This is a genomic window from Alphaproteobacteria bacterium (assembly GCA_033762625.1).
In the GTDB taxonomy this organism is placed as follows: Bacteria; Pseudomonadota; Alphaproteobacteria; order UBA9219; family RGZA01; genus RGZA01.
On record JANRLI010000009.1, the window covers coordinates 1 to 57671 of the forward strand.

The following is a 57671-nucleotide window of genomic DNA, read 5'->3' on the forward strand; positions in this document are numbered from 1 at the left end:
TCGTGCGGGCTTGCCACTGCAAGATATGGAGTTCATCCAGTTCCATCCAACCGGTGTTTATGGCGCGGGTTGTTTGATTACCGAAGGTGCACGCGGTGAAGGCGGTTATGTCACCAATGGTAATGGCGAACGCTTCATGGAACGCTACGCACCATCTGCCAAGGATTTGGCTAGCCGCGACGTGGTCAGCCGTTCGATGACCATCGAAATCCGCGAAGGCCGTGGCTGTGGACCGAAAAAAGATCACATCCATTTGCATCTTGAACATCTTGATCCAAAAATTCTGCATGAACGTCTGCCGGGCATTTCCGAAACCGCTAAGGTGTTTGCGGGCGTTGATGTGACCAAGGAGCCCATCCCCATTCTGCCAACCGTGCATTACAATATGGGCGGTATTCCAACAAATTATCACGGTGAAGTTATTCGCCCGACTAAAGATAACCCCGATGCCATCGTGCCGGGTTTAATGGCGATTGGCGAAGCGGCATGTGTTTCTGTACACGGCGCAAACCGTTTGGGTTCAAATTCGCTCCTTGATTTGGTGGTGTTTGGACGCGCCGCCGCTATCCGCGCAGCTGATGTAATTAAACCCAACGCGCCGCATAAGGTGCTGCCGGCATCCAGTGTGGATGGTATCATGTCGCGATTTGATAAACTGCGTAATGCCAATGGCGGCAGTAAAACTGCGGATATCCGTGACAAAATGCAACATGTGATGCAAACCAATTGTGCCGTGTTCCGCACCGAAGAGACATTGAAAGCGGGTGTGGATGGCATTAGTGCGCTATTGAAGCAACGCGCTGATATAAAGGTTTCAGACCGGTCCTTGATCTGGAATTCCGATTTGGTTGAAACGCTGGAGCTGGATAACTTGCTGGTACAGGCAGCCGCGTCGGTTGTTTCTGCGCATACCCGCAAAGAGTCGCGCGGTGCACATGCTCGCGAAGATTATAAAGATCGCGATGATGTGAACTGGATGAAGCACAGCATTGCCTATGTGGATGATGCAACAGGTAAGGTGACGATGGATTATCGCCCTGTGCATCTGTACACCATGAGCAAAGACGTAGAAGTCGTTCCGCCAAAGCCCCGTGTATACTAATGGGCGTGTACTAAGTACACTCAGCTCGGATCATTTTCGTTCGATTGACGTTGTCTAACCAGAAAATCTGGCGCAACTGCCCGGTGTTCCTGCTCCATGCGATAGGTTGCAAGGGCAGATGGATTAGGTGGTTTTTTCATCCGCAGTTTGATTTTTTCAACGGCTTTTCGGCTGATGGAGTCAATCACCTCAATCGGGCCATGTTCCAGATCGTGGAAAAATTCACTTACCACAGGCAGTAACATCACCTGATCATAATTCACGATACGGTCAGATATATCGCTCACTGGAACGCGTCCTGTGATCGCATATACCAACAATTTGAAACTACCTGCTCTGATTTTGCCGCCGGTTTTTATAAGCCGTTCAATTTCTTTACTTGAATGCACCATCGTGAATACGGGCACGCCCAATTCGCGGTCATAGTGCTTACCAACAATAAGCGCGACGTGTTCATGTTCCGATGGTTCGCGTGGATCGAGGCGCATATGTGGAAAGTTACAACGCACAAAATTGCCCACGCGCAGATGACTGTAATTTTTACGGCTCATATGTTTATTTAAAAAAAATCTTAAAATAGTTCAGCAGAATGTATCAAATATCTGTCCTCTATGGACGTATGGAATTACTTTCGAGCCATATGAAAAAACCCGCAAAACTGCTGGTTTCGCAGGGTCTTAAGCCATGGACTGAGTGTTGGTTAATATTAAGCGGCTTTTTGTGCGTTAAAAATGCCAAGGACCGTGCTGATCATTTGCGTATCCAATTCACCACTGGGTGAAAGCTTGTCCACCAGTTTTGGCAAAATTTGTGCAAGCTGTGTGGTTGTTTCTTGCGGCGTCATGTTGGCGGCGCTGGAGATTTGTTGAACATGTGCTTCGCCCAAACCTTGTTCAACTTGTTCTGGCGTGATTGGCATATTCTGTCCGGTAGAAATCCATGATTGCACGATTCGACCAAGACCATTCTTTTCAAAATTCTCTATCATCGTGGCGATGCCTTGCTCGCCGCCATGTTGCTGAACATAGTCGATGAACGCATGTACGAGCGGGCCTTGTTGCCCGTTGCCAAGTGATTTAATAGCTTGTTCCAAAATCATGTTCATCAGGTTCATGGCAGATATCCTTTTAAAAAAGTAAGCGGGCAATATAGCGGGGTGGGGTTCGGCTGTCGAATCATGCGCATCTGCCATGTAAAACCGTGGTTTTTCATTGTTAATTGCATAAGAAAACCGTTGAAGTCAGAACCTACAGTTCATATTATGAATGCACCTTAAATTCCTGCCTCTTACCTATATTGAAATCCTATGGTTGAACTTACCCTTCCGGCGCATTCCAAAGTCCAAACCGGTGTTACACACCCAGCGCCTGCCGGCGTTAAAAATCCGCGCAAGTTTAAAATCTACCGTTTCAATCCTGATAAAAACGAAAATCCATCACTCGATACCTATACCGTTGATATGGATGATTGTGGCCCGATGGTGCTTGATGCACTGCTCTATATTAAAAACAAAATTGATCCGACGCTGACGTTTCGCCGTTCCTGCCGTGAAGGTATTTGTGGTTCATGCGCGATGAACATTGATGGACAAAATACATTAGCCTGCTTAAAGGCAACCGAAGATTGCCATGGGGATGTCGCTGTTTACCCGTTGCCGCACCGCCCGGTGGTGAAAGATTTAATTCCCGATGTAACGCAGCTTTACGCACAATACGCATCCATCCAGCCTTGGCTGCAGACACAAACCTTGCCGCCACCGGATAAAGAGCGTTTACAATCGCAAGATGAGCGCAAAAAACTTGATGGCTTGTATGAATGCATTTTGTGCTTCTGCTGCTCAACTTCATGCCCGAGCTATTGGTGGAATGAGGAACGCTATCTTGGCCCTGCGATATTACTGCAAGCCTATCGCTGGATTGCAGATAGCCGCGATGAAATGACGGGTGAACGTCTGGATAATCTTGAAGATCCATTCCGTTTATATCGCTGCCATACCATTATGAACTGCACCAATGCTTGTCCAAAGGGGTTGAACCCCGCGCAAGCGATTGCAGAAATTAAGCAGTTAATGGTTGAACGCCGCGCTTAAAAAAGAAGCGTTTAATACGCCGCCAAAACATTCTTGACCACTTATGTGCGGTGTGAAAAGCTATTCGCATATTCACACCCTTTATTCACATTCGTGGAGATTACTGCATGGTCATGGATACTGTTACGGATGCTGGCACAGCAACGACGCACGCAGGGAAGAAACCAGATATTCTGGCTTGGTTTGATTGGGCGGAACGCTTGACCACCGGTCTTGGCACGAAAAGTGAATTGAATGTGATAGAAGAAAACAACTTCGATGCGGTGTTGCTTTCTGCGGTTGCGGCGCTGCATGCAAACAAACCCGGCGTTCATTTGCCAGAACAACTTCAGGCGGATTTGGATAGAACAGGGGTGGCGGCACCACAACGTCTGGTCGTTAATTCGGGTTCTGCAATTGCCGTTGAAACCATCACATTGTTTATGCTGGAACGCCTTGCTACACGCGATGATGAACGCGCATTTGAACTTGCCGAAGATTTACGAATTATTTCAAGGGGCGGTGTTTTTGCAAACCAGCTTGCACTGTTTCAAATGAGCCTTGCCGATATTAATCCAGATTTGAATACGCGTAATTTTGAACCATGGGGCGATAAGGCGGATCATCTTAAAGTAGCCAGTGCTCAGCGTTTGGTGAAACCTGATAGTTTTGAAGGGCAAGCAGTTCAAAGCGCCAACCGCGTAATGCAGAGCTATTTTAAAGCACCTGTACCACGCCTGGATGCGGCTTAGCTTTTCAAATTAATTGGGGTCGCGGTCACCGCGAACCGTGCGCCATGCGCCGCCAGGAATAACTTCCGTGCCGAATGGCGTGCGGATAGGAATTTCACGAATAACAACCTTTTGACCTTCGCGGCGCTCAAAACTTTCGCCCTGATGTGCCTCGGCTGACGCATCGTAATCGGCAATTGGCGGCAGGCTGCGTGGGTCACGTTCTACAGCGCGCTCAACAACTTGCTCTGCTGCTGCGCGTGGACGAGGTTGGCCAGCTATTTCCAATTCATCAATCTGGATTTTTCCAGCATTGTCCCAAAGGCTGAAGCGAATGCGTGCTCCGCCCCTTAATGTTGTGCCATCAGGATATCCGGAACGGCGAAATGCAGAAACATGCAAAAATGCATCACGGCCAGCAAGTTCCGGTATGTTTTGGTCCGGTTGAACAAAAGTGAAGCCACGATCAAAATCCTGCTTCAGGCGACCGGAGTATGGCAAGCCATCGGATTCCGGAATTCCTGCAATATCCTGTGCATCAAAATCACGGTCTGAAGAATAGCTTTGTTGTTGCAAAGGGCGCTCGCCAATTTCACGTGCCGCGCCACCTAGAATGGTTGTGCGCTCAGGCGGGCGCGCAGAAGGCGTCGCAGTAGGTGTAGCTGTTGGCGCTGCTGCTGGAGCTTTCGGCGTTACTTCCCATTTGCCGATATGCTTTTCGATTTCAATGCATAATGCGCCAATCGTCATAGTACGATCGCGGCGGCGCTGTGCTTGTATTTGCTGGCCACCTTCAGTATCCCACAAATATTTATCATTTACCCATTGGGTAAGGTTTTCGCGTAAATCTTTCGGCAATTTTTTACCTGGCAGGCTGATAATAAAAAGATCCGAACCTTTATAGGTCCCAGCTATGCGAAGGCCTGTGGTGCCTTCTGCTGCAATCTGTTCATCGCCTTCTTGGATGAGTTCAAAATAAACTGATATAAATGCCTTGGTGTCTTTATTCCATACCACAGCAACGGCTTGTTTATCATCTGGGGCTCTAAGGATGGGTTGGCGTGGCTTCGCCGTCATGCCGCTAAATGCTGTTTGGCCATTCCAAAGCGTATATTCGCTATCTGCCTTTAAATTGAATTCTGTTGGTATGCCCATAAAAAAATTCCTTAAATGTTATAATCCGCAATTTATCATGCCGTTTTGAAAGTAATTTGAAGTTTTGCTAACATCGGTATTAACAACCGCGCTCGACAGATTAATAAAACCCTATAATCTATGGGGATTAGTAAACATTAATAGGGTTTGGTTTTTATGGTCGCACGCATACGCACCGTTGCCTTTGAAGGCGTGGATGTCCTTGATGTGGATGTGCAAGCGCAGATTTCATCTGGTCTCGTTGCCTTTACTCTTGTCGGTTTGCCGGACAAGGCCGTGACGGAATCCCGTGAACGGGTGCGCGCGGCGCTTCATGCGCTTGGGCTTTCCATGCCCGCCAAGCGCATCACCGTAAATTTGGCGCCAGCGGATGTACAAAAAGAAGGAAGCCATTTCGATCTACCCATCGCGCTTGCCTTGCTCGTTGCGATGGGCGTCGTGCCGCAAGACGCCGTTGCTGATTATATTGCGCTGGGCGAATTGGCACTTGATGGAAGTCTAACACGCGTAACAGGCGTTTTGCCTGCGGCGATTAATGCTAAGGCACATGAGTTTGGTTTGATTTGCCCCGCCGCAAATGGCAGCGAAGCATTGTGGGCAGGGGATGATATGAATGTGCTTGCGCCGCAATCATTGCTGCAACTCATCAATCATTTTAAGGGCACCCAAGTCCTTACGCGGCCTGAGCGCCGCATGGAAAATCTGGATGGCGCATCACCAGATTTGCGCGATGTGAAAGGGCAGGAAGCTGCCAAGCGTGTGTTGGAAGTTGTCGCGGCAGGCGGGCATAATTTATTGATGCTGGGCCCGCCGGGTTCCGGTAAAAGCATGCTTGCTGCGCGTCTGCCGGGTTTATTGCCGCCACTTTCACCACGCGAAGCGTTGGAGGTATCGATGATTCATTCGGTGGCTGGCATGTTGCCTGATGGACAATTGCTGCGCCGTCGTCCGTTTCGTGATCCGCATCATTCAGCTTCACTACCGGCACTTATTGGCGGCGGGATGAAAGCTAAGCCCGGTGAAGTCTCGCTCGCGCATTTTGGTGTGCTATTTTTGGATGAGCTTCCCGAATTCCAGCGTCCAACATTGGAAGCGCTGCGTCAGCCATTGGAAACAGGACGCGCGGTTGTTGCACGCGCTAATCACCATTTAACCTATCCTGCACGGTTCCAATTGATCGCCGCGATGAATCCGTGCCGTTGCGGTTATCTGGGCGATGCGTCGCAAGCATGCAATAAAGCCCCTGGCTGCGGTGCGGATTATCAAAACAAGCTTTCTGGGCCGCTGCTTGACCGTATTGATTGCCATGTAGAAGTTCCCGCTGTCAGCGCAAATGATTTAAGTTTGCCACAAGCCAAGGAAGATAGTGCAACGGTGGCCGCGCGCGTTGCGCAGGCCAGAGCATGTCAGATCGAGCGCTATTCGAAAATGGATGCACCAATAAAACCAAATAACAATTCCGAAGCAGATGGAGAGTTGCTACAGAAAGTTGCAACCCCCGACAGTGGCGGCCAGAATTTATTAAGCCAGGCTGCTGAGCAACTTAAGCTATCTGCGCGGGGTTACACCCGCGTTGTGCGTGTTGCCAGAACCCTAGCAGATTTGGAAGGCGTGGATGGCGTAAAGCGCGCCCATGTTGCAGAAGCATTGAGTTATCGCCGCGTTGCCAATAGCCGCTAGTAAACGAGCCGCTGGCAAAACGCCAAAAAACCACATATATATCTGGTTATGCGATTAGGAATTAACATTGATCATGTAGCGACTTTGCGCAATGCGCGCGGGGGCAATAACCCGGACCCATTACGTGCTGCCCTTATGGCTAAAGACGCGGGTGCGGATTTGATCACCGCACATCTACGTGAAGACCGTCGCCATATACGCGATGCGGATATGGAGCGTTTGCGGGCTGAGTGCGGTTTACCACTCAATATGGAAATGGCTGTCACGGATGAAATGACCAAGATTGCATTGCGCCTTAAACCACATGCAGTATGTCTGGTCCCCGAGCGCCGCCAGGAAATCACGACCGAAGGCGGGCTTGATGTCATCACGCATTTTGAAAAAATAAAAACCTGCGTTGGCGCATTACAGGATGCCGGGATTGAAGTCGCCTTGTTCATCAGCCCCGATGAAGCACAGATTGACGCTTCCAAAAAAACCGCATGCAAAGCGATTGAATTGCACACTGGTTCTTACGCCGATGCTGGCGCGCAGCAATCACAGGAATTAAAGCGCCTGCGCGTTGGCGCTGATTATGCAGCACTGCTTGGCATTGAAGTACATGCGGGCCATGGTCTTACCTATGATAATGTCTCGCCCGTGGCTGCAATTAAGCCGATTGTTGAATTGAATATAGGGCATTTCTTGATGGGTGAAGCAATGTTTGTTGGCATGCACAGCAGTATCCAGAAAATGAAAAACATTATGGCGGATGCGCGCAAGAAAGCTGCTGCATGATTATCGGCATTGGTAATGACATTTGCGATATTACGCGCATCGAAAAGACCTATGCCAAATATGGGGAGCGTTTTTTAAAACGTATTTACACACCGATTGAACAAAAAAAAGCATTGCAGCGTTCATCGGCGCCTCCAACGCTTGCTAAACGCTTTGCTGCAAAGGAAGCTTGCGCAAAAGCATTGGGTACAGGAATGAGCGCAGGCGTATTTTGGAAAGATATGGGCGTTGTGAACGACCCAAACGGGAAACCCACGCTTGTTCTGACGGGCGGCGCACTAAAGCGCCTGGAGGCGATGACCCCCAAAGGGTACAGCGCCAGCATCCATTTAACATTGACCGATGAATATCCGAATGCGCAGGCCTTTGTGATTATTGAGGCTATTAAAAAGGATTGACCAACCCCTAGTGAAAGCGCCACATTCGCGCTTTAATTCAAAGTTAAGCAGTAGTTTATGAAACAAAATCAATCCGCCGTGCCCGCAAAAAATGTACAAAACGAGCAGCCAAAAGATGATGGCCTGTTCGAATTTCTTCGCACGCTGACCGTTGCTGCGCTCATTGCAATTGTATTCCGCGCGTTCTTCTTTGAACCGTTCAGTATTCCATCGGGTTCCATGGTGCCGACCTTGCTGGTAGGTGATTATTTGTTTGTTTCGAAATATTCTTACGGCTATAGCGGGCTTTCTGTTGGTTTGGGTTTTTTGGAACACACCTTTGGTTTGAAATTGCCTGCTGGCCGTTATGGCCAAACGAATAAACCGCAGCGCGGTGATGTGATTGTGTTTAAGGTTCCGTATGATGGTAAAACAGACTACGTAAAACGTCTCATCGGTTTGCCGGGCGATACCCTTCAGATGGTAGAAGGCCGTTTACATGTGAATGGCGAAGTGGTTCCACGTGATGTAACAGGCAGCTACAACATTACTGGCGATGATCTGGAAGAAGACCATGAAGCGTTTCGCCAGCCATTTAATCTTCCTGCGATTGAATATAATGAAATATTACCTGGTGGTCGCCAACACCACATTCTGGAAATGAGTGATGATAGGCAGCTAGATGATACGCAAGCTTATAAGGTGCCGGAAGGCCATTATTTTGTCATGGGCGACAACCGCGATAATTCGCAAGACAGCCGCGTGATGCGCCGTGTTGGGTTTGTGCCGGAAGAAAATCTTGTTGGCCGCGCGGAGTTTATTTTCTTCTCGTTGAAAAACGGCTCTCCATTCTGGCAGTTGTGGAAATGGCCAAGCCATTTGCGCTTTGATCGTATGTTAAAACCAATCCGATGACACCGGCTTACAAAAACCTCACCTCAAAACTGGGCTATACCTTTAAGGATGAGCCCTTGCTGCGCGATGCGATGACTCATCCCAGCCAAGAAAGGGATAATAAAAAAGTATCCAGCTACGAACGGCTGGAATTTTTAGGAGACCGTGTTCTATCGCTGTTGATTGCTGAATGGCTTTATGAAATTTATCCGAATGAAAGCGAAGGCGAATTGGCAAAACGACATGCCGCGCTGGTCAACCGCGATTGCCTTGCGGAAATCGCTGAAACACTTGCATTGTCGGAATGTTTGCATCTCGTCAATCCCGATGATTTACGCAGGGGCCGCGTGAATATTTTATCCGATGCGCTCGAAGCGCTGATCGGTGCAATTTACAAAGATAGTGCCCAACAGTTGGATATCTTGCGTCTTCTGATTAAACAGCTTTGGCAACCGTTCATTCATCGTGATGCCGCGCCGCAAGATGCAAAAAGTGCATTGCAGGAATGGGCGCAGGGCAAGGGATTGCCGCTGCCCGAATATCGCGTCATTAGCCAGTCAGGTCCGGTGCATGCGCCAACCTTTATTGTGTCTGTTCAAGTCAAAGGGTTTGAAGCGGTAGAGGCAGATGGTGCATCCAAACGCGATGCAGAAAAGAAAGCTGCAACCATGCTGTGGCAGAAATTGGTGAAGGCATGAGTGAACAATCCTGCGGATATGTAACATTGCTGGGCGTACCCAACGCCGGTAAATCCACGTTGCTCAATCAGATTGTGGGACAAAAACTGGCAATTGTTAGCGCAAAGCCGCAAACTACCCGCGCGCGTATGCTGGGGATTGTCATGGAAGGTGATGCGCAGATTATTTTTGTGGATACGCCGGGCATTTTTAATCCCAAAAAACCGATTGAAAAAGCCATGGTCGGCGCGGCATGGGGCGGGGCAGATGATGCCGATGTGATTTTGTTGGTTGTTGATGTAACGCACCGCCAGCCTGACAGCGGCACGCAGGAAATTTTACAGCACATTAAGCACCAGCATAACGAGAAACCCGTATGGCTGGTATTGAACAAGGTGGATGCTGCAACGAATAAAGGGCGTCTATTGCCGATTGTGGAAGCGTTGCATAAAGAACATGATTTTGCGCAGACCTTTATGGTGTCGGCAAAAGACGGCGAAGGCGTGAAGGATATTATTGCTAAGCTAGGCACTGCGATGCCCAAAGGCCCATGGCTGTATGATCCCGAACAAATTACCGATATGCCGGAACGCGTTATGGCCGCTGAAATCACCCGCGAACAGCTATTTATCCAGCTATCGCAGGAACTGCCCTATAGCGCAACAGTTGAAACCGATGCATGGGAACAATTTGAAAATGGTGAAGCCAAAGTCACGCAAACCATTTATGTGGAACGCGATGGACAAAAAGCGATTGTCATTGGCAAGGGCGGCGAACAACTCAAAGCAATAGGCGCAGCCGCGCGTGCAGAAATGGCAAAAGCATTTGGTTTTAAAGTGCATTTATTCCTGCACGTCAAGGTGAAGGAAGATTGGCAACAGCATAAAGAATTTTATGAAAGTCGCGGCTTAACGAAGCAAGATTAATTATTTGCCCCGTAACATTGTGCGTAGCATCCACGCGGTTTTATGCACTTCGTGTAATTGCCCCGTCAGTAAATCTTCGGTATCCACATCATCGGCTTCATCGGCCGCGTCGATACCATTTACCAGATCTTCAGCCAATACTTCAAAATCGGAAAGTAATTGCGCGATCATCCCCTCGGGCGATGGAACCTTCGTTTCTTCCATAATGTTGCCAAGGCGGGAAAATTGAGCGAAGGATGCAGGCGCATAGGTATCAAGGGCACGAAGGCGTTCTGCAAGTTCATCTGCGGCATCGGTCAATGCTTCATATTGCTTGCCGAAAAATTCATGCAGTTGCAAAAACAATGGCCCTTCCACATTCCAGTGAAAGCCATGCGTTTTAAGCGCCAAGATATAGGTATCAGCCAAAACAACATTCAAGCATTTCGCAACGGCATCGCTGGGCGATGCTTTGCGCGCAGCTTGCTTAGGAACTTTTTTTGCTTTCTTGGCCATAAACCTATTCCTTTCAAGATTAACGCAGATTTTCCTAACGTAAATTAGCACAGGCGCGCTGAATGCGTTGGCATGCCTCCTCAAGTGATTTGCTGGAAATGGCATAGGAAATGCGGAAATGGGGGGAAAGCCCAAATGCAGAACCATGAACCACTGCAACGCCTTCGGCTTGTAGTAAGTATTTTACGAAGTCCTCGTCGTTTTGGATCACTTGGCCATCGGGTGTTTTTTTACCAATCGTTCCAGCACAGCTTGGGTATACGTAAAACGCGCCTTCAGGGCGTTTGCAGGTAAGGCCGTTGCTTTGATTTAGCATGCCAACCACCAAATCGCGGCGCGATTTAAATGATTCAACCCAGTCTTTTAGGAACCCTTGCGGGCCATTCAATGCCTCAACGGCTGCTGCCTGACTGATGGATGATGGGTTGGTGGTGGAGTGCCCCTGAATTGCGCCCATTGCTTTGATGATATCCTTTGGTCCGCCCGCATATCCAATTCGCCAACCGGTCATGGAGTATGCTTTGGATACGCCATTAATCGTTAAGGTGCGGTCGTATAATTTGGGTTCCACCTGTGCGGGTGTGCAGAATTCAAACCCGTCATAGAGAAGATGTTCGTAAATATCATCGCTCATCACATAGACATGCGGATGCTTCAGCAATACATCGGTAATCGCCTTCATTTCAGTCTTGGAATAGGCTGAGCCTGTCGGGTTGCTGGGCGAATTCATGATCAGCCATTTGGTTTTTGGCGTAATGGCTTTTTCTAAATCTTCGGGCTGTAATTTGAAATTTTTATCAGCAGGGCAGGAGATGATAACCGATTTACCTTCGGCCAATGCAACCATGTCTGGATATGAAACCCAGTAGGGTGCCGGAATAATGACTTCATCACCGGGATTTACGGTAGCCATGATGGCATTGAACAACACCTGTTTGCCGCCAGTACTGACGGTGATCTGGTCAAGCCCATAATCCAAACCGTTTTCACGTTTGAATTTTCCTTGAATGGCTTTTTTCAATTCTGGCGTACCATCAACAGCAGTATACTTGGTCTTACCTTCGCGGATGGCTTTGTATGCGCCTTCCTTTACATGGTCGGGTGTATCAAAATCTGGCTCGCCTGCGCCAAGACCGATCACGTCACGACCAGCAGCTTTCAGCTCGGCAGCCTTTTGCGTAACAGCCATCGTGGGCGATGGTTTGACATTGGCAAGACGGGCAGCAAGCATAGACATGATGGTTCCTTTATTAGCAATGATGTGAAAGCAGTAAAATAGACCTCAATTTCAGGCCTGACAAGTATTATGGGAATGGATTATAAAGGGCGCATGACACAATTAACACAAACAGCCATCTGGTCAGAAATTATTAAAAGCTCGCAAAGCTTAAAGTCGCAGCATTTGCGGGATTTGTTTGCAAGCAATCCTCACCGCTTTGAACAGATGAGCATGTATGTTGGCGAAGTGTTCCTTGATTATTCGCGTCAATGCCTGACGCCGCAAACAATCGAATTGCTGGCAAGCTGTTTGGAACAACAGGATTTTACAAAAAAACGCGCCGGCTTATTTGCCGGTGACAAAGTTAATGCAAGCGAAGGCCGTGCAGCGTTGCATATCGCGCTTCGTTCATCGGATAGCAAAACGCCGAATTATAAAGAAATAAAAGCTGAGCGTGAACGTGCATTAGAATTCGCAGAAAAACTTCGCGCGAAAGCTGTTATTGGTGCTTCGGGCAAAGCTATCAAAAATATTATTCATATCGGTATTGGTGGTTCTGATTTGGGCCCCCAACATCTGGTAACCGCGCTGGGTGATGAATTATCACCCCATATCGTCTTTATACGAAATGTGGATGCTGCTCCGATTGCAAACGCCATGGCGCAATTAAACCCGCACGAGACAATGGTGTTTGTTGCTTCCAAAACATTTACGACAGCTGAAACCATGTTGAATGCCAACACAGTGCTTGGTTGGTTATCTGATGCGCTTGGTAAAGACAAAGCGTTGCAGCATGTTGTTGCATTGACCGCAGCGCCGGATAAAGCCAAAGCACATGGCGTGGATGAAGCGCGCATCTTCCGTTTCTGGGATTGGGTTGGTGGGCGTTTCTCTGTCTGGTCATCTATTGGGTTGCCTGCAATGGCTGCAATGGGCCGTAAAAAATTCATCGAATTCCTGCGTGGTGGCGAAGCCATGGATAACCATTTTTACGATGCGCCATTACTCGTGAACATGCCGGTGGTGCTCGCCATGCTTAGCGTGTGGAACATTAACGTGCTGGGTTATCAAGCGCGCGCGGTGTTGCCGTATTCCGAAGCGCTTCGCGAATGGCCCAGCTATTTGCAGCAATTGGAAATGGAAAGCCTTGGCAAATCGGTGGATAAGGATGGTAAGGCCATTTCTTATTCAACAGCGCCAGTAGTGTTTGGTATGACAGGAACGCCTGCACAACACGCATTCATGCAGGCATTACATCAAGGAACGCAAATTATTCCTGCCGAAATTATCATGGTGAAAGCCGGACATCCAAAACTACCCGGCCATCATGCGATGCTTAATGCCAACGGCCTTGCGCAGGCTGAAGCATTGCAACAAGGCAAACAAACAGATGATTTGCAAAAAAGCTTTTCCGGCAATCGGCCCAGCAGCATTTTGGTGCTTGATAGATTGTCGCCATTTGCGGTTGGCGAACTGCTTGCTTTGTATGAACATAAAGTCTTTACCGAAAGCGTGTTCTGGAATTTAAACCCATTTGATCAATGGGGCGTTGAGCTGGGCAAAACACTCGCTACGCCAATTCAAAACGCTTTAGAAACAGATGCCGCGCCAAATGGTGCAGCTGCTGGCCTTATCAAGCGTTTAAGAAATCTTTAAGGCATTAATCTATAGTTCCATAAGTAGAACGCCTTTTAGAAAACGCATGGCTAATACCCTCGATAAAAAACATTTAACCCCCATTTCGCAGACCGAACTTGATGTCGCAATCAAGAAGCATGCCATGTATGCCAGTGCCAAAGTGGGCGGTGCTCGCGCCATCCTGAGTTACAAGGATTTATCGGGTTTGGTGTTACGCGGTGTTGATTTATCCAGCGCTGATTTCAGCGGATCATTGTTTTATGATGCTGATATGCGCAATTGCAAAATGGAAGGAAGCGTTTTCTTTTGCGCCAATTTGCAAAAAGCGCATTTGAATGATGCGCGCCTTGCCCGTATTGATTTGCGTGGTGCCAATGTTCAGGGTGTTGACTTCTCCGGCGCGGATCTAACGCAAGCCGATATGCGCGAAGGTTCAATGGCAACCAAAGATCGTCGCGGCAATATCAAAGTAAAGCCGCTTGGCGGAGCAGCTTCGGGAAAAGCCGATAGCAAGAAAACCGATGTTCCTGTTTATACGGATGATGTGGATGCTCGTGAAGCACTATTTATTGGTACAAAAATGCACCGCGCGATGTTACGCGGTGCAAGAATGCAGGGTGCAATTTTTGAAAACGCCGATTTAACTGGCGCGCAGATGGATGGCGCAAGCCTGCGCGAAGCTGTGCTGCTTAATACGACACTGGATGGCATTGAATTATCGCAGGTTGATTTTGCCCATGCCCTGCGGGATGAAATTCAAGGTCTTGGCATTGAAGATACGTTTGAGCCCCTGCCGCAACTGTTCACTAAACATGCAGTATGGGTCGAAAGCGGCGGGGTGATTGGAACGCGGCTTGACTTAACGCGCTATGATTTGCGTGCCCATAAAAGCCAGTATATTGATTTCAAGGAACAAAATTTAATTATGATGAAGGCGCGTCAGGCGATTTTCTATCATGTGCGGTTCAGCGGGGCGCAAATTCAGGCCTGTGATTTCCGCAATTGCGATTTCCGCCTTGCCTTGTTTGACAAGGCCGATTTGCGTGGCAGTGATTTTTCGGGTTCGAACATGATGCGCGCACGCTTTCAATTGGCGTTGCTTTATCCGTTGAAACTTCCTGATGGTCGGATTGTACCAACCAACATGAGCAATTGTAATCTGCGCTATGCAGATTTTACCGGTGCGGATTTAAAGAGCGTGAATTTTACCGGCGCCGACCTTTCCTATGCCGACATGCGTGGCACGAATCTGGCGGGCGCAGACATTACCGGCGCAATCACTGAAAACACGCTTTTTTAAGGCCTAAAAACCCGTTTTAGTTAGAACCGTTTTGGCATTAGAATGGTGCTATGACCATTCGTTTATTGCCATCCCATCTTGTAAACCAAATCGCCGCCGGTGAAGTCATCGAACGGCCTGCTGCCGTTGTAAAAGAACTGGTTGAAAACGCACTTGATGCAGGCGCAACCCGTGTTGATGTGACAACACGTGAAGGCGGCGTGAGCGCGATTACGGTTCAGGATAATGGCGACGGGATGTCGGCGGATGAATTGAAACTGGCAGTAGAGCGCCATGCTACATCCAAGCTTCCTGAAGACAATCTTGAAATGATTTCCAGCTTTGGCTTTCGCGGCGAAGCCTTGCCGTCCATCGCATCGGTCAGCCGTATGACCATTACCAGCCGTAAGCGCGGCAGTAATGACGCATGGAATTTGCAGATTGAAGGCGGTGTAATGCGCGATGTGAAACCTGCATCATTATCGCAAGGTACACGAATTGATGTGCAGGATTTGTTTTATGCCACACCTGCGCGGTTAAAGTTTTTAAAATCTCTGCCAACTGAATATGGACATATCCTTGAATCTCTGGAACGTCTTGCCATGGCATGGCCAGCTGTCAGCTTTTCGTTATTCGAAGATGGGCGTAAACCATGGCGCTGCGAAGCGGTGCCAGGATTATTCCCCGAACAGCGCAAAGCTCGCCTTGGCGCAATATTGGGCGCTGATTTTGCTAATAATGCCATTCCGGTTGATGCGTCGCGCGGTGGCGTGAACCTAAGCGGGTGGATTGGTTTGCCAACCCTGAATCGCGCTTTTGCACGCGACCAGTATTTATTCGTCAATAACCGCCCCGTGCGTGACCGCGTATTGCTTGGTGCGGTAAAAGCGGCTTACGGCGATTTAATCCCGCATGGTCGTCATGCCGTGGTGGCATTATTTTTGGACATGCCAATGGCAGAGGTCGATGTGAATGTACATCCCGCTAAACTGGAAGTACGTTTCCGCGATGGCGCGCTTATTCGCGGCCTAATCATCAGTACGCTACGTCAAGCATTGCACGCCGAAGCCAAGGTTACGTCAAATACACTAAGTGATGCGACCTTGCATAGTTTCCAAGCAAGTCAAAGTTTTCATCGTGCTGCCGCACCATATGGCGGGCAACAAACGTATAATTGGCAGTCACCGCCCGAACAACACTATGAGCAACAGCGCAGCATGAGCGGATTTAGCGAAGTCGCGCAACCTTTCGCCAAGCAATATGTAAATAATGATTTTGCTGCTGTAAGCCAGCAGGATAATTCACCCAATACACAAGCGCAGGATTTCCCATTAGGGGCAGCGTTAGCGCAAATCCACGAGACCTATATTGTTGCACAAACGGCGGATGGTCTTGTGCTGGTTGACCAGCATGCCGCGCATGAACGCCTGACTTATGAGCGCATGAAAGCTGCATTAGCCAGTGGCGGTGTAAAACGCCAAGGACTGCTTATTCCAGAAGTCGTAGAACTGAGTGATCTTGATGCTACGCGCATTTTGGAAAAGCAAAGCGAGTTTGCAGAGCTTGGGCTGATTATTGAACCTTTTGGCGGTAATGCGATTGTCGTGCACGAAATTCCCGCGCTTTTAAATAAAACAAATATTCCAAAATTGATTCAGGATTTGGCAGCAGAAATCGGTGAATGGGGTCATGCCATCAGCCTTAAAGAAAAACTGGAAGAGGTATGTTCAACCATCGCTTGCCATGGCTCTATCCGCGCAGGGCGCGCGCTAAATTGCGAAGAAATGAATACCCTGTTGAGGCAAATGGAAGCAACGCCGCATTCAGGCCAATGCAATCATGGTCGCCCGACTTATATTGAGTTAAAGTTCAGCGATGTTGAAAAGCTATTCCAGCGTAAATAATGATTACTTTACTTGAACCCTTTCTGGATATGCTCGTTGCAGAGCGCAGCGTTTCTAAAAATACCAAAGCGGCTTATGAGGCTGATATCATTCAAGCAGCGCAGTTCTTTGCGCGCCGCAAGAAAGACATCGCTAACGCAGATGAAAATGATATTGCAGCATTCCTGAAATCTATCTCATCGCTTGCGCCAAAAAGCCGCGCGCGTAAATTATCATCGCTCAAGCAATATTATCGTTTTTTGGTTTCCGAAAATCATCGCAAGGATAACCCGACGACAGAACAGGAAGGGCCAAAGCTCGCGCGTAAACTCCCTGATGTGCTCAGCGTTGATGATATGCAAAAATTATTTGCGGCTGTTTCCGGTAATACCCCTGAATCCATTCGTATGAATGCGCTGCTAGAGCTTGCTTATGGTTCGGGCTTGCGCGTCAGTGAACTTATGAGCCTGCCACTATCGTCGTACAGTAATAAGCGCCGTGCCATGCTGGTGCGCGGAAAGGGAGATAAAGAGCGCCTCGTACCATTATCACAGCCAGCCCATGCCGCAGTTGCAGCTTACCTCGAAATTCGCCAAAAATTTCTTCCTAAAAAAGCAAAACAATCGCCTTATCTTTTTCCATCACACGGTAAAGATGGTTATCTATCACGCATTCGTTTTTACCAAATGTTGAAAGATGTTGCGGCGAAAGCCGGGTTGCCATTTAAGAAAATCCACCCCCACAGTTTGCGCCACGCCTTTGCCACCCACGTATTGTCAGGTGGTGCCGATTTGCGCAGTCTACAACAAATGTTAGGGCATGCCGATATCGGTACAACGCAAATTTATACCCATGTGGTGCGTGATCATCTGCAAAAAACCGTTGAAACACATCATCCATTAGCCAAGAAACGTAAAAGTTAATCCTGCGATTTGCCATTCGATGGCTACTGTGCTATCTGCTTTACTCCATTTTTCGAGGAACTAATGCACTTACTTGATTTCGAACAAAGCGTTGCTGAATTGGAAGCCAAAATCGAAGAGCTTCGCCACCTATCCGTTGGCGGGCAGGTCAGCATTGCAGGTGATGTCGCCAAGTTGCAAGGCAAGCTTGATAAGCAGCTCAAAAGCCTCTACGCGAAACTCACCCCCGCACAAAAGGTGCAAGTTGCGCGTCATCCAGATCGCCCACATACCATCGAAATAATCAAGAACCTGATTGAAGATTTTGTACCGCTTTCTGGAGACCGTTTATTCGGCGATGACCAGGCAATCATTGGTGGGCTTGGCCGGTTCCGTGGTACAGCGGTCATGGTTATGGGCCATGAGCGTGGCCATGATACTGAAACGCGTTTGAAGCATAATTTTGGCATGGCTAAACCCGAAGGTTACCGCAAAGCACAGCGGCTAATGGAACTTGCGGCAAAATTTAATCTACCGATTTTAAGTTTCGTTGATACTGCGGGCGCGTTTCCCGGCGTTGATGCCGAAGCGCGTGGTCAAGCCGAAGCGATTGCTAAGGGTATTGAAGTTTGCCTGCAAGTGGCTGTTCCATTTGTTACGACCATCATCGGGGAAGGTGGTTCAGGCGGTGCAATTGCCATTGCCGCTGCTGACCGTGTGTTAATGCTTGAACATGCAATTTATTCAGTAATTTCTCCTGAAGGTTGCGCATCAATTTTATGGCGTAGTCCAAGCCATGCGAGCGATGCGGCTGAGGCGCTTCGTTTAACTGCGCAGGATTTAAAGGAATTGGATGTAATTGATGAAATTGTCCCGGAACCTTTGGGCGGTGCACATCGCCAGAAGGAAGAAACCTTGGCGCGTCTCGCAGATGCGATAGAAAAGCACCTAAGCGATTTAATAGGCACGGAACCTGCCAAACTTATCAAAAACCGTCAGGATAAGTTTTTGAATATGGGCCAAAAGAGTCTGGCGGCCTGAATCTCTGTCTGATTGTTGCATAAGCGACTCGGTTTATTCGGCTGCGGCGCGGCGCAGGGTTTTTTTGCCTTGAATTATGCACAGCGTTAATTAACATGAACTTTCATTTCCTTTCCCTATACCCCCTTTTAAGGTGCTTCACATGCAGTGCGAAAATTCCAGTCTTTGCGGTCGTCTTACTTACATTGCCAGTATTCTGGTGTTGGTAATGTTTGTTATCAATGCAGGCTTCATCATGTCTAATCGTGCTCTTCAAGAAGACCTGATTGCGCAACAAGCAGTGTTCACCAGCAAGAATAACAAAATTCAACAAAACAGCACTTTTGCAAATATTAATCAAAGCCTCATTCAGGCGCTTACCACTGCGGTGATTGCGCGTAAGGATGAACAAATTAAAGCGCTGTTGATTCAAAATGAAGTGAACCTTCAAGGTATCGGCGCACCAAAACAATAATTGTTAAATCAGTTCCATTTAAACCGAGGATTACGCAATGTCAGACCAAACACACAAATCAGTTACCATCCTTGCAGTCGCCCTGCTTGGCTTCACGGTATTTCAATTCACGCAAATTTTTGTCGATCGCGACAATATTCATGTAATGCAAGAACAAGTGAAGAAGAACATCGAGCAAGCTGATAAAGTACTTGCCGATAACCAGAAGATGCTTGACCAACTTAACGCGATTGCGATTGGTACGCAGCGTTTGGCCGATGCAGGAAATGCAAATGCAAAGGAAATTGTGGTGCAGTTAAACCGCCTTGGCATCAAGATTAACCCGAACTTCAAACCCGGTCAGCAAGAAGGTCAGCCAGCACCAGCTGGTCAACCGCAAGCTGCTCCGGCTCCAGTACCTGCGCCAGTGCCAGCACCAGCAGCGCATAACAACGATGGTCCGCCACCTGTGGTACCCCCAGAACCAAAGCCACCGGTTAAGCCATAAGCATTTTAGTTGATACGATTTAAATATCCCCGCTTGCAGCGGGGATATTTTTTTGTGGTGATAAAACCTGCTCGGTTTTGTAGTATGGATTTTATGAGCGAAAACCCAAATCTAAAACCTTTTCCTGTTTCATGGGACGAACTGCACCGCTATTCCAAGGCCCTTGCGTGGCGTTTGCATGACGCTGCACCAAACGGCGCGCCGTGGAAGGGCATTATTGCCATCACGCGCGGTGGCCTCGTCCCAGCCGGCATTATTGCGCGCGAGCTGGAAATCCGCACGGTAGAAACCATCTGCATTTCTAGCTATGACCACCAGAAGCAACGCAAGGCGGAGTTGCTAAAGCCGGTTATGCAGGCGGTAGGTGATGGTAAAGGTTGGCTGGTGATTGATGATTTGGCTGATACGGGGCGCACTCTGGAACTAGTACGTCAGATTTTGCCTCAGGCAACCTATGCGACAGTATATGCAAAACCGATTGGTAAACCCCTCGTTGATCACTACATCATGGAAGTAAGTCAAGATACGTGGATTTACTTCCCATGGGATGTTGAACTGCAATTCATTCAGCCTATTTCCGTGCAGCGCGGCAAACAGTGAATACATCTTTAAAACTTGCTGCGATTACCCTACAAAAACGTCAGGAAAAACGCGTCTTATTTGGCCATCCATGGGTGTATTCCAATGAAGTGGTCATGGATGAAACAGCAAAAAAACTACCGCCCGGCAGCGTTGTGCGCGTATTAGCTGCTGATGGCCAATTGCTTGGTATTGCGCATTTCAATCCGCATACACTCATTGCAGCACGCATGCTCAATAAGTATGTGGAGCCGGTTGATAAGGATTTTTGGGTAAAACGATTATCGCAATCCTTGGCAATGCGCGACCAGTTATTTGCCAAGCCGTATTACCGTTTGGTGCATGCGGAAGCCGATTTATGTCCCGGGCTCATCGTTGACCGGTATGGAGATGTAATCGTGATGCAAGCAAATACAGCGGGCATGAACGCTGCGCGTGATGATTTAGTCGCAGCGTTAGATGAATTGATAAAGCCAAAAACCATTTTGCTGCGCGGTGATAATCCATCACGTGTTCTGGAAAAATTGCCTGAAGAAGTGGTGCTGCTCAAAGGCAGTGCGCCTGAAGGGCTTGATGTGTTTGAAAATGATTTAACATATTGTGCCGATATATCGGGCGGGCAAAAGACGGGCTGGTTTTATGACCAGCGTGCTAACCGTGCCATGGTTGCAAAATTGGCCAAAGGGCGCACCATGCTTGACTTATACACGCATACAGGCGGGTTTGGATTATGTGCGGCAAAAGCAGGGGTCGCATCGGTGCTGTGTGTTGACCGAAGCGAGCATTCGCTAGCGCTGGCAAAACAGGCAGCGGCAAAACAAAACCTCACACAAGTTGGGTTTGAACAAGAAGAAGTATTCGAATTTTGTGAAAAGCATGGCAAGAGTAAGCGGTATGATATTGTCGTTGCTGATCCACCAGCCTTTGCCAAAAGCAAAAAAGATGTTGGCGCAGCCTCGCGCGGCTATCGCAAGCTGGCAAAGCATTGCGCCGATATGGTTGAGCGGGGCGGGTTCTTTTTCATTGCATCATGCAGTCATGCAATTAACCGTGAACGCTTTGATGAAGAGGTCTTGCGTGGTGTAAGTGAAGCGCGTCGTGGTGCGCGCATTCTGGCGCGAACAGGCGCGGATATGGATCACCCAACCCATCCGCAATTGCCCGAAAGCGCATATCTGAAAGGAATATTGCTGCATGTGGATTAGACACCGGAATAAGATACTGGCAATTTTGGTTTTAAGCGTGCTTGCCAATCTTGCGGCTTATTTTCACATATCTATTCCGGGTCTTCCAAAGACAGAAAGCCCTGCTGTTATTGAGCAAACCACATCTTCTGAAAAAGATGGTTTGGCACAAAATTTCAAAATGACTGATTACCGACGCACGCATATTTTGGTTGGCAGCGAAACGGGCGGCGGGCATCGCTTTGGTGCAGGCAAGCCCGGCAAGACGGAATTTCCGCAAAGCTGGAGTGATGATAAGATTATTTCGACGATTGTTCGCATAGCGAATGACCAAACTCTGCCTCTGCGTCAATCTGGGCGTTATTGGTTACGTATGGGCGAAGCAGAAAATGTGCAAATCCGCGTTGTGCTCAATAGGGAAAACGGTGAAATTGTCACGGGTTATCCGGTTGAGAAGCGTAAATGATACCTAAAATTGAAAAACAGTTACGCAGCCTTTGGAAAAGCATTCGCAGCAAAAACACGCCTTACCCAGATGCGGTTGATGATATCGAAGAATTTCTTGCAGCCGAAGAATGGGGATTGGCATTAGAACATATTCTTGATTGGGCGGCGGCTGAGAAAAAACTGGCGCAGGCTGAAAAAAGTGCTATAGAAATCCGCGCGGAAATGAAGAAAATCCCCAAGAAAACTAACGGCTGAAAAGGCCTATTAACTCGATATGATGTGACCATAAAAACTGGTCAAACACATGAATATTTTTCAGTTTATATCCGCCTTGAGCAAGTGTGCGGGCGTCGCGCATGAAGGTAGCCGGGTTGCAACTGACATAGGCAATGGTTTGAATGGTTGATCGCGCAAGTTCCGAGGCTTGTTCTTTTGCGCCAGCGCGTGGTGGATCAAGACACACCGCGTCGGCATTTTTTAACTCAATCGCTTTCAATGGATCACGGAACAAATTGCGACGTTGCGTTGTGAACCCGCGCAGATTATGGGTGGCTGATTGTAGCGCGCTTATGGCAGCACCATCCACATCAACGGCAAGCATTGATTTTTGTTTTCTGTATAGGTTCAGTGCAAACAATCCGGTACCACAAAATAAATCTGCAATTGATTTTGATTTTTCAAAATAAGGTTTGATGCAGGAAAGCATCGCAGCTTCGGCTTCATCGCTTGCCTGCATAAATGCTGCGGGTGGTAAGGTGACTTCAATCTCGCCGTAATGGCCTGTAAACGTAGTTTGATCTAATAAAACACTGTATTCTGCGCTGTCTTCGCTGCATGTAAATAACCGTGAAATCTGGTGCTCGGCGCCCCAGCTAATGCATTGCTTGATTTGTTCAGTATTAAATGCTGCGCCACTTAGCACAATCTCGATAGCACCATTTAATGTGGTGCAATGCACAGATAGATGTCGATTATTTTCTAAAACCGCATCAAGCAGATTTCGCAGTGGTTTAATCAGCGCTGCAAGTTGTGGTTTTAATACTGCGCACATATCAATATTTACCAATTCATGGCTTTCGCGCTTGTGAAAACCAATCTTTGTTTTATTTGCTTCTTTATGTGCAGTAAAAGTTACACGGCGTCGCGATGCGGGCGGCGTTATAAAAACGCTTCCCACGAGCGTAGTAAAACCGTTTTTTTCTAGCAGATGATTAACAGCATCGCGTTTCCAATCCCGATACGCATTATCATGCATATGTTGCAAACGACATCCGCCGCATTCACCAAACATAGGGCAGGGCGGTGTAACGCGTGCGCTGGACGATTTTAAAATCTCAACCAGCTTGCCATGCATATGGCCTTTAAATTCGGTAATTTCGGCGCGTATGGTTTCGTTGGCTAGCGTAAATGGTATGCTCGCTATGCCGTCTTGTGTTTGTGCAAGGCCATCCCCCTCGTTGCCAATGTGGGAAATTGTCAAGTCACGCAGATTGCTCATGACCGTTCAAGCGCAGCGCGGATGTCAGCTGGAATTTTTTCAGGGCGGCGCGTTTCACTGCCAATCCATACTGATACGGTCTCGCCAAGCGCAACGCAGGTATTTTCTACAAATATCCCGCCGCACGAGGTCATAGATGTTTCGCCAAGGCGCAGCAGGCGCTGACCAATTCGTATTTTGTTGGGATAGCGAAGTTCGTTGATGAACAGAATGGTATTTTTTGCGAGGACAAAATGCGCATCCGTTGTCCACCCTTTGGGTTGAACTTTTTCCAAAAGCGCCATGCGTGCTGTCTCAAAATAAATGCCGATGACGTTATTATTTACATGATTATATGCGTCAAGGTCATGGAAGCGGACGCTTTCATCAATCCAATTGGTATAATAACCGGGCTGTTCGCGTTCGGGGTGTTCATTTGCCATATTAATTACCGGAAAAGGCCTATTTTATTGCGGTTTAGAGATTTCTCTATTCTTTTACGCCTGCTTCGATTAGAAGAAAACAAAATTAAACTTAATATAAGGACAACCCATGGTCGATACCCCATCACAGAGTGCTGAAGCATTATTTGAAAAAGCGCTCGAAGTTGCTGATAAGCATTTAAGTGCTGCAGCAACCGAAGCAGGCCCATTGGCCGATTACGTGGTGGTGGCCATGATTGAAACGGCTGTGAACCGTGCGGTGGATGTAGCAGGACATGCCGACATCGTCGATATGCTGCGCGACCTTGCAACCCAAATTGAGTCCGATATGGATGATGAAGACGAGCTCGAAGAAGACGACGCTTAAGCTTCAAGAAGTTGTTTTTAAGATGGAAGCCCTATAATGGATGCTAGGGGATATTTTTCAGTAGGCGTTGAAGGCATTAGCAAGTCCTTCAACCTTGGAAATCTGATGCGCACCGCGCACGCTTTTGGCGCTAGTTCTTTTTTTACAATCAATGATGCAATTGTAATGAGCGAAGTACGTGGCACCGATACCAGCGATTCATCCCTGCATCTGCCATTTTACCGCTATCCATCCGTTGCGGATTTGGTATTGCCAAAAGACTGTGTGTTGGTCGGTGTTGAACTGCTGGATGATGCGGTCAATTTGCCCAGTTTTCGTCATCCACTGCGTGCTGCCTATGTGCTTGGTCCTGAAATGGGTTCGCTTTCACCGGAATTAATCAAACGGTGCGAACATACCGTCAAAATTCCTGCCAAGTTTTGCGTTAATGTTGGCGTTGCAGGCGCATTGGTCATGTATGACCGCATGGTTAGCCTTGGCCGTTACGCCGAACGTCCTGTGGGTACTAGCGCGCACATCAAGTAATTACTTTTTATCACCAAATACAAATGACATAAGGCGCTGGAACCAGCTTGGCTTGTCGCTTGGCGCTGGGGTGATAACCAGAAATAATGTTTCGCCGGTCGTGGTCATGTTGACAGCAGATTTTGACTTCACAATATCGCCGCGCTGATAATCATCAAATCCGCCATTTAAAATAAGTAATATCGCATCTTTTGCAAAAGCTATGTTTGTTAATGATTGGCGTGCCCCAATTTTATAAATGAGGGTTGTCGCTTCTCCCGGCATGGTCCAGCTGGAAACCGCGCCTTGTGTTTTCCAGTGAATGCGTTCACCCGTCACGCCTGCAAAGGGTTGCAACGGTTCAGGGTAATGAAATGCTGATGCCGATTTGATAGGGATGGTCACGTCTATACAGGCAATCGGGCCATGCTCGTCAATCTTGGATAACAAATTTTGCAGACAGCCAACATCCAGCTCTTCCGGCGGTAATGCTTCAAGACCCAGGCCAGCCTGTGATTCATAGGCCTGTAACTCCTGACGGCATTGCGGGCAATATGCGAGGTGGCTTGCAACGAACATATGCATGGCTGGACTGAGTGTTCCCGCGGCATAGCGCAGTAATGTATTGCAGCATGGATGATGGTTGGGATGGGATTGGGCTGTCATATCGGTTCTCTCTTTACTTTCTCACGTAAATGGTCGAGCGCAAGCCTTAGCCGTGATTTCACAGTGCCAAGCGGAATTTTTCTGGCTTTGGCAATCATGCGCTGCGATCGTTCCTTGAAATAGGTTTCTTCGATAATCTCGCGCTGTGCGGGTGAAAGTTCGGCTACCGCATGGTGCAATGTATTATTCTGCTCTTCCGCAGTGAGGCTTTGCGTTTGATCGTAGGGGCCTTCGGGCAGCAAAGCTGGATCACTGTAATCAATCATATTGTTTTTTTGCGCACGCCACACGTCGATCAATCGGTTACGCGCAATCGTATAAATCCATGTGCTGGGGCGTGATTTTGTTGCATCGAATTGGCTGGCACGGTTCCATACCTGTAGCATCACATCCTGCGTGATATCATCGGCCTGTACGCTATCGACGCCCTGGCGACGTAAATAGGCTTTTACCCGCGGCGCATAATAGTTAAACAGCGTCACAAATGCAGATTTATCCTGTTGCGTGGCAATTTTGCCAAGCCAGATTACGGCGTCATCTTGGGCTTCTGAAGCCATAGCCTTAAGTGATGTCGGGGGGGCGGGTGCATCCATCCCTTTAAACTAGACCGCGATTGCTTGGGAGAAAAGCCCCCTTGATTCCATGTGATTTCGTGCCAAGCGTGAATCGTAACCCTTTCATAAGCCTGTGTTGTTCATCATTTTTCCATCTTTTTGAATTAAGCCATAAGAATGCCGCTACGTCTGTTCATTCTGCTTTTAACCGTGCTGCTAGTGCCTGATGGTGCTCTTGCAAAAGACGGTGGTGTGCCTAAAAAGCTCGGCAGTTTTCAAGGTTGGGATGTTTATGAAACCAAACAGGGAGCCCATCCCACCTGTTATATGACACTGCGCCCTGCCAAGCAGGATTATAAAATTCCTTCTCCTTCCAAAGTGAATGCTGCGACGAAAACAAAAGGCACAGCAAAAGACATGGCTAATGATAAGGCTAATGATAAGGCAAAAAAAATCGAAACGGTTTCAGCTAAGCGCAGCAATGTGTATCTGATGATTACGTTTCGCCCATCGGAAAGTATGAATCCGGTGGTTAGCTATCGCGCAGGTTATATTTTCAAACCCGCATCCGAAGTCCTGCTCAGTACTGGTGAAAAGCCGTTTAATTTATTTACTGATAAGGATCAGGCTTGGGCCAGAAGCAGCGCAATGGACATTGCAATAACCAATGCCATTCGCAAGGCAAAGCGGATAACGGTTCAAGGGGGCTCGACCGATAATGGCAAAAGCACTGATAGCTTTAATGCCGAAGGAGCTGAAAAAGCATATAAAGCAACTACTAAAGCCTGCGGGATTACCTGATTTTAATTTGGCTTTTGACATAGGCCCGCCAAATCGCCACATTCCTTCCACCATGGAACAAGCTAAGAAGTCATTGATAGGTTTACCGCGCGAAGAATTGCTTGCGCTCGTCGCCCCGCTGGGCGTAGAGCCCTTTCGGGCCAAACAACTCTGGCACTGGATGTATGTGCGCGGCGTGACTGACTTTGCGTTGATGACCAGTTTTTCAAAGGGGCTACGTGAAGAGCTGGCAAAACATTTTGTAGTGCAGCGCCCCGCGATTACCGAGGCGCAAAAGTCAGTAGATGGCACCCAAAAGTGGCTGCTATCCATGAATGATAATCAAAAAGTAGAAATGGTGCACATTCCATCTGTCACGCGCGACATTGGCGCGTTGTGCATTTCAAGCCAAGTGGGTTGCACACTAACCTGCCGCTTTTGTCATACCGGTACTCAGCGCTTGGTACGTAACTTGGATGCGGCCGAAATTGTTGGCCAAGTCATGCTGGCGCGTGACCAATTGGGTGATTGGACCGCGCAAAGCCAGGACCGGTTGCTCAACAATATCGTCTTCATGGGCATGGGCGAACCGCTTTATAATTACGAGAATGTGTCCAAGGCTATTAAAATGTTGATGGACCCGGATGGTATTTCCATTTCCAAACGTCGTATCACGTTATCTACGTCAGGCGTCGTGCCGATGATGAAACAATGCGGTGAGGAACTGGGCGTGAACTTAGCTATTAGCCTTCACGCAACGAATGATGAATTGCGCAATCACATTATGCCGCTTAACCGCAAATACCCGATTAAAGAACTGATGGAAGCCTGCCGCAACTATCCCGGCCTTTCCAATTCACGCCGCATTACCTTTGAATATGTAATGTTAAAAGGCGTAAATGACAGCATTGCCGATGCCAAGGCCTTGGTCAAATTGCTTGCAGGCATTCCTTCCAAAGTAAATCTCATTCCGTTTAATGCATGGCCGGGTTCGGCATTTGAATGCAGCGATGATGATACGATTGAAGCATTTGGAGATTATTTGAACAATGCGGGATATGTCAGCCCCATTCGCCGTCCGCGTGGGCGCGATATTCTGGCGGCATGCGGACAGCTCAAATCTGCATCAATGAAGCTAAGTGTAACCGAGCGTGCAGCAATTGCCGAATTGCAGCGCGAAAAGGAACTGGCACAAGGTTTAGTGTAAAGGCTTGTATAAAATGGATCATCCTGCCATTCCCACATTGCTTGCGTGCATTCTTTCGCTTTATCCCTTGATGAAAATTTTTGCGCGCGTTGGGTTGCCGCGCATTTTCGCATTGCTTGTGTTTGCATCGATGGTTATTCCGTTTTCGGGTTACCTGCTGACGGCGCTGATGCTCACGCGCCCATGGCCGAAATTTCCAAAGGCCGAACCAAAACCCAAACCTGTTAAACTGGAAATTGTATAATGGAACAGCTTAAGCCAATTCTGGATGCGCTTTATGCCCCGCAAGCATGGTTCCTTGCGCAGTCACATTACGTGTCGATGACCATTGTGGGCCTAATTATTGCCGCTACGCTTACATTATCTGGTTTTGTGCTCGCTCGCCTTGGCTACAAGCCACTTTGGGCATTGCTGCTTATTGTGCCAACCGCTAGTGTAATCAGCTTATGGGTTTTGGCGTTGGTGAAGTTTCCAAGAGAGAAGTAGCCAGATAGATAGCAACGAAGGAGAGTATTCATGTCAGCTGCAAATAACACAATTAAAACAGTTATCATAACCGCGATTGTCGTTGCGGTAGTTCTGGTTGGCGCTTATGTGCTGATGCAGCCACCGCGTCCTAAGACGCTGGGCGAACGTATTGATGCTGCTGCTGAAGAAATCTCTAAGGGCATGGATAAGGCGGCAGGAAGCTTTGATGATCGTTCGCCAGCGCAAAAAGCAGCGGATGATGCAGCTCAGGCAGCAAAAGAATTCGGCGATAAAGCAAAAGCCGCGTTCGATAAAAAATAATTAGTCTTTGAAACGATTACTTCTTGGGAAGCCTTGGGGCGGTAAGCGGCCAGCTTGCGCACGTTCGCCGCGCCATTCCTTCAAGTCATTAAAGGCATAATTGCGTCCGTTATTAGTGCAGTTAAGGCCGTCCTTGTATGTAAAGGTCATAACATCTGAAAGTCCGCCATCCTTGTATTTTTGCAGGATAACGCCTTTACCGCGGGCCATTTCTGGCACTTCGATCAATGGGAACAGCAACAACTTGCGGTTGGTGCCAATCACAGCCACCGTATCGCCGTGCACTTCACAATAGGCCACAGCGCGTTCGGGCGCTTCCACATTCAAAATCTGTTTGCCGTTCTTGGTTTGCGCCAGCACATCTTCGGCTTTTACGATAAACCCGCGGCCCTCATTGCTTGCGACAAGATATTTATGTTCTGGGTTGTAAACCGCGAGCGCAAGAATATCTGCATCATTTGGCAAATCCAGCATCAGCCGAACAGGTTCACCATATCCACGCCCACGCGGCAGCTTATCGCCGCCCAGCGTGTAGAACCGGCCATTGCTTGCGAACAGTAATATCTTATCCGTTGTTTCCGCCTGTAGCATGAGGGCGTGTTCATCGCCTTCCTTATATTGCAAGGTTTTGGCATCAATATTATGTCCGCGCATTGCACGCACCCAGCCCTTGGCGGAAAGGAAAATGCTGATGGGTTCGCGTTCAATCATCGCTTCAATCGGAACATCGGCAATTTCAGGGGCAGTTTCAAACTTGGTACGGCGTTTATCTCCTGCTTTTTTGCCAAAGCGTTCCTTGATACCGGCAATTTCACCATCAATATGTTGCCAGCGTAGCTTTTCATCAGCGAGAAGTTTCTTAAGTCCAGCTTTTTCAGCTGACAGGCTTTTTTCTTCGCCCTTGATTTCCATTTCTTCCAATTTGCGTAATGAACGCAAGCGCATATTCAAAATCGCATCGGCCTGATTATCAGTCAGCTTGAAGGTTTTAATCAAAATTGGCTTTGGCTCATCGTTTTCACGGATGATTTTGATAACCTTATCAAGATTGAGATAGGCTATAAGGTAACCCGCCAGTAACTCCAAGCGCGCTTCAATCTTATCAAGACGGAATTTAGAGCGCCGGATAAGTACCTGCTGGCGGTGGTCAAGAAACGCCTGTAGCAATTCGCGCAAATTCATCACGCGCGGAATGCCGTTCGCATCCAGCACATTCATGTTGATGGAAAAGCGCGTTTCCAATTCACAGGTACGGAATAGCGATTCCATCAGTACATTGGGTTCTACATTCTTGCTTTTTGGCACTAAAACGATGCGGATATCATCGCTGGATTCATCGCGGATATCATCAAGCAGCGGAACTTTTTTATTGGTGATTAACTCTGCAATTTTTTCAATCAGACGGCCCTTTGGAACCTGATAGGGAATTTCCTTGATGATAATCTGCCATGTGCCGCGTGCTTGCTCTTCAACTTCCCATACGGCGCGCATACGAATGCTGCCGCGTCCCGTTTTATAGGCTTCCTTAATATTTGCCGCAGGCTCAACAATGACGCCGCCTGTCGGGAAGTCAGGGCCGGGCATAAAGCTCAGTAATTTATCAAAGCCGACATTCGGCGTGGTGATAACATAACGAAGCGCATCGCAAATTTCAGAAATATTGTGTGGCGGAATGGATGTTGCCATGCCCACGGCAATGCCGCTTGCGCCATTTGCTAAAAGATTAGGGAAGGCGGCTGGCAATACAACGGGTTCGCTACCATCGCCGTCATAGGTGGCGCGGAAATCGACCGCGTTTTCATTCATTCCTGCTAATAGCGCCTGCGCGACATCCGTCAGCTTGGCCTCGGTATAACGCATCGCGGCTGCATTATCACCATCCACATTACCAAAATTACCTTGCCCGCTAATCAATGGATAACGAACGGAGAAATCCTGTGCAAGGCGTACCAATGCTTCATAAACGGCTACATCGCCATGCGGGTGGAATTTACCGATAACGTCACCCACCACGCGGGCGGATTTTTTTGGCGGCAGGTTGGGTTCCAAACCCAACTCGTTCATGGCGTGCATTAGACGGCGATGAACGGGTTTTAATCCATCGCGCACATCGGGCAGCGAGCGGGAGGTGATGGTAGAGAGAGCATAGGCGAGGTAACGCTCACCCAATAAATCGGCAAAAGGTTTTTCTAAAATATCATTCGCAGCGACGAGTACAGGTGCTTTAGCCATTTAAACAAAATCCGAATCACGAAACAGACAATAAGGGTTGCGGCGCAACCATACGTTGTTTATTGACCAAATCAAGCACACGTTCGCGCTTTGCTGCCAACTGGTTCAACGCGTAGCTGGGCAAATGGTGAAATACATGCCGTTCAATAAAATGGCCTGTTAATGCAAGTCCGGCGGCAATGTCATCCCATGATGGAATCAGTACCTTGTGCATAAAATCCGGTAGAACCAGCAGCTTTTCAGCCCAAGGCTGCGCAGCGGTGCGGTTCACTGCGCGGCCCGTTTTGGGGCTGACATATGCTAAATCATCTCGCGTGCCGGTTAGCGCACAGCAACTGAAATCAAGCCCATAGCCAAGTGCGCAGAGCACTTCATTTTCAAAACGTACATACCGTGCCAAATCATCTGCGCCTTCATCAAGCGGAAGTAAATCGGAAATGCTTTGGAATAATCCCGTTAGTGGCATGCGTTCAGGGGTGGTCAGATCAACAAGCGCGCAAGCGCTAAGCAGTGTGGCAAGACCTAGTGGGCTATGCATTAGGTTGGCCGAATTATTTTTAACTGCCTCGCCCGTAAAACTTCCAAGATGTTCGGAAAGACGCGCCCGCCATGTGGCGTTTACAAGATGTCCTGGTTGCCAATGCGTCCGATGTTTTTGCGATTGGCCGCCGCGCACTAATCCTGCAAAGCGCCCATGTTCTTCTGTTAGAACGCTGACAACGGCGTCGCGTTCGCCAAAGGCGCGAAAACTCAAGACATAAGCGGGAGCAGACCAGTCCATATTGGCTTTATAAATAATGAAATAAAACTATGAATTTGATTTTTAACAATCTAGCCCGTTACATGCTTTGTTGCAATATACGGTTCGCTGGCAAGGTAATACTGACGGTTGTGCCAACACCCACGGTGCTGGCGATGGTCAATGTGCCGCCATGCAATTCAACCAATGCCTTGGTCAATGGCAGGCCAAGGCCGGTACCTTGATGCTTACGGCTTAACGCTGATTCAATTTGTCCAAATGGTGCCAGCACGGTTTCAATATGTTCTTGTGCAATACCAATACCCGTATCTTCAACGCTTAAATGCATCGTGCCATCGGCGTTCATCTCGCCATGCACTGTGATGCTACCGCCTTCGGGGGTGAATTTGATCGCGTTGGTAAGCAAATTTACAATAATCTGTTTAAAGGCGCGTTCTTCACCACGGAAATCCGGGAAATCTTTCGGAATTTTTACAATCAAATGTTGTTTGCTCATCTTCGCGCGCGAAGCTACAAGGCGCAGCGCTGTTTGTACAACACGGTTGATATTGATAACGCTTTCTGCCAAGTCGCGCTTGCCCGCTTCGATCTTGGACATATCCAGAATATCATTAATCAGCGATAACAATAACTCGCCGCTGTCATAAATATCTTTGGCGTATTCAACGTATTGTTGCTGGCCAACCTTGCCGAATAATTCATCCTTGATGATCTCAGAAAAGCCGATAATCGCATTAAGCGGCGTGCGCAATTCATGGCTCATATTGGCAAGAAATTCCGACTTGCTGCGGTTGGCATAATCCGCCTGTTCTTTCGCTGCGATAAGCGCTTGCTCGCTGCGGCGGCGCTGTGTGATGTCGTTAAATGTTGCTTCAAAATGCAGTAATTGGCCGTTTTCATTGCGCACAACGTGGCTGTTAATGCTGGCCCAGATAATCTCTCCGTCCTTGCGGCGCATCGCTGCTTCAAAATCCCGCACCAGTCCTTCATTGGTTGTATCTCTTATCCATTGCTCGCGCTGCGCGGCGTCCACAAATAGTTTATTATGGAAATCCGGCTGGCTTGCCAACAATTCGACAACATCACGGTAACCCAGGAGTGTTGCCAGAATGCGGTTCGCATTAAGCCATTCATTGCGTGGAGAAATCTGGCAAATGCCGATGCTGGCGTTTTCAAAAATGGCACGGTATTTACGTTCGCTTTCGCGAAGCGCGGCAGCCATTAATTCGCCTTCCACAATCCGTTGTTCAAGTTCGCTAACCGTTTTGGTCAGCGATTGCGCCAGAGCATTCACTTCATTGCCGCGCTGGTCGGTATTCCATAAATTATATCCGACCAAAAACGTAATCAGTAATCCCGTCAGCAACGCGACATAGGGGAGCACAATTACCCATAAAATAAATTTATTTGGCGATGCACCAAAACGCAGTAATAGCGCGATATCACCTATATAGAGGGATATCTCGCTGCGGATGAGTGCGCTAAATCCTTCGTTGCCTGATGCTTCGATATGGGCGAGGCGTTTGGTGCCGTCAGGTGTATAAAGTGCCAATTCATCAAGCGAACTGCTGGACAATACCGTTTTTATATCATCCAGAAATTTTTGTACATTCAGCGCAGCAAACACATGTGGTACATCATACGTATCGTTCTTCGAAAAGCCACGTTCGGAGAAAACCAGATAGGTTGATTTCCATTCGGCTTTACGCGGAAAATCACCGACAAAAATCCGTTCGTTCAGTCGTTTGCCATCCGCAATCGCTTCGTTCCATTCATTGGGCATTTGCGGCAAATCGATATTCATCGCATTCTCGCCCAGCTGCATTACGCTGCCTTTTTTAACAATAAAAAACGAGAGATAGGGAAGATTATCGGCCTGATCATCAAATAGCTTGGAAATTTCTTCGCTGCGCAGCCCGTTATTTTGGCGCAGTGTATTTTGAATATGAACTAAAAGGCCTAGCTGCTTTTGTGCCTGTTCTTGTTCCAGCATCACCAGTTTATGGGTAACATCCGCAAGCTGAGAACTGACATACCACTGCCCAAAAAGTTGCATCATCCAGAACAATGCGAAGGATATAACCAGGCCAATTGCGGCAACCGGCACCACAAACCGTGCAGAATTGTAGTCAACGCTCACCTCTTTTTGAGCATCCTCTGCGGTTAATTGAAATGGCGACTGCAAATGGGTCATAAACTTGAAACGAACGGGCAAGCACCGGTTTGATGCGTGAAATAATTATCGCATAGATGGCATTAAAAAAAGAATTAAGAAATAAGACCGATATTAAGGAGAGGATTTTTCCCCTGTCAGTATTTCTTGTGTATTCAATGCTTTGGCGAGACGGCTTTGCGCTTCACCGGGCTTAAGCGGCTTTTGTTGATTATCATGCGGTGCCCATCCTGCAATGAAGATGATATCGAATGTCGCATCAATTTTTTCGGACGGACCGTTTTCCGATTTGCCAGATTCTGATTTGGTAGCGTAACGATTTCGATATATCCGGTCAGCTTCAATAAACAGTTCACTTGGCATAAACCGCTTATCGCGGGAGTTGAGAATATTGCTTTCGCCCATGCCGCGCAACTCGCGCATTAACTGGAAACTGTTTTGGTAGGTGAGGGTAAATCGTTCTTTGTCCACCACAGGCAATGTAAAGCCTGCACGTTGCAGAAGACTGCCGCAATCCTGAATATCGGCAAAAGGGGAAATGTGCTGGCTCACGCCGCCACGCAGTTGCATTTCCGCTTCATAAAGGCATTCACGCAATTCGCGTAAGGTTTCGCCGCCAAATAAAGCACTTAAGAAAAAACCATCCGGCTTTAGTGCTCGGCGCATTTGAATGAGTGCGCCCGGCAAATCATTAGCCCAATGCAAATTCAAATTGCTGATAATTAAATCGAACGACGCATCACGGAATGGCAACCATTCCTCATCGGCGACGCATACATGATGGGGCAATAGCTTCTTGACATCTGGCAGGGTGGGGCAGTGCACAATAAAGCGCGACGCATCCTGTTTCGAAAGTGATTTCGAGAGCGAGAAATTGCGCGAGCCCAAATCCAGTATGCGATTAAACGAACGGTTGATGCCTTGCAGCCTGTCAAGCAACTGCATGGTTACTTCTTCGAACAAAACATTGTGATCAGCAAAATTGGCGCGCGCGCGTAAGCGGTTCTGGCGCAGACGCTGGCGATTAAATAGCGCAGATGGCTGAGGATTTGGACTGATTGCGTTCATATCACTAGTTGAGTAGATTTAGATGACACTAACCAAATGGCCTTTATGATTCCAGTGGCATCGTTTTTCCAGCAGTTACAACAATCTGCAACACATGGCCTAAATGTGTTGCTGCCACCGTTGTGCGTTGTGTGTGAAGAAATGGTTGGCGAAAGCCACGGTTTTTGTGGTACGTGCTGGCGTGGGTTTACGTTCATTTCACCACCATTTTGTTCGTGCTGCGGGTTGCCATTTGAATATGAAGGCCAAAGCATCAATGATGCGGCGTTATGCGGCGCTTGCCTTGTTGACCGGCCTGACTTTACCGCTGCACGCGCTGCACTTGTTTATAATGAAGCCAGCAAAAGCGTACTGTTGCCATTCAAACATCAGGACCGAACCGATTTTGCCCGCGCACTTGCGCGTCTTCTTGCTCATGCTGGACAAGCGTTGATTGAAAAAGCCGATGCGTTGATGCCGGTACCATTGCATTTTACGCGTCTGTTTTCGCGCCGTTATAATCAATCGGCGTTGCTTGTGCACCAGCTTGCAAAATTATGTGGTAAGCCAATGGTACTGCATGCGTTAGCGCGCATCCGTTCTACGCATAGTCAGGGACATTTATCCCGTGAGCAACGCTATTCGAATGTCAAAAATGCTTTTCGGGTGCGCCCAAATGCACTTGCGCAAATTGAGGGAAGAAACCTATTATTGATTGACGATGTGCTAACAACAGGCGCTACCGCCAATGCATGCGTTATCGCTTTGAAAAAAGCCGGTGCGGCCAATGTAGATGTGTTGACGCTGGCACGGGTGGTCAAAGCCCATAGTTAGCCCTATATTAAGTGGGTAATGGTTTAAGGAGTTTCCATGGCACATATCACCGTTTATTCAGGCCCCAACTGCCCGTATTGTGAACGCGCAAAAGCCTTGCTTAAAAAGAAAGGTGTAGCTTTTGATGTCATCGATGTAAAAGCGGATGCCGTAAAGTTCGAAGAAATGCTGGCCAAGTCAAACGGCAGGCGTACCATTCCGCAGATTTTTATTAATGGCACGCATGTGGGTGGATGTGATGATTTGCATGCGCTTGATGCAGCCGGAAAACTTGACCCGATGTTGGCCCAAGCATGACAGCACATCCAACACTCACCCTTTCCTGTATCCAGCTTAACTCCGTTCCCAGTCTTGCGGAAAATTTGAAAACTGCCGAAGGACTTATACGCCGCGCAAAAGAAGATGGCGCAGACATGGTGGTACTTCCTGAAAACCTCGGCTGCATGGCGCGTGAACGTAAAGTTAAACTGGCGCAAGCGCATGCAGAAACTGAACATCCTGCGGTGGTCTTGTTTGCTTCCCTTGCCCGTGAATTGAAAATCTGGATTGTCAGCGGCAGTTTATCAATTACCAAGACCCATGATAAAATGGCGAACCGATCACTGGTATTTAATCCGTTTGGCGCGATTGTCGGACGGTATGATAAAATTCATTTATATGATGCAACGCCAAAGCCCGGTGAAATATACCGCGAGTCCGGTGAAATCGTGCCCGGCAATAAAGCGGTATTGGTTGATACGCCATGGGGAAAATTGGGTCTTACCATCTGCTATGACGTACGCTTTCCTCATCTTTATCGTGAACTTGCGAAAGCTGGTGCGGTAATGTTCACCGTGCCAGCAGCGTTTACCCAAACCACGGGAAAAGCGCATTGGCATACCTTATTGCAAGCGCGCGCAATCGAAACAGGCTGCTTTGTTTTTGCTGCTGCGCAAACCGGAATGCATGATGGTGGACGTAAGACATACGGGCATAGTCTCATCATCTCCCCATGGGGAGAAATTCTTGCCGATGGCGGAGAAGAAGTAGGTATTATCACCGCCACAATTCAACTCGGCAAAGTTGCGGAGGCACGCAAGGCCATCCCTTCCCTGAAACATGATCGTGATTTCGATTTAGAATAATTCCATACGCGGAATTGATAATAAATACGCTTGCACCCAATCTGAAATACTTCGTTAACTAATGAAAGTATAAAATATTCATAAGTGACGCGGTCACCTTACTCTTGCAAATCTGAATATTTTCAATTCGTTCTGTCAATCCGAGGCAAGCCATGAAATTCCTGAACCATATGCGTTTGATGCACAAAATTCTAGTTATCGTGGGCATCTTGCTGCTGCCCATCGGCTTTTTGTTGTATCAGGTCGTTTCAATGAATAACGCGCAGGTGGAATTCAGCCAGGCTGAAGCTGATGGTTCAAGTTTGCTTGTTCAAGTGCGGGATGTAGAAATCGCTGCTGCCCGTGGCCGCGTTGCTGAATTGAACAAACAAAAAGATCCCTACAGTAAAATGGACAGTGAATGGGCAGAGGTGAAGAAACTCGCTGAAACTTCTCCGTTCCTCACCAAAGAAGCAATTGCTACGTTTGATGATGCCAAAAACATCGAATTCAAACTTGACCGTATCGTGGATATTGTTGGTCTTGTCGCGGATAAATCCAACCTCACACTCGACCCCGATATCGATAGTTTCTACACCATGGACAGCGTGACGGTTAAGATCCCCAGCCGTGTCATGGAAATGAGCGATGTGCATGCCATTCTTACCGGTGCAATCGAAGCAGGTGGAACCCTTTCCGAAGAGAACAAGCAGGCATTACAACTTAAGTCAGCGATGCAGACCACTTACTCTGATGGATTGAATACCAATCGTGAAAAAAGCTTTGCCGGAAATGCAGACGGTTCATTAAAGGCTGCACTGGATATTTACTACAAGGAAGCAGAAGATTCAGCGCAAACAATGATTGATCTGACCAATGCGGTGTTATCCAAAGGCGATGCCAAAGATTTAACTACTGCTAAACTGAATGACGCTTATCTGGCCTTCTTGAAAGCCAACGAAATCCTTTGGGAAAAAGGTGATGCAGAACTTCAACGTCTCTTGAAGAAGCGCATTAGCGGTTTTATAGCAAAAGAAATAGAAAGTGCAATCATTACAACTGTGCTTTTGTTATTTGCCATGATCGTGATGTGGCTCGTATCGCATTCGATCACCAAGCCTATATCAGAGCTGGTCGGGATTATGAGCCGGTTGGCCAAAGGCGAATTGAATCTGGTCGTGCCCGGGCAAGATCGCAAGGAAGAAGTGGGTGATATTGCCCGTGCCGTTGTGGGAATTAGCGAAAGCGTTGCCGCCCGCTCGAAGAGTGAAGCGGAAGCCAAAGCATTGGCTGATGAACAGCGCCGTCAAGAAGCCCAACAGATGGAACATATGGCGGCAATGGAACGCAAGAAAGCCATGAACGATATGGCTGACCATTTTGAGTCAAGTGTGGGTAGCGTGGTTGATACGGTTTCATCGGCTGCAACCGAACTTCGTTCAAGCGCTGAAAGCATGACCCAAATCTCCAACCAGACAACCGACCGTGCTACGGCAGTTGCCGCTGCAACCGAAGAAGCAACTGCATCGGTGCAAACCGTGGCAACAGCTTCCGAACAGCTCTTGGCTGCGATTAACGAGATTTCACAAAAAGTTGAAGAATCCGCAGGATTCACGCGTCAGGCCGTCAGCCGTGCGCAAGCAACTAATGTAACTGTGGAAGGTCTTGCAGAATCCGCCAAGAAGATCGACAACGTCGTGAAGATGATTCAAGACATTGCATGGCAAACCAATTTGCTGGCGTTGAACGCGACCATCGAAGCTGCGCGCGCAGGTGATGCTGGTAAAGGCTTTGCGGTAGTTGCGGCAGAAGTGAAGAATCTTGCCGACCAGACCTCCAAAGCAACCGTTGATATCTCCGAGCAGATTTCGAACATGCAAACCAATACGCAGGACGCAGTCAAGGCAATCAAGGATATTTCCGGTCAGATTGGCCAAATCAACCAGATATCCGAAAGCATCGCGGCAGCGGTCGAAGAACAATCGGCATCGACAAAGGAAATTGCCCTGAACGTGCGTCAGGCATCGACCGGTACACAGGAAGTCGCCAAGAATATCGTCGAGGTTAGCCGTGCATCGAGCGAATCGGGTGAGGCCGCAGCGCAAGTACTTGGCGCATCGGGCGAGCTATCGAAGAAGTCGGAACAACTGCGCGGCCTTGTTGAAGAGTTTATCGCGCAAATCCGTAGCTAAACAAAGCTATTGAGTCGGATATGGTTCTCGAACATGATTTAGAAGTGCCCTTCACGCGAAGGGTGCTTCGTGCGATTTATTTTCTGACTTTCCACCTATGATGCAATCCATCACGCCAAGTGAAAAAACATGGCTCGCGCTGGTCGTGGATGACCATGTCTATATGCGCAGTCTGATCCGCACCATGCTGCATCAGATTGGTATCAAGCAGGTCGAGGAATTCGAAAATGCAGAAATATGCCTGCGGCGCATCAGCATGACCGGCGCTACCGTTCCTGATTTGATTGTGCTTGATTGGCACATGCAGGGGATGGACGGTTATGAATTCTGCAATACGGTGCGGCTAAACAAAAACCTTCGGGAAAAACATATTCCTATTATCATGGTTACCGGTGAAAAAGATCCGATGCTGCTGGAACAAGCAACGGATATGGGCGTGAAGGCCGTTTTGAATAAGCCTGTATCACTGCCGAAGTTCAAAGAAGCCATTCGCATCGCCATGGGCGCTCAAGCGCCGTTTAGCAAGCAGAGGCCGTAATGCTGACTATTTCCATTCCCAGTGGCGATATCATCCGGCATTTTGCAGATTTGGCTAAACATTTTTTAGCGTCGATCGCCGAAGATACATCCTTTGGTGGCGAGTATAAGCATTTGCGGATGCTTAGTTCCAAATTGAACATCGCTAAAGGGTTTATTGTCGATATTGCTGCCGCCGACGGCATTGACCAGTCCTGTACGCTTGGCTTTTTTAAAGATGCGAATTGGAATGGGCTTGCCGTGGAAATGGACCCGTTGAAATTTTCAAAGCTGGCTTTCCTTCATACAAACTTTCCAAATGCAAAACTTGCACGTGGGCGCGTAACACCATTGAATGTCGCTGCGTTGCTTCAGGGGTTTGAAGTGCCCGCCGATTTTGACATTTTGAACCTTGATATTGATTCGTATGATCTTGATGTTCTCGATGCGATGATTAAATCCGGGTTCCGGCCAAAGATTATTTCGATGGAAATCAATGAAAAAATTCCGCCACCGCTTTATTTCAATGTAAACTTTACCCCTACCCATGTCTGGCAGACGGACCATTTCTTTGGTTGTTCTCTCACCGCTGCGGCTGAAGTGATGCGTCCGCACGGATATATTTTGGAAAGTCTGCAATATAACAACGCCGTGTTTGTCCGTGCAGATTTGGCAAGAGGGCTGTTTACCGACCAGGACGTCGCAGCTGCTTATGATGCGGGCTATCGCAACCAGCCTGACCGGGTCAAATTATTCCCCTGGAATGCCGATATGGATTGCTTGCTGACCTATACCCCGCAGCAGGCTGTCGAATTTGTGAATAACTATTACAAGAAATACGCAGGCAAATATACGCTGCGTATCTAATTATTTACTCCAGCGAACCGTGGCAATGTTTGAATTTTTTGCCTGAACCGCACGGGCAGGGGGAATTGCGTTGCACCTTGCCCCATGTTGCGGGGTTCTTGGCATCAAAGCCCGTTGCCGCCACTGCTGCTGCGCCTTTTCCATAAGCCGTTGGTGCATACGAGCTGGATGAACCAGCGGCTCTGCGTGCCATGCCTTCGGGAATGCTGGCGGGTTCATCATCACCGCCGCGATTTTCAATCATCTGAAGGCCACGACGTTGTGCCAATACTTCTTCTTCGGTTGGTGCACGGGTGCTATCTGCCAGCAATCTGGATGTTGCATCGACGCGCAGCAGATCAAGCATATTGCTGAACAAATCAAACGCTTCGCGACCATACTCATTCAACGGGTCACGTTGACCATAAGCGCGAAGGCCAATCCCGCTGCGCAAATGGTCAAGCGCAAGCAAATGGTCTTTCCATACTTGATCAAGGGTTGAAAGCAAAATCAGCTTTTCAACATGATGGCGCATGCCTTCTTCAACAGCATTGATTTTAGAGGCGTATTTTTCATCGGCCGCTTTCTTGATCCGTGCTTCAAATTCACCTTCGGCAATACCATCTTCCTTGCCCCATTCTTCAACAGGTAAATCAAGATGCAGGTTGGTTTTAATACGGTCGCGCAATTCGCCAAGTGACCATTGTTCAGGATATGAATTGGCTGGCACGGCCACGCGCACCATATTTTCGATCACATCATGGCGCATGGCAGTAACTGTTTCAGATACGTTGTCGGCATTCATGATTTCGCGGCGCTGTTCATAAATCACCTTGCGCTGGTCGTTCATAATGTTATCGAACTTCAACAGGTTTTTACGGATATCAAAGTTGCGTGCTTCAACTTTTTCCTGCGCTTTCAGCAATGCGCGGCTAATCCATGGATGCTCAATGGATTGTCCATCACGAAGACCAAGGCTTGCCAAAATCGCATCCATCTTATCTGCGCCATAGATGCGTAATAAATCATCTTGCAAGGACAGGAAGAAACTGGATGTACCGGGGTCGCCCTGACGACCTGAACGGCCGCGCAACTGGTTGTCAATGCGGCGGGATTCATGACGCTCCGTACCAATTACATAAAGACCACCCGCTTGGCGTACGATTTCGCGTGCAGCTTCCACTTCCTTGCGGATTTCTTCAGCCTTCGCGCTGCGCGCAGCTTCGTCCGGAAGTGTTGCTGCTTCCTGCGCTATACGCATATCCAAATTACCGCCAAGCTGAATATCCGTACCACGTCCCGCCATGTTGGTTGCGATGGTTACTGCGCCCGGGCGACCAGCCTGCGCAATAATATAGGCTTCCTGTTCGTGGTAGCGTGCATTCAATACGTTATGCGCAATCTTGCGCTTCTTCAAAAGCTCGGAAAGCAATTCCGATTTTTCGATCGATACCGTGCCAACCAGAACCGGTTGCTGGCGCTTTCTGCATTCTTCGATTACATCAATAATTGCATTGTATTTTTCGGCAGCGGTGCGGAATACCACATCGTCATGATCAATACGCTGTACGGGCACGTTTGTCGGCATATCGACAACCGATAGGTTATAGATTTCCTCAAATTCCGCAGCTTCGGTAAGCGCAGTACCCGTCATGCCTGATAGTTTGGGATATAGGCGGAAATAATTTTGGTAGGTGATGCTGGCAAGCGTTTGATTTTCACGCTCGATCGTCACGTGTTCCTTGGCTTCCAAAGCCTGATGGAGGCCCTCGCCATAACGGCGGCCTTCCATCATACGGCCAGTGAATTCATCAATAATGACAAGTTTATTGTCTTTTACAATGTAATCCACATCGCGCGTAAACAAGGTGTGGGCACGCAAGCCCTGCTGCACATGGTGCAGCGTGTTGACGTTGCTGCTATCATACAATCCGCCGGGGTTTAAAAGACCAGCTTCGGAAAGCCAGCTCTCCATATCCACCATGCCGCTTTCAGTTAAGTTCACCGTGCGTGATTTTTCATCTTTCTCATAAACATCAGGCTTTAAATGCTTGACCAGAATTTCATCAATACGGCGGTAAAGCTCGGATGAATCCTCAGCAGGACCTGAAATAATCAGCGGGGTGCGCGCCTCATCAATCAAAATGCTGTCTACTTCGTCAACAACCGCGTAGTTGAACGGGCGTTGTACCAAATCAGATGAACGGAATTTCATATTATCGCGCAGATAATCAAAACCGAATTCATGATTGGTACCATAGGTAATATCGGCGGCGTAAGCTTGGCGTCGCTCTTCTTCATTCAAGCCATGAACGATGCAGCCGACTTTTAAACCAAGGAAGCTGTGCACGCGGCCCATCCACCCGCTATCGCGCTGCGCCAGATAATCATTCACGGTAACAATGTGAACGCCTTTGCCTGTCAACGCGTTTAAATAAGCAGGAAGGGTTGCAACCAGTGTTTTACCTTCACCGGTGCGCATTTCAGCTATTTTGCCCTGATGCAATACCATGCCGCCCAACAGCTGCACATCGAAATGGCGTTGGCCCAGTGTCCTTTTGGCGGCCTCGCGCACCACGGCAAATGCTTCGGGCAATAAACGATCAAGCTTTTCACCATCTTGTAAACGCTTGCGGAAAAGGTCGGTTTGCGCGCGCAACTCCTCATCGGACATAGCAGCGTATTTTGGTTCCAGTGCATTAATCACGCCAACAACGGGGCGGAGCTGCTTTAAAAAACGTTCATTGGCTGTGCCAAAGATATTACGGGTAAGTGCCGCAAGCATTTCAAAATTAACCTCAAAAGATGTGGGCTGGATTGCCCCTTAAAACCATCATCAGTAAGCGGGGCAAATTAGCCGAAACTTTGACCAATTGCCAACACCAAGCTTTGCCCTCGGCTTTGAATGACTCTGCTTAAGATATAGGCGGCCAAAGTGCTATGGGCAAACCCTTCATATCTTTGCCATTATTGCTTGTTACGCATCACTTTTATGAGGGACTTGCAGGCATACTGGCCTTCCGCTAGAGAATGAAAGCCCCGCAACACAAGCGATTCACACAGCCTCCAATTAACCCAACATACCCCCAAAAAAACCTGTTAAGAAAGGAACTTTCTATGTTCAACCCAAAAAAAGCACTGCCAAAGGGAATAATCGTCAGTGTTTTATTGTCGGCATTCCTTGCCCCGTTTCCAGCGATTGCTGAAGACGATGTTGTTGTAGCGCGCGTAAACGGTTCTGAAATCCGTAAATCGGATGTGATGCATGAACTCTCCGCATTACCGGCTCAGCTGCAACAAATTCCCGTTGATCAAATTTACCCGCAGCTTCTTGATCGGATGATTGATGCAAAATTGCTGCTCGCTGAAGGCTATGCAGCCAAGGTAAACGAAACGGCAGATTTCAAGGACCGCATGAAGCGCGCTGAAGAACGCATCATCACCGATGTGACGTTGCGTGAAAAAATCAAACCTATGGTTACGGATGATAAAATCAAAGCCATGTACGACAGCATTGTAAAGGCAAGCCCGAAAGAAGAAGAAGTTAAAGCGCGCCACATTCTGGTGAAAACTGAAAAGGAAGCCAAAGACATCATCGAGCTTTTGAACAAAGGCGGTGATTTCAACAAACTGGCTGCTGAAAAATCAACCGACACTGCTTCGGCAACCCAAGGCGGCGATTTGGGCTACTTCACCAAAAAGACCATGGTGAAGCCATTTGCTGATGCAGCATTCGCAATGAAAGCTGGTGATTATTCCAAAACCCCAGTGAAGTCTGATTTTGGCTATCACATCATCAAGGTTGAAGATAAGCGCGAAGCAAAGCCTGTTGAGCTTGAAAAAGTCAAACCGCAACTTGAAGCCAAGGTTTCTGATCAGGCTGCCAACGAATATATTGAAGCCATGCGCAAGAAGGCAAAAATCGAACGATTTGGCCTTGATGGTAAGCCGATGAAGGAAGAAGACAAGAAAGAAGAAAAGAAGTAATTTTTCTTCATCTTTTAACTGATACCCGCATCCCCGCTTTAGCGGGGATGCTTTTTTGAGGAACGAAAAGAAATGGCTATCAAACATCCACGCTCGCCCCTTGCGCCCAAAAAACCTGCAGCTTTAAAACCAGTGCGCGGTGTTCAGCTTGCAACGCTGGCAACAGGTCTGCGTTATACGGGCCGTGATGATTTGCTGTTGGCGGTCATGCCCCATGGCACCGCTGTCGCAGGGATGTTTACGCAATCGACCACAGCAGCTGCGCCTGTTGCGTGGTGCCGCCTGTTGCTGAAAGGCAAGAAAGCGCGCGCTTTGCTAATTAATGCAGGTAACGCGAATGCCGCAACAGGTAAGGCTGGCATTGCATTGTTGGAAGAAAGCGTGCGTGCTGTGGCATTTGAAACGGGCTGCGATGCTGGCGAAGTATTTGTTGCATCCACAGGTATTATTGGCCGCCCGCTTCCAAAAAAAGCGATTGCCAATTTTGTGCCCGCAATTGTAAAAAAATTGAAAAGCGACGCTGCGGTTTGGACCAAGGCATCCAAAGCAATTTTAACAACCGATACATTCCCAAAAACCGTCAGCCGGCGCGTTAAGATAAATGGCAAGACCATTACCCTTTCCGGTTTTGGCAAGGGTAGCGGTATGATTGCCCCGAATATGGCAACCATGCTTGGGTTTGTGTTTACCGATGCATCGATTGACGCCGGCGTTTTACAAAAAATGGTAAAACCTGCAACCGATAAAAGCTTTAACAGCATCACGGTGGATGGTGATACATCAACCAATGACACGCTTCTGGTTTTTGCAACAGGTGCAGCGCAGAACACTAAAATAACCAAAACCGATAGCAAGGATGCCCGTGCATTTGCCGCAGCACTTGAAGAAGTGCTGATGGAGCTTGCACAACTTATCGTGCGTGATGGCGAAGGCGCGCAAAAGCTTATAACCATTGATGTAACCGGCGCAGAAAACGACAAGGCCGCGCGGTTACACGCGCTTACTATCGCCAACTCCCCACTTGTGAAAACAGCCATTGCTGGCGAAGACGCAAATTGGGGACGTATTCTTGGAGCAGCAGGGCGCAGCGGCGCGCGTTTGAATATGCAGCGTGTCAAAGTTTCAATTGGTGGCTATGTCATTTGCAGAAATGGCGAGCAGATTAAAAATTATGATGAAACACCCGTTGCCAAATATATGAAGGGCCGCGATGTGCATATTGAACTTGATGTCGGTGTGGGTAAGGGCAAGGCCCGTGTGTGGACATGCGATTTGACCCACGGCTATATCGACATTAACGGCAGTTATCGAAGCTAATGTCCTGCATCGATGTCACAGCGCCAATTCCACCAAACCCAGCCAAGCTGGTGTTGGTGGTTGCGGTTGCATTGATTGACGCTGATGGCCGCGTATTGCTAGCACAGCGCCCAGCAGGAAAAGAAATGGCGGGGTTATGGGAATTTCCCGGCGGAAAAGTCAATCAATTGGAAACACCGGAAATGGCCTTGTGCCGCGAATTGCGCGAAGAACTGAATATTGAAACATCGCCCGGTTGCTTATATCCGCTTACGTTTGCTAGCCATGCTTACGAAAAATTCCATTTATTGATGCCGCTTTACGTATGCCGCATGTGGCATGGCACGCCCCAATCGGTGGAAGGACAAAAACTGAGCTGGGTGCGTATCAACCAGCTTCACGAATTTGAAATGCCGCCTGCGGATGTGCCGCTCATCGCAGCATTGCGTGACTGGTTATAACTAAGCAGCGCAAACAGAATTGCTGCTGCGATATGCCCTGATAACCACCATGCTTGTAGCAGCGAGAATGTGGTGCTCAGCATCATCAAACTGCAAAAGGCTGCCGCCACAATATAGGGCTGTGCCGTTTCATGTGCATTGTAAACGCGGTAAGTCAGCATCAATAATAATCCACCCCACAGCAATGCGCCAACCATTCCGAAATCCAGCCAGATTTGCAGAAAGATATTATGCGGATGATGACTTACCACATTTACGCCTGGTTCAAAAAATCCGCTGCCGGTGCCCGCATCGGTTTCCATTCCTTTGGAGGCATCAATGCCGTGCCCAAATAGCGGTTCTTCCAGAATATGTTGTGATGTAAATGTCCATATCTTGATGCGTGCCAGCGCTGAATCAAACAACTGGCCGGTAATTTCCTGCGGAATGAGTGGCAGTAATGTTGAAATGGGCACAATAAAAAAGCAGCCAAGGCCAATCATCACCACGAGTGCCCAACGCGCTAAAACCGGCTGGAAAAAGGCAAAAAACAAGATGCCGGTGCCAACCACCATGCCAAGCATGGATGAACGATTGGTAAGAAATGCACTCAAAATCAAAAAGCCGATAACAGCTAAGATACTTAAAACTGTTTTGCCTTTGGTCTTAAGCCATAACGCAAATGGCCATATAGAAAGCGCAAAGAGAGCTGCAGTGCGCTTAGTTATATTTTCATTGACTATCGTTGCTGCATCCAGATGTTCATACCAGCGATGGATCGGATGATCAAAAAAGCTTTCGACGCACAATAAGGCAAATCCAAAGCACCAGCTCACGACAAACAGTTTGATAAGCACATCCAGTGCCTGCGCTTTAATAAATGGCAGTGTCGTAAAAATAATCCAACAGCAGACACTGATATAAAACACATCAAATGCCGTATGCCATGCCTTGTCGTTCGGGCTCCAGAACGCGCTAAGGCAAGTATAAATTATTGCACCGCCCAGCAAGATAAAGCTGTGTTTATTGATGTTTTGAACAATTTCTTTCCAGTGCTTTTTTAGCTTGGGCAGTAACACGAGTGCCGAATAGATAATCAGCGCCATCATCCCGCGGGGCATCAACGCCATGAATGGCCCGAACATCAAAACCGGAATACATAAGAGCAGGGTAGTAATGGAAAATTGCTGGTTCATTATGTTTTGTTATTTTGGGAATTATAAAAATCGAGTGCTGATTGCAAAATGCTGTGTGCTGCCAGCTTATCAATTACCGCGTCGCGGCGTTTGTGGCGCAGCTTTGCCTCATCACTTAAAAAATCCCGCATCGTGCTGGTGGATAGGCGTTCATCATAAAAACTGATTTGGGGCTCTGCCGTAAATACATTTTTGGCTTCCAAAATCTGCGCCGCAAATGTTCGAACTTTTTTGGCCATCACGCCTTCGCTTTCATCCATGTTCAAGGGAAGCCCAATAACCAGCCCGCCCGCATCACGCTCTGCTACTAATTTGGCCAGCACAGCAATATCGTTGGCCAGCTTTCCTCTATTAATCGTTAAAAGTGGGGAAGATTGCTTAAAGCCTGGGTCGCAGACCGCAACCCCAATCGTTTTACTGCCCACATCAAGGCCCAGCAGGCATTGGCCTTTTTTAACGCGCTTTAGAATATGGGGCCACGGGTGAATAGACATTTGTCTTTCTTTACATAAAAATGCTAAATCCTGAATACCAATTATCACCCTCCAACCGTTACTTTTTCTTAAAACACATGTCGATTGATAAAAATACCGTTGCTCGCATTGCAAACCTTGCCCGAATTCGCCTGACGGAAGAGGAACAAAATGCAATGACAAAAGAGTTCCAATCCATTTTGGGCTGGATTGACCAATTGCAGGAAGTAAACACCGATGACATACCTCCACTCACTTCGGTAGTGGAAGTAACCTTGCCGCTTCGTGAAGATAAGGTGGCAGATGGCGGTTATCCGGAAGATGTCTTGGCCAATGCGCCCAAACAGGCAGCTGGCTTTTTTGTTGTTCCAAAAGTTATCGAATAAAAATCAGGATATTGCATGTCATCACTTATTGAACTCACATTGGCGCAAGCGCTTGATGGTTTGAAGACCAAGAAATTCACTGCCACGGAATTAACGCAGGCGTATATCACGGCAACCGAAAAGTGCCGTTCGCTGAATGCCTATATTGTTGAAACACCGGAACTTGCGCTGAAACAAGCGAAGGAATCCGATGCACGATATGTAAAAGGTACTGCGCTGCCGCTTGATGGGTTGCCACTCGGCATCAAGGATTTATTTTGTACAGATGACGTGCAGACAACCGCGGGTAGCAATATTTTGCGTGGCTTTAAACCGCAATATGAATCAACTGTCACCAGCCAGCTATTCCGTGATGGTGCAGTGATGCTTGGCAAACTAAACCTTGATGAATTTGCGATGGGTTCGGCAAATATTACATCGGCTTATGGTAATGTAATTAATCCCTGGAGTGGCGCTGATCCAGCGAATGCTGCGCGCAAACTTGTTCCCGGCGGATCTAGCGGGGGTAGTGCGGCTGCCGTTGCTGCGCGTTGCGCAATTGCCGCAACCGGAACCGATACCGGCGGTTCCATTCGTCAACCTGCAGCCTTCACTGGCATCACGGGTATTAAACCCACCTACGGTCGCTGTTCACGCTGGGGTATTGTTGCTTATGCTTCATCCCTCGACCAAGCAGGGCCGATGACACGCGATGTGCGAGATGCTGCTATCATGCTGCGTTCGATGGCGGGGTATGATCCAAAAGATTCAACCTCGGTTAATCGCCCAGTTCCAAATTACCTTGAAGCGATTGAAGGCGGTATTGCAGGCTTGCGTATTGGTATTCCAAAAGAATATCGCGTCGATGGAATGCCGGCGGAAATTGAAACGCTGTGGCTACAGGGTATTAAAATGCTGCAAGATGCTGGCGCCGAAATTGTCGATATTTCATTGCCGCATACCAAATATGCGCTTGCCACTTACTATATCGTGGCAACGGCGGAGTGTTCATCGAACCTCGCACGATATGATGGCGTGCGTTACGGTCAACGTGAAGCAGGAAAGAACCTGATTGAAATGTATGAAAATACCCGTGCCAAAGGGTTTGGCGCGGAAGTGCGCCGCCGTATCATGCTTGGTACTTATGTGTTATCGGCAGGTTATTACGATGCCTATTATCTCAAAGGCCAAAAAGTCCGTAATGCAATTGCCCGCGACTTCGGTCAGGCATTCAAGCAATGTGACGCCATTTTAACGCCAACTGCGCCTTCTGATGCCTTTGCAATTGGCGAAAAACAGGATGACCCGATTAAAATGTGGCTTAATGACGTATTCACAGTGCCCGTGAACCTTGCAGGATTGCCGGCGATGTCGCTGCCGGTTGGGTTAAGCGCAAATAATTTGCCGCTTGGCTTGCAGATTATTGGCCGTCCATTTGATGAATCAACCGTGCTGGGCATTGGCGCCGCACTTGAAGCTGCGGCTAACTTCAAAGCATTGCCGCCATTTCACGCATAAGATTTTTTGGGATACGAACATGACTGCAAATAAAAATCTAATTAAAGGCGAAACAGGTGATTGGGAAGTTGTCATCGGCATGGAAGTTCATGCACAGGTGCTTTCTGAATCCAAATTATTCTCCGGTGCGGCAACCGCATTTGGTGCAGAACCCAACGCGCAGGTAAGTTTTGTTGATGCGGCCATGCCCGGCATGCTGCCCGTAATTAACAAAAAATGTGTTGAGCAAGCGGTACGCACGGGGTTGGGCATTAATGCTAAAATCAATTTGCATTCAGTGTTCGACCGTAAAAACTATTTTTATGCTGACTTACCCAGCGGTTATCAAATCAGCCAGTTCAAAGATCCGATTGTCGGCAAGGGCCAGATCATACTCGATATGCCCGATGGTTCCACGCGTGCCATCGGCATTACGCGTCTGCATCTCGAACAAGATGCGGGCAAAAGCATGCATGACCAAAGCCCGACAGAATCGTATATTGATTTGAACCGTTCCGGCGTTGCCTTGATGGAAATTGTGTCTGAGCCCGATTTGCGCTCTTCGGAAGAAGCCGGTTTGTATCTTAAAAAACTCCGCACCATTTTGCGTTATCTTGGCACGTGTGATGGCAATATGGATGAAGGCAGCATGCGCGCCGATGTCAACGTCTCCGTACGTAAACCCGGTGATCCTCTTGGTACGCGTTGCGAGATTAAAAACGTCAACTCCATGCGCTTTGTGGTGCAGGCAGTGGAATACGAAGCGCGCCGCCAAATTGAAATTATCGAAGGCGGCGGGGTCATCAAACAGGAAACACGTCTGTTTGATAATGCAAAAGGCGAAACCCGATCCATGCGTTCGAAAGAAGAAGCGCATGATTACCGTTATTTCCCGGATCCTGATTTATTGCCGCTTATTCTGGATGAAGCATGGGTCAATCATATTAAGGCAACGCTTCCAGAATTGCCCGATGACCGTAAAAACCGCTACATCAATGATTTTGGTTTAACGCCGTATGATGCGGGTGTGTTGGTCGCCGAAAAAGATACCGCTGTTTATTTTGAAAATGCAGCGAAAGGCCGCGACGGAAAACTGGCTGCGAATTGGGTGATGGGTGAATTATTCGGCGTGCTGAATAAAGAAAACAAGGCGATTACCGAAAGCCCGGTATCGGCTGAGGCGCTGGGCGGTCTTCTTGATCTCATTATCAATGGCACCATTTCCGGCCGCATTGCCAAGGAAGTGTTTGAAGAAATGGTCGCCTCAGGCAAGCCAGCCGCAAAAATCGTGGAAGAAAAGGGCCTACAACAGGTCAGTGATGTTGGCGCATTAGAAAAAGCAATTGATGATGTGATTGCGCAAAATCCGGATAAGGTTGCGGAATACCGCGGCGGCAAGGACAAACTGTTTGGCTTCTTTGTCGGTCAGGTGATGAAGAATACCGGCGGCAAAGCCAACCCTGGTGTTGTGAATGACTTGCTGAAGAAAAAGCTGGCGGGTTAATTTCGTTCGGCTTCTTCGCGTTGCCGTGGCGTCATATGGCTGCGCACATATTGCATATCCTGAATGGCTTGCGGGTAACCTTGCTGTGCCGCTTTATTGATCCAGTAGTAGGATTGTAGCCAATCTTGCGGTGCACCGTCCTTGCCATCGCCATACATAACTCCCAGATAATCTTGCGCCAGCGCATAGCCGTTTTGTGCCGATTGTTTGATGAGTTCAAACGCGGCAGCCGTTTGTACTGCGGTGCCAAGACCATTGAAATACATATAGGCTAGATCATGCTGTGCAATCGCATTTCCGCGCTGCGCTGCACGCTGGAAATGAATCACGGCTTGAGTATCGTCCTTGGGGCGGCCTGTTCCTTTGAAATACGCAACGCCAGTTAGATAATCCGCATCCTGAAATTCCGATGCAAAGCGCGTTAAATATCCGGCAAGCGGCGCTGGTTTATTTGGCGTTATCACTACACGGCTTGATAGTTTCCAAGCAATCCCATATCGCCCGTTTTTAAACAAGACGATGGCTTTGGTTTGCCCGGGTTGCAGTTTTTGATATTCATCGTGTGAAACAGATATATCTTCGGTTTCATCCAGATTTATAAATGGAATGGTACCATCCACACATGCAGGAATACGCGCATAATAACTTCTGCTCGATTTATGGGTCTCGATATGTTTCGAAAGAACGATTTTTTCGCATTGCTGTTCAGGCGTATCATCGAACTTTCCATTCATAAAATATGCCATACTGTAGGTTAATAAGATCCCGCACAAAAAGCAGCCAAGTGAAAGCTTTGTGGTGTTAATACCAAGTTGTAAGGCGAGAAGGCGGGTTTTGAAGTAGTCGGATATCAGAACCCAAATTGGGCTGGTGATAACACCAATCAAAAGCGTTGCCTCATAAATGCGCAGGGGATGGTAAATCGAAATCGAAACCCCGAACAGCACAATGATTACAACATATACCAACGCAATTCCAATAACGACACCAGTGGCGGGTTTGCGTGGCGGTGCTGGTTCGTTAGGTTGTGCTGGGGCGGGTTCGGTTAACATTTGGATACGGCTGTATGACAAAAAAAAGGCCAGCGGAGGCGCTGGCCTTTTTGCTTAGCTAAAAGAAACTTATGCGTAACTGCCAGCGCTTTCCTGGAAGATACGGCGGCGGCGGCCACGGCGTGGCACTTCGCCAAGAATTTCGTCGTCGTTAGTTGCAGCACCGCCAGTCAGTGCAGAAAGTTCGCACATGGCTTTTTGCAGGGCTACTTTTTCACGTAAATCATCTCTGTCTTGCACGGTCATGCAGCTCAGCTTAATCTCGATGAGGTCAATTAATGACGTTACTGTTTGTCTTGATAGGGACATAGCCGCACCTTTTCCCATAAATTGTTGAAATCAGTTCTCTGTTCAAATTCTTGTTCAGCGAATGACATAGTTTTGCCAGAAATAAGTAAAAACTATCTAAAGTTTGAACTAAATTTCTGTAAAAAATCATTCTAAATCATATAGTTAATGCTTTGCTAACCAGCTAAGTGCTTGAGTTGCCTCAAAGGTCATTTCCGGCGCGTACCAACCGCCAAAGTTTTTTTGAAAAAAATAAAAAATCGTCACACCGTTTTGCATCTCAAAACAGAATCACCGCGTCGCATCGGTGTGTGTATCAAAAACTACATTCTATATTGGGTTTTCTGCATACCCCGCGCTGGCGGTGTTAAACATTTGGTAGCAACTGGAGTCATAAACTATTAAGTATCAAAGGGCGCTTCTTATTCGGATCTGCCCGCCAGTTCTCTTCCTATCAATAGTGTCCTCAATGACTACATTGACTGCCCAATTTGATAATAATGCCGCCGTACAATTCTTTGATGGTGCGCGTGAATGGCCATTAACCCAGGATGTAGCCCTTGATGCTGGTGGGGTCATGCATATTACAACCCTTGCCGTGCAAACCTTGCTTTCACTTGATACATCGCTTCGCCAGCAGGGACATAAATTATGGGTGATCAACCAATCCAAGGATTTTACCGAAACGCTGACGGATATGGGACTTGCCGACATCCTGAAACGCTGGAGCAAAGAGTGAGCAAGACAGTTCTAACCGTTGATGATTCTAAAATGATGCAGCATATGGTGGGGTTCACCTTGAAGCAGGCTGGCTTTGATGTGAAACAGGCCTTTGATGGCCAGAACGCGCTGGATGTATTGGGCGGCCAAAAGGTTGATTGCATCGTCACTGATTTAAACATGCCGGGCATGGATAGCGTGGAATTCATCAAATATCTGCGTCAGCACCCCGTCTATAAAGTGACGCCGATTTTGATGCTGACTGACCAAAAGGATGAAATCAGAAAGCAGGCAGGACGTGATGCAGGTGCAACCGGCTGGCTGGTTAAACCGTTCAATACCGACAAACTGATAAATACAATAAAAAAAGTAACACTGTGAAATGGTGATACAACGTGGATGATCAATTAGAAGATTTCAAAAAAACATTCTTTGAAGAATCCGCAGATTTGCTCGGTATGGCGGAAATGCATCTGATGGATTTGTCCATCACCGAACCCAGTGCGGAAAGCCTTGGCGCAATTTTTCGTTCCGTGCATTCGATCAAGGGTGGCGCAGGCGCCTTTGGCATGGAACGGCTTGTCAAATTTACCCATAGCTTTGAAAGTGTGCTGGATGCCCTGCGCAGTGGAAAAATTTCGATTGATAAATCACGCCATGATTTATTGATGAAAGGCTTTGACGTTGTTTCTGATCTGGTGCGTGAAGCAAAGGGCGATGTGCAATTGCCTGCTGACCGTGAAGCGGCAGTGCTTGCCGGCCTTAATGACTGGTGGCCACAAGAAGGTGGCCATGGCGGTGGTAATGGTGCAGGTGCGGCCAAAGCAGCAGCTCCCGTCAAAAAAATTCAGAAGTTTATCATCCGCTTTAAGCCGCTGCGCACGCTTTATGCCAAAGCGAACGAGCCATTGCTTATTTTACGTCAGATTAAAAATCTTGGTAACGCCATCATCGCCTGCACCACGGGCGGTATTCCAACGCTTGACCGTTTCGATCCTGAAGAAGCGTATATCGGCTGGATTATCCAGATTGAAACCGATATTGGCGAAGCAGCCTTGATGGAAGTGTTTGAATTCGTAGATGTGGATTCAGAATTATCTATTCAATTACAACCCGATGGCCCGCAAACCATTGATACGCCGTTTGCAGCTTCCGCGCCTGCAATCAGCCAAGAAACCCATCAAGACGTTGCAAAGACGACGCAAGCTCCTTCGCCAGCTAAAGAAGCTGTAAAAGAGAAAGAAGGGGGCGAAAAAACTGCAGCCGTTACATCTATCCGCGTTGACTTGGACAAGATTGACCGCCTTGTGAATATGGTTGGCGAAATTGTGATTACGCAGGCCATGGTTGCCGAGCAATTAAAGCAACTTGATATCGAGAACAAGAATTTGATGAACGGCCTTGAATCGATGCAGCAACACACACGTGAATTGCAGGATAGCGTGATGTCGATACGCGCGCAGCCTGTCAAATCGGTATTCCAGCGAATGCCACGTCTAGTGCGCGAGCTGGCCGGAACTCTGAATAAGGATGTGCGCTTGGTAACATCCGGCGAAAATACGGAAGTTGATAAAACAGTCATTGAACAGCTCAGTGATCCATTAACCCACATGATCAGAAATTCCGTGGATCACGGAATTGAAATGCCGGATAAGCGCGAAGCAGCGGGTAAGCCGCGTGAAGGCACTATTCTATTGTCAGCTGAACATCGTTCCGGTCGTATCGTTATTCAGATTGTTGATGATGGCGGCGGCATCAACCGTGAGCGCGTTAAGCAAAAGTGCATCGAAAAAGGCCTTATCAATCCCGATGCACAGTTGACGGATGAAGAAATCGATAATTTTATTTTCCTACCCGGTTTTTCAACTGCTGAAAAAATCTCCAACGTATCCGGACGCGGCGTAGGGATGGACGTGGTAAAGAAAAATATCCAGGCCCTTGGTGGCCGCGTTAATGTTGTAAACAAGCCGGGTCTTGGCTCACGCTTTGTGCTATCGCTGCCGCTTACGCTTGCGGTGCTGGATGGCATGGTGGTGACGGTTGGGCAGGAACGCTATGTTTTGCCATTGACCAGTATTATTGAATTGCTACGACCCACGCCGGAAATGATTTCCAAGCTGATTACGCATGGTGATCTTATTCACATTCGCGGTGAATACATCCGTTTGCTATATGTGCATGATGTATTCAACATCCGCGATGCCATTACCAATCCTGCAGATGCGCTGGTGGTATTGGTCGAAGTGGATGGTGGCCAGAAAGTCGGCCTAGTGGTGGATGAAGTGATTGGCCAGCAGCAGGTTGTGATCAAGAGCCTTGAATCCAACTACCGCCAGATTGAAGGTGTTTCTGCCGCCACCATTTTGGGTGATGGCCGTGTTGCCCTTATTCTTGACGTGATTGGCCTGCGGCAAATTTTGCTTGATCGCGCTGTCACAAAAAATCCCGCCCATACCCTCGAAGCAGCTTTATAATAATGGAGAAGACTCTCATGGCAAAAACATCGGCAAATACCCCCGCACGGATTGATGAAGATGGTAAGGGCGAAGATGGCGTTGCAAACTTGCAATTCATCACCTTCCGTGTTGGCAAGGAAGAGTATGGCGTGGATATTATGGCTGTGCGCGAAATTAAAGGCTGGGTTCCCGCAACACGTCTTCCTAACTCTCCGCATTTTGTGCGCGGCGTAATTAATCTGCGCGGTATTATGGTGCCGATTTATGATTTACGCGCACGCTTTGGCGGCGGGGAAACTGAAATCACCCGCACCCATGTGGTGATTATCGTAAAAGTGGGCGAGCGTATGTTTGGTGTGCTCGTGGACGGGGTGTCAGACATCCTAACCATCACCGAAGACCAGATTAAACCAGCCCCAGAAATGGATTCGACCGTGGATAGTGCTTATTTGCGCGGCCTTATCACCATCAAGGAACGCATGGTTGCGCTTCTGGTGCTTGAAAAGCTGTTCACCTCGAATGATGTGGACGAAGCTAAGCTGATTGCTGAAAGCGCCGCATAAAAATCCCATAAATTCGTGTCCTACCCTTGTCATGGGGTCGGTCACATGCAATTGTGTGTGATCTAAAGAATCATTACGACCTTGCTAAGTGGATCAATGACATCTAGCCCGATTAAAGTAATCATTGTCGATGATAGCGCCTTGATGCGCCAGATCCTTACGGAACTGCTCAGCTGCGATGACATTAAAGTTGTGGGCAGCGCTCCTGATCCAATCCTAGCGCGCGAGCTTATCAAACAGCACAACCCCGATGTTCTTACGCTGGATATCGAAATGCCGAAAATGGGTGGGCTGGAATTCCTTGAACGCATCATGACACTGCGCCCGATGCCGGTGATTATGATTTCAAGCTTAACAGCACTGGGCGCTGATTCTACGGTGCGCGCGCTCGAACTGGGCGCTGTTGATTATGTAACCAAGCCCACAAATGATTTGCATAAGGAAATGCATGTGCTGGCTGATGAGTTGCGTAACAAGGTACGCGTTGCCGCAAAAGCAAAAGTCCATCCTTATGTCATGCCTGTGCGCAAGCCTTATGAAAAAAAGGTGCAACCGGTAGCGGAGGTTGTCCCGCCATCGCAGCAACAGCTTATTGCAATTGGCGCATCAACAGGCGGCGTTGAAGCCATCACCGAAGTATTAACCGGCATGCCGCCTGAATCGCCGCCTATTATCATTACCCAGCACATGCCGGAAAAATTTACAGCATCATTTGCGCATCGTTTGAATTCCATCACGCCCATTCGTGTGGCTGAAGCAAAAGATGGTGATCGTTTGGAACAAGGCCATGCCTATATCGCGCCAGGTGGTTTTCAAATGGAGCTGGCAAAATCAGGGAATGTCTTTTCATGCAAAGTGTATCAGGGTGAGACAGTTTCAGGTCACCGCCCATCGGTTGATGTGCTGTTCCGTTCTGTTGCTAAACACGCAGGTCGCCAAGCCGTTGGCGTTATCCTAACCGGAATGGGTAGGGACGGCGCGGATGGATTGTTGGAAATGCGTAAAGCAGGCGCGCAAACCATCGGTCAGGATGAAGCAAGCTGCGTCGTTTACGGTATGCCCAAAGTCGCCTTCGATCTTGGCGCTGTTGAAATGCAGACCACGCTAAAAGATATAAATAAACAGCTTATAAAGCTATTAAAGCTCAATTCCGCCCAGTAATAAACGCATATTGCCTGCCAAACCCCACCCCTTGTTTTTATGGGGTGGGCTTGCTACAAAACACCTCACAAATGTTACGTTTGTAAATGTGCGGACGGGTGGCCGAGTGGCCGAAGGCGGCGGTTTGCTAAACCGTTATAGGGGGTAAACCCTTATCGGAGGTTCGAATCCTCTCCCGTCCGCCAGTT

General features: G+C 48.1%; 61 protein-coding genes, 1 tRNA gene and 1 pseudogene. 45 read left to right on the forward strand and 18 right to left on the reverse strand.

Translation table 11 applies throughout. The features are described from left to right. Positions 1-1102 (forward strand): FAD-binding protein (locus tag SFW65_05225; protein ID MDX1922509.1); only part of this gene is annotated, 1102 nt, incomplete at its 5' end. 20 nt (positions 1103-1122) lie between these two features. On the opposite strand, the gene SFW65_05230 is transcribed toward SFW65_05225, so the two are convergent. Both SFW65_05230 and SFW65_05235 read right to left on the reverse strand, forming a co-directional pair. Next, complete coding sequence (locus SFW65_05230) at positions 1123-1653, reverse strand: hypothetical protein (GenBank protein MDX1922510.1); 531 nt, start codon at positions 1651-1653, stop codon at positions 1123-1125. A gap of 155 nt (positions 1654-1808) precedes the next feature. Continuing rightward, complete coding sequence (locus tag SFW65_05235; protein MDX1922511.1) at positions 1809-2216, reverse strand: YidB family protein; 408 nt, start codon at positions 2214-2216, stop codon at positions 1809-1811. 192 nt (positions 2217-2408) lie between these two features. On the opposite strand from SFW65_05235, the gene SFW65_05240 reads away from it, so the two are divergent. Together SFW65_05240 and SFW65_05245 are read left to right on the forward strand one after the other, a co-directional pair. After that, a complete protein-coding gene (locus tag SFW65_05240; protein MDX1922512.1) occupies positions 2409-3191 on the forward strand; it encodes a succinate dehydrogenase iron-sulfur subunit in 783 nt (260 codons plus the stop codon). A 107-nt stretch (positions 3192-3298) separates the two neighbouring features. Beyond that, positions 3299-3922 carry a hypothetical protein gene (locus SFW65_05245; GenBank protein MDX1922513.1) on the forward strand — a complete coding sequence of 208 codons (624 nt, stop codon included), beginning with the start codon at positions 3299-3301 and terminating at the stop codon, positions 3920-3922. 9 nt (positions 3923-3931) lie between these two features. On the opposite strand, the gene SFW65_05250 is transcribed toward SFW65_05245, so the two are convergent. Then, complete coding sequence (locus SFW65_05250) at positions 3932-5056, reverse strand: hypothetical protein (GenBank protein MDX1922514.1); 1125 nt, start codon at positions 5054-5056, stop codon at positions 3932-3934. A 156-nt stretch (positions 5057-5212) separates the two neighbouring features. On the opposite strand from SFW65_05250, the gene SFW65_05255 reads away from it, so the two are divergent. The 6 genes from SFW65_05255 to era are packed head-to-tail and all read left to right on the forward strand — an operon-like array spanning position 5213 to position 10387. Further along, positions 5213-6736 carry a YifB family Mg chelatase-like AAA ATPase gene (locus SFW65_05255; GenBank protein MDX1922515.1) on the forward strand — a complete coding sequence of 508 codons (1524 nt, stop codon included), beginning with the start codon at positions 5213-5215 and terminating at the stop codon, positions 6734-6736. A 48-nt stretch (positions 6737-6784) separates the two neighbouring features. Beyond that, positions 6785-7513 (forward strand): pyridoxine 5'-phosphate synthase, encoded by a 729-nt coding sequence (locus SFW65_05260; protein ID MDX1922516.1) that lies wholly within the window; start codon positions 6785-6787, stop codon positions 7511-7513. After that, positions 7510-7911: a holo-ACP synthase gene (gene acpS / locus SFW65_05265; GenBank protein ID MDX1922517.1), complete on the forward strand. Its 402-nt coding sequence runs from the start codon at positions 7510-7512 to the stop codon at positions 7909-7911. The genes SFW65_05260 and acpS overlap by 4 nt, the downstream gene beginning before the upstream one ends. A 57-nt stretch (positions 7912-7968) precedes the next feature. Then, positions 7969-8805 (forward strand): signal peptidase I, encoded by an 837-nt coding sequence (gene lepB / locus SFW65_05270; protein MDX1922518.1) that lies wholly within the window; start codon positions 7969-7971, stop codon positions 8803-8805. Beyond that, on the forward strand, positions 8802-9482 hold the full coding sequence (rnc, locus tag SFW65_05275; GenBank protein MDX1922519.1) for a ribonuclease III: 681 nt from the start codon (positions 8802-8804) through the stop codon (positions 9480-9482). The genes lepB and rnc overlap by 4 nt, the downstream gene beginning before the upstream one ends. Then, positions 9479-10387, forward strand: a complete 909-nt coding sequence (gene era / locus SFW65_05280; protein ID MDX1922520.1) for a GTPase Era — start codon at positions 9479-9481, stop codon at positions 10385-10387. Before rnc ends, era begins: the two co-directional genes overlap by 4 nt. Here era and SFW65_05285 read toward each other — a convergent pair whose 3' ends face one another. After that, on the reverse strand, positions 10388-10882 hold the full coding sequence (locus SFW65_05285; GenBank protein MDX1922521.1) for a Dps family protein: 495 nt from the start codon (positions 10880-10882) through the stop codon (positions 10388-10390). It abuts the gene before it with no gap. 34 nt (positions 10883-10916) lie between these two features. Beyond that, positions 10917-12119: a pyridoxal phosphate-dependent aminotransferase gene (locus SFW65_05290; protein MDX1922522.1), complete on the reverse strand. Its 1203-nt coding sequence runs from the start codon at positions 12117-12119 to the stop codon at positions 10917-10919. A 93-nt stretch (positions 12120-12212) separates the two neighbouring features. Between SFW65_05290 and pgi the strand changes: the two genes are divergently transcribed. From pgi to SFW65_05345, 11 genes and pseudogenes are all read left to right on the forward strand, one after another. Continuing rightward, positions 12213-13757, forward strand: a complete 1545-nt coding sequence (gene pgi / locus SFW65_05295) for a glucose-6-phosphate isomerase (protein MDX1922523.1) — start codon at positions 12213-12215, stop codon at positions 13755-13757. Positions 13758-13803: 46 nt separating this feature from the next. Further along, on the forward strand, positions 13804-15039 hold the full coding sequence (locus SFW65_05300) for a pentapeptide repeat-containing protein (protein ID MDX1922524.1): 1236 nt from the start codon (positions 13804-13806) through the stop codon (positions 15037-15039). Positions 15040-15089: 50 nt separating this feature from the next. Then, the gene (gene mutL, locus SFW65_05305) at positions 15090-16922 is read left to right on the forward strand and encodes a DNA mismatch repair endonuclease MutL (protein MDX1922525.1); all 1833 of its coding nucleotides are present in this window, start codon (positions 15090-15092) and stop codon (positions 16920-16922) included. Further along, positions 16922-17824, forward strand: a complete 903-nt coding sequence (locus tag SFW65_05310; protein ID MDX1922526.1) for a site-specific tyrosine recombinase XerD — start codon at positions 16922-16924, stop codon at positions 17822-17824. Before mutL ends, SFW65_05310 begins: the two co-directional genes overlap by 1 nt. Positions 17825-17887: 63 nt before the next feature. Continuing rightward, positions 17888-18844 (forward strand): acetyl-CoA carboxylase carboxyltransferase subunit alpha, encoded by a 957-nt coding sequence (locus tag SFW65_05315; GenBank protein MDX1922527.1) that lies wholly within the window; start codon positions 17888-17890, stop codon positions 18842-18844. Between the two features lie 142 nt (positions 18845-18986). After that, positions 18987-19298 (forward strand): hypothetical protein, encoded by a 312-nt coding sequence (locus SFW65_05320; GenBank protein ID MDX1922528.1) that lies wholly within the window; start codon positions 18987-18989, stop codon positions 19296-19298. Between the two features lie 37 nt (positions 19299-19335). Then, positions 19336-19785 carry a hypothetical protein gene (locus SFW65_05325; GenBank protein MDX1922529.1) on the forward strand — a complete coding sequence of 150 codons (450 nt, stop codon included), beginning with the start codon at positions 19336-19338 and terminating at the stop codon, positions 19783-19785. A gap of 93 nt (positions 19786-19878) precedes the next feature. Then, a complete protein-coding gene (gene gpt / locus SFW65_05330; protein MDX1922530.1) occupies positions 19879-20385 on the forward strand; it encodes a xanthine phosphoribosyltransferase in 507 nt (168 codons plus the stop codon). Beyond that, the gene (locus tag SFW65_05335; GenBank protein ID MDX1922531.1) at positions 20382-21569 is read left to right on the forward strand and encodes a class I SAM-dependent rRNA methyltransferase; all 1188 of its coding nucleotides are present in this window, start codon (positions 20382-20384) and stop codon (positions 21567-21569) included. Before gpt ends, SFW65_05335 begins: the two co-directional genes overlap by 4 nt. 181 nt (positions 21570-21750) lie before the next feature. Continuing rightward, a pseudogene (locus SFW65_05340) lies at positions 21751-22014 on the forward strand (EndoU domain-containing protein). Next, positions 22011-22250 carry a hypothetical protein gene (locus tag SFW65_05345; GenBank protein ID MDX1922532.1) on the forward strand — a complete coding sequence of 80 codons (240 nt, stop codon included), beginning with the start codon at positions 22011-22013 and terminating at the stop codon, positions 22248-22250. Before SFW65_05340 ends, SFW65_05345 begins: the two are co-directional and overlap by 4 nt. On the opposite strand, the gene SFW65_05350 is transcribed toward SFW65_05345, so the two are convergent. Next, entirely contained in the window at positions 22240-23493 is a 1254-nt protein-coding gene (locus tag SFW65_05350; GenBank protein ID MDX1922533.1) for a methyltransferase, read from the reverse strand. The two genes, SFW65_05345 and SFW65_05350, sit on opposite strands and share 11 nt — an antisense overlap. Continuing rightward, complete coding sequence (locus tag SFW65_05355; protein MDX1922534.1) at positions 23490-23915, reverse strand: thioesterase family protein; 426 nt, start codon at positions 23913-23915, stop codon at positions 23490-23492. Before SFW65_05355 ends, SFW65_05350 begins: the two co-directional genes overlap by 4 nt. Positions 23916-24024: 109 nt before the next feature. Here SFW65_05355 and SFW65_05360 point away from each other — a divergent pair, with 109 nt between their 5' ends. Continuing rightward, a complete protein-coding gene (locus tag SFW65_05360) occupies positions 24025-24282 on the forward strand; it encodes a hypothetical protein (protein MDX1922535.1) in 258 nt (85 codons plus the stop codon). A gap of 36 nt (positions 24283-24318) precedes the next feature. Beyond that, positions 24319-24807, forward strand: coding sequence for an RNA methyltransferase (locus SFW65_05365; protein MDX1922536.1), 489 nt, complete (start codon positions 24319-24321; stop codon positions 24805-24807). Here SFW65_05365 and SFW65_05370 read toward each other — a convergent pair whose 3' ends face one another. Next, positions 24808-25452 carry a hypothetical protein gene (locus SFW65_05370; protein ID MDX1922537.1) on the reverse strand — a complete coding sequence of 215 codons (645 nt, stop codon included), beginning with the start codon at positions 25450-25452 and terminating at the stop codon, positions 24808-24810. Further along, positions 25449-26009 (reverse strand): sigma-70 family RNA polymerase sigma factor, encoded by a 561-nt coding sequence (locus SFW65_05375; protein MDX1922538.1) that lies wholly within the window; start codon positions 26007-26009, stop codon positions 25449-25451. Before SFW65_05375 ends, SFW65_05370 begins: the two co-directional genes overlap by 4 nt. A gap of 174 nt (positions 26010-26183) precedes the next feature. Between SFW65_05375 and SFW65_05380 the strand changes: the two genes are divergently transcribed. From SFW65_05380 to SFW65_05400, 5 genes are read left to right on the forward strand one after another with little or no spacing between them, the layout of a single operon-like run. Next, entirely contained in the window at positions 26184-26807 is a 624-nt protein-coding gene (locus tag SFW65_05380; protein MDX1922539.1) for a hypothetical protein, read from the forward strand. Positions 26808-26859: 52 nt separating this feature from the next. Further along, positions 26860-27993 (forward strand): 23S rRNA (adenine(2503)-C(2))-methyltransferase RlmN, encoded by a 1134-nt coding sequence (rlmN, locus tag SFW65_05385; protein ID MDX1922540.1) that lies wholly within the window; start codon positions 26860-26862, stop codon positions 27991-27993. A gap of 13 nt (positions 27994-28006) precedes the next feature. Continuing rightward, complete coding sequence (locus SFW65_05390; protein ID MDX1922541.1) at positions 28007-28237, forward strand: hypothetical protein; 231 nt, start codon at positions 28007-28009, stop codon at positions 28235-28237. After that, positions 28237-28479: a hypothetical protein gene (locus SFW65_05395; GenBank protein ID MDX1922542.1), complete on the forward strand. Its 243-nt coding sequence runs from the start codon at positions 28237-28239 to the stop codon at positions 28477-28479. The genes SFW65_05390 and SFW65_05395 overlap by 1 nt, the downstream gene beginning before the upstream one ends. Before the next feature lie 30 nt (positions 28480-28509). Further along, entirely contained in the window at positions 28510-28782 is a 273-nt protein-coding gene (locus tag SFW65_05400) for a hypothetical protein (GenBank protein ID MDX1922543.1), read from the forward strand. Here the strand turns inward: SFW65_05400 and parC are convergent, their stop codons facing one another. The 4 genes from parC to SFW65_05420 all read right to left on the reverse strand — a co-directional run bounded on the left by parC (position 28783) and on the right by SFW65_05420 (position 35015). Beyond that, positions 28783-31014: a DNA topoisomerase IV subunit A gene (gene parC, locus SFW65_05405; protein MDX1922544.1), complete on the reverse strand. Its 2232-nt coding sequence runs from the start codon at positions 31012-31014 to the stop codon at positions 28783-28785. A gap of 16 nt (positions 31015-31030) precedes the next feature. Continuing rightward, positions 31031-31795: a DNA repair protein RecO gene (recO, locus tag SFW65_05410; GenBank protein ID MDX1922545.1), complete on the reverse strand. Its 765-nt coding sequence runs from the start codon at positions 31793-31795 to the stop codon at positions 31031-31033. Positions 31796-31853: 58 nt separating this feature from the next. Continuing rightward, the gene (locus SFW65_05415) at positions 31854-33968 is read right to left on the reverse strand and encodes an ATP-binding protein (protein MDX1922546.1); all 2115 of its coding nucleotides are present in this window, start codon (positions 33966-33968) and stop codon (positions 31854-31856) included. A 93-nt stretch (positions 33969-34061) separates the two neighbouring features. Next, positions 34062-35015, reverse strand: a complete 954-nt coding sequence (locus tag SFW65_05420) for a methyltransferase domain-containing protein (GenBank protein ID MDX1922547.1) — start codon at positions 35013-35015, stop codon at positions 34062-34064. Positions 35016-35051: 36 nt separating this feature from the next. On the opposite strand from SFW65_05420, the gene SFW65_05425 reads away from it, so the two are divergent. From SFW65_05425 to SFW65_05450, 6 genes are all read left to right on the forward strand, one after another. Beyond that, the gene (locus tag SFW65_05425; GenBank protein MDX1922548.1) at positions 35052-35828 is read left to right on the forward strand and encodes a ComF family protein; all 777 of its coding nucleotides are present in this window, start codon (positions 35052-35054) and stop codon (positions 35826-35828) included. Positions 35829-35864: 36 nt separating this feature from the next. After that, positions 35865-36125, forward strand: coding sequence for a glutaredoxin 3 (gene grxC, locus SFW65_05430; GenBank protein MDX1922549.1), 261 nt, complete (start codon positions 35865-35867; stop codon positions 36123-36125). Then, positions 36122-36952 (forward strand): carbon-nitrogen hydrolase family protein, encoded by an 831-nt coding sequence (locus tag SFW65_05435; GenBank protein MDX1922550.1) that lies wholly within the window; start codon positions 36122-36124, stop codon positions 36950-36952. Before grxC ends, SFW65_05435 begins: the two co-directional genes overlap by 4 nt. A 152-nt stretch (positions 36953-37104) precedes the next feature. After that, entirely contained in the window at positions 37105-39123 is a 2019-nt protein-coding gene (locus SFW65_05440; protein ID MDX1922551.1) for a methyl-accepting chemotaxis protein, read from the forward strand. A 97-nt stretch (positions 39124-39220) separates the two neighbouring features. Beyond that, entirely contained in the window at positions 39221-39661 is a 441-nt protein-coding gene (locus SFW65_05445; protein ID MDX1922552.1) for a response regulator, read from the forward strand. Then, positions 39661-40506, forward strand: a complete 846-nt coding sequence (locus SFW65_05450) for a hypothetical protein (protein ID MDX1922553.1) — start codon at positions 39661-39663, stop codon at positions 40504-40506. Before SFW65_05445 ends, SFW65_05450 begins: the two co-directional genes overlap by 1 nt. A 4-nt stretch (positions 40507-40510) precedes the next feature. Here the strand turns inward: SFW65_05450 and secA are convergent, their stop codons facing one another. After that, entirely contained in the window at positions 40511-43270 is a 2760-nt protein-coding gene (secA, locus tag SFW65_05455) for a preprotein translocase subunit SecA (protein MDX1922554.1), read from the reverse strand. A gap of 332 nt (positions 43271-43602) precedes the next feature. Here secA and SFW65_05460 point away from each other — a divergent pair, with 332 nt between their 5' ends. The 3 genes from SFW65_05460 to mutT all read left to right on the forward strand — a co-directional run bounded on the left by SFW65_05460 (position 43603) and on the right by mutT (position 46229). Further along, complete coding sequence (locus SFW65_05460) at positions 43603-44472, forward strand: peptidylprolyl isomerase (GenBank protein ID MDX1922555.1); 870 nt, start codon at positions 43603-43605, stop codon at positions 44470-44472. Positions 44473-44544: 72 nt separating this feature from the next. Next, a complete protein-coding gene (gene argJ / locus SFW65_05465; protein MDX1922556.1) occupies positions 44545-45789 on the forward strand; it encodes a bifunctional glutamate N-acetyltransferase/amino-acid acetyltransferase ArgJ in 1245 nt (414 codons plus the stop codon). Continuing rightward, the gene (gene mutT / locus SFW65_05470) at positions 45789-46229 is read left to right on the forward strand and encodes an 8-oxo-dGTP diphosphatase MutT (protein MDX1922557.1); all 441 of its coding nucleotides are present in this window, start codon (positions 45789-45791) and stop codon (positions 46227-46229) included. The genes argJ and mutT overlap by 1 nt, the downstream gene beginning before the upstream one ends. On the opposite strand, the gene SFW65_05475 is transcribed toward mutT, so the two are convergent. Together SFW65_05475 and ruvX are read right to left on the reverse strand one after the other, a co-directional pair. Beyond that, positions 46166-47404: an O-antigen ligase family protein gene (locus tag SFW65_05475; protein MDX1922558.1), complete on the reverse strand. Its 1239-nt coding sequence runs from the start codon at positions 47402-47404 to the stop codon at positions 46166-46168. The two genes, mutT and SFW65_05475, sit on opposite strands and share 64 nt — an antisense overlap. Then, complete coding sequence (gene ruvX, locus SFW65_05480) at positions 47404-47898, reverse strand: Holliday junction resolvase RuvX (GenBank protein MDX1922559.1); 495 nt, start codon at positions 47896-47898, stop codon at positions 47404-47406. The genes SFW65_05475 and ruvX overlap by 1 nt, the downstream gene beginning before the upstream one ends. 77 nt (positions 47899-47975) lie before the next feature. Here ruvX and gatC point away from each other — a divergent pair, with 77 nt between their 5' ends. The 3 genes from gatC to gatB are packed head-to-tail and all read left to right on the forward strand — an operon-like array spanning position 47976 to position 51243. Beyond that, positions 47976-48263, forward strand: coding sequence for an Asp-tRNA(Asn)/Glu-tRNA(Gln) amidotransferase subunit GatC (gatC, locus tag SFW65_05485; protein MDX1922560.1), 288 nt, complete (start codon positions 47976-47978; stop codon positions 48261-48263). 15 nt (positions 48264-48278) lie between these two features. Further along, on the forward strand, positions 48279-49760 hold the full coding sequence (gene gatA / locus SFW65_05490; GenBank protein ID MDX1922561.1) for an Asp-tRNA(Asn)/Glu-tRNA(Gln) amidotransferase subunit GatA: 1482 nt from the start codon (positions 48279-48281) through the stop codon (positions 49758-49760). A gap of 19 nt (positions 49761-49779) precedes the next feature. Continuing rightward, entirely contained in the window at positions 49780-51243 is a 1464-nt protein-coding gene (gene gatB, locus SFW65_05495) for an Asp-tRNA(Asn)/Glu-tRNA(Gln) amidotransferase subunit GatB (protein MDX1922562.1), read from the forward strand. Here gatB and SFW65_05500 read toward each other — a convergent pair. Together SFW65_05500 and SFW65_05505 are read right to left on the reverse strand one after the other, a co-directional pair. Continuing rightward, the gene (locus tag SFW65_05500) at positions 51240-52295 is read right to left on the reverse strand and encodes a tetratricopeptide repeat protein (protein ID MDX1922563.1); all 1056 of its coding nucleotides are present in this window, start codon (positions 52293-52295) and stop codon (positions 51240-51242) included. The genes gatB and SFW65_05500 overlap by 4 nt on opposite strands. A 69-nt stretch (positions 52296-52364) precedes the next feature. Next, on the reverse strand, positions 52365-52604 hold the full coding sequence (locus SFW65_05505; GenBank protein ID MDX1922564.1) for a hypothetical protein: 240 nt from the start codon (positions 52602-52604) through the stop codon (positions 52365-52367). Between the two features lie 409 nt (positions 52605-53013). Here SFW65_05505 and SFW65_05510 point away from each other — a divergent pair, with 409 nt between their 5' ends. The 6 genes from SFW65_05510 (at position 53014) to SFW65_05535 (ending at position 57668) form a co-directional block, all read left to right on the forward strand. Then, positions 53014-53322, forward strand: a complete 309-nt coding sequence (locus tag SFW65_05510) for an STAS domain-containing protein (protein ID MDX1922565.1) — start codon at positions 53014-53016, stop codon at positions 53320-53322. Next, positions 53319-53684 (forward strand): response regulator, encoded by a 366-nt coding sequence (locus SFW65_05515; GenBank protein MDX1922566.1) that lies wholly within the window; start codon positions 53319-53321, stop codon positions 53682-53684. The genes SFW65_05510 and SFW65_05515 overlap by 4 nt, the downstream gene beginning before the upstream one ends. A gap of 14 nt (positions 53685-53698) precedes the next feature. Then, entirely contained in the window at positions 53699-55777 is a 2079-nt protein-coding gene (locus SFW65_05520; protein MDX1922567.1) for a chemotaxis protein CheA, read from the forward strand. Positions 55778-55794: 17 nt separating this feature from the next. Then, on the forward strand, positions 55795-56322 hold the full coding sequence (locus SFW65_05525; GenBank protein MDX1922568.1) for a chemotaxis protein CheW: 528 nt from the start codon (positions 55795-55797) through the stop codon (positions 56320-56322). Between the two features lie 96 nt (positions 56323-56418). Continuing rightward, the gene (locus tag SFW65_05530) at positions 56419-57483 is read left to right on the forward strand and encodes a chemotaxis response regulator protein-glutamate methylesterase (GenBank protein ID MDX1922569.1); all 1065 of its coding nucleotides are present in this window, start codon (positions 56419-56421) and stop codon (positions 57481-57483) included. A 92-nt stretch (positions 57484-57575) separates the two neighbouring features. Continuing rightward, positions 57576-57668 (forward strand) — tRNA-Ser (locus SFW65_05535). Positions 57669-57671 lie beyond the last annotated feature (3 nt).

Coding starts and splice junctions, on each gene's coding strand:
- SFW65_05285 (MDX1922521.1), bottom strand. CDS start 10,882: ATGGCCAAGAAAGCAAAAAAAGTTCCTAAGCAAGCTGCGCGCAAAGCA.
- SFW65_05500 (MDX1922563.1), bottom strand. CDS start 52,295: ATGTTAACCGAACCCGCCCCAGCACAACCTAACGAACCAGCACCGCCA.
- SFW65_05415 (MDX1922546.1), bottom strand. CDS start 33,968: ATGACCCATTTGCAGTCGCCATTTCAATTAACCGCAGAGGATGCTCAA.
- SFW65_05240 (MDX1922512.1), top strand. CDS start 2,409: ATGGTTGAACTTACCCTTCCGGCGCATTCCAAAGTCCAAACCGGTGTT.
- grxC (MDX1922549.1), top strand. CDS start 35,865: ATGGCACATATCACCGTTTATTCAGGCCCCAACTGCCCGTATTGTGAA.
- SFW65_05230 (MDX1922510.1), bottom strand. CDS start 1,653: ATGAGCCGTAAAAATTACAGTCATCTGCGCGTGGGCAATTTTGTGCGT.
- era (MDX1922520.1), top strand. CDS start 9,479: ATGAGTGAACAATCCTGCGGATATGTAACATTGCTGGGCGTACCCAAC.
- rlmN (MDX1922540.1), top strand. CDS start 26,860: ATGGAACAAGCTAAGAAGTCATTGATAGGTTTACCGCGCGAAGAATTG.
- SFW65_05530 (MDX1922569.1), top strand. CDS start 56,419: ATGACATCTAGCCCGATTAAAGTAATCATTGTCGATGATAGCGCCTTG.
- secA (MDX1922554.1), bottom strand. CDS start 43,270: ATGCTTGCGGCACTTACCCGTAATATCTTTGGCACAGCCAATGAACGT.
- SFW65_05475 (MDX1922558.1), bottom strand. CDS start 47,404: ATGAACCAGCAATTTTCCATTACTACCCTGCTCTTATGTATTCCGGTT.
- SFW65_05380 (MDX1922539.1), top strand. CDS start 26,184: ATGCCGCTACGTCTGTTCATTCTGCTTTTAACCGTGCTGCTAGTGCCT.
- SFW65_05460 (MDX1922555.1), top strand. CDS start 43,603: ATGTTCAACCCAAAAAAAGCACTGCCAAAGGGAATAATCGTCAGTGTT.
- mutL (MDX1922525.1), top strand. CDS start 15,090: ATGACCATTCGTTTATTGCCATCCCATCTTGTAAACCAAATCGCCGCC.
- SFW65_05400 (MDX1922543.1), top strand. CDS start 28,510: ATGTCAGCTGCAAATAACACAATTAAAACAGTTATCATAACCGCGATT.
- parC (MDX1922544.1), bottom strand. CDS start 31,014: ATGGCTAAAGCACCTGTACTCGTCGCTGCGAATGATATTTTAGAAAAA.
- SFW65_05315 (MDX1922527.1), top strand. CDS start 17,888: ATGCACTTACTTGATTTCGAACAAAGCGTTGCTGAATTGGAAGCCAAA.
- recO (MDX1922545.1), bottom strand. CDS start 31,795: ATGGACTGGTCTGCTCCCGCTTATGTCTTGAGTTTTCGCGCCTTTGGC.
- SFW65_05375 (MDX1922538.1), bottom strand. CDS start 26,009: ATGGCTTCAGAAGCCCAAGATGACGCCGTAATCTGGCTTGGCAAAATT.
- mutT (MDX1922557.1), top strand. CDS start 45,789: ATGTCCTGCATCGATGTCACAGCGCCAATTCCACCAAACCCAGCCAAG.
- SFW65_05505 (MDX1922564.1), bottom strand. CDS start 52,604: ATGTCCCTATCAAGACAAACAGTAACGTCATTAATTGACCTCATCGAG.
- SFW65_05450 (MDX1922553.1), top strand. CDS start 39,661: ATGCTGACTATTTCCATTCCCAGTGGCGATATCATCCGGCATTTTGCA.
- SFW65_05290 (MDX1922522.1), bottom strand. CDS start 12,119: ATGTCTATGCTTGCTGCCCGTCTTGCCAATGTCAAACCATCGCCCACG.
- SFW65_05255 (MDX1922515.1), top strand. CDS start 5,213: ATGGTCGCACGCATACGCACCGTTGCCTTTGAAGGCGTGGATGTCCTT.
- rnc (MDX1922519.1), top strand. CDS start 8,802: ATGACACCGGCTTACAAAAACCTCACCTCAAAACTGGGCTATACCTTT.
- SFW65_05435 (MDX1922550.1), top strand. CDS start 36,122: ATGACAGCACATCCAACACTCACCCTTTCCTGTATCCAGCTTAACTCC.
- argJ (MDX1922556.1), top strand. CDS start 44,545: ATGGCTATCAAACATCCACGCTCGCCCCTTGCGCCCAAAAAACCTGCA.
- SFW65_05245 (MDX1922513.1), top strand. CDS start 3,299: ATGGTCATGGATACTGTTACGGATGCTGGCACAGCAACGACGCACGCA.
- pgi (MDX1922523.1), top strand. CDS start 12,213: ATGACACAATTAACACAAACAGCCATCTGGTCAGAAATTATTAAAAGC.
- SFW65_05320 (MDX1922528.1), top strand. CDS start 18,987: ATGCAGTGCGAAAATTCCAGTCTTTGCGGTCGTCTTACTTACATTGCC.
- SFW65_05390 (MDX1922541.1), top strand. CDS start 28,007: ATGGATCATCCTGCCATTCCCACATTGCTTGCGTGCATTCTTTCGCTT.
- SFW65_05445 (MDX1922552.1), top strand. CDS start 39,221: ATGATGCAATCCATCACGCCAAGTGAAAAAACATGGCTCGCGCTGGTC.
- acpS (MDX1922517.1), top strand. CDS start 7,510: ATGATTATCGGCATTGGTAATGACATTTGCGATATTACGCGCATCGAA.
- SFW65_05325 (MDX1922529.1), top strand. CDS start 19,336: ATGTCAGACCAAACACACAAATCAGTTACCATCCTTGCAGTCGCCCTG.
- SFW65_05235 (MDX1922511.1), bottom strand. CDS start 2,216: ATGAACCTGATGAACATGATTTTGGAACAAGCTATTAAATCACTTGGC.
- SFW65_05355 (MDX1922534.1), bottom strand. CDS start 23,915: ATGGCAAATGAACACCCCGAACGCGAACAGCCCGGTTATTATACCAAT.
- SFW65_05525 (MDX1922568.1), top strand. CDS start 55,795: ATGGCAAAAACATCGGCAAATACCCCCGCACGGATTGATGAAGATGGT.
- SFW65_05440 (MDX1922551.1), top strand. CDS start 37,105: ATGAAATTCCTGAACCATATGCGTTTGATGCACAAAATTCTAGTTATC.
- SFW65_05250 (MDX1922514.1), bottom strand. CDS start 5,056: ATGGGCATACCAACAGAATTCAATTTAAAGGCAGATAGCGAATATACG.
- SFW65_05395 (MDX1922542.1), top strand. CDS start 28,237: ATGGAACAGCTTAAGCCAATTCTGGATGCGCTTTATGCCCCGCAAGCA.
- gatB (MDX1922562.1), top strand. CDS start 49,780: ATGACTGCAAATAAAAATCTAATTAAAGGCGAAACAGGTGATTGGGAA.
- gpt (MDX1922530.1), top strand. CDS start 19,879: ATGAGCGAAAACCCAAATCTAAAACCTTTTCCTGTTTCATGGGACGAA.
- ruvX (MDX1922559.1), bottom strand. CDS start 47,898: ATGTCTATTCACCCGTGGCCCCATATTCTAAAGCGCGTTAAAAAAGGC.
- SFW65_05350 (MDX1922533.1), bottom strand. CDS start 23,493: ATGAGCAATCTGCGTGACTTGACAATTTCCCACATTGGCAACGAGGGG.
- SFW65_05300 (MDX1922524.1), top strand. CDS start 13,804: ATGGCTAATACCCTCGATAAAAAACATTTAACCCCCATTTCGCAGACC.
- lepB (MDX1922518.1), top strand. CDS start 7,969: ATGAAACAAAATCAATCCGCCGTGCCCGCAAAAAATGTACAAAACGAG.
- gatC (MDX1922560.1), top strand. CDS start 47,976: ATGTCGATTGATAAAAATACCGTTGCTCGCATTGCAAACCTTGCCCGA.
- SFW65_05310 (MDX1922526.1), top strand. CDS start 16,922: ATGATTACTTTACTTGAACCCTTTCTGGATATGCTCGTTGCAGAGCGC.
- SFW65_05260 (MDX1922516.1), top strand. CDS start 6,785: ATGCGATTAGGAATTAACATTGATCATGTAGCGACTTTGCGCAATGCG.
- SFW65_05365 (MDX1922536.1), top strand. CDS start 24,319: ATGGATGCTAGGGGATATTTTTCAGTAGGCGTTGAAGGCATTAGCAAG.
- SFW65_05370 (MDX1922537.1), bottom strand. CDS start 25,452: ATGACAGCCCAATCCCATCCCAACCATCATCCATGCTGCAATACATTA.
- SFW65_05425 (MDX1922548.1), top strand. CDS start 35,052: ATGGCCTTTATGATTCCAGTGGCATCGTTTTTCCAGCAGTTACAACAA.
- SFW65_05420 (MDX1922547.1), bottom strand. CDS start 35,015: ATGAACGCAATCAGTCCAAATCCTCAGCCATCTGCGCTATTTAATCGC.
- SFW65_05345 (MDX1922532.1), top strand. CDS start 22,011: ATGATACCTAAAATTGAAAAACAGTTACGCAGCCTTTGGAAAAGCATT.
- SFW65_05360 (MDX1922535.1), top strand. CDS start 24,025: ATGGTCGATACCCCATCACAGAGTGCTGAAGCATTATTTGAAAAAGCG.
- gatA (MDX1922561.1), top strand. CDS start 48,279: ATGTCATCACTTATTGAACTCACATTGGCGCAAGCGCTTGATGGTTTG.